The following is a 57,671-nucleotide window of genomic DNA, read 5'->3' as shown; positions in this document are numbered from 1 at the left end:
CACCGGATCTGCGCTGAAAGGGTGAGACCCATCATCGACACCGTGTGTTCACATGATTGCGCTCAGTGTGCGAAGTCGGCGCGCCGTAGTGCCGGGCCGCGTCCGATGCCGTAGACCCGTTGCACAGCTTTACGGCGCCCCGTGCGCCCTGTTCCCCAGGGAAGGTGACCGCGTCCCGATGCCCGGCCGAACCGACAGCTCCGCCGCCACCGACAGCCCCGACGCCGGGCCGCCCGGCAGCGACATCCGGACCGCTCGGCCCGCGCCCCCCGCGGGCACCGCCCCGTCCGCCTCCACCGCCCGGCTGCCGGCCGAACGCGGACGCCGCGGACCGGCCCGGCTGCTGCCCGCCCGCTCCCCGTACCGCAGCCAGCTGCGGCGGATCGGCAGCGGACGGGTCCTGGAGATCGGCTGCGGCACCGGCGACACCCTCGCCGACTGCGCGCCCGGCAGCGTCGGCGTGGACCACGACCCGCGGTCCGTGGCGCGCTGCCGGGAGCGCGGACTGACCGCCTACACGGCCGACACCTTCCTCGCGAGCCCGCACGCCCGCCCCGGCGCGTTCGACGCGCTGCTGACCGCCCACGTCCTGGAGCACCTGGACGACGAACAGGTCGAGGGCCTGCTGCGGGCCTATGTGCCGTACGTACGGCCCGGCGGCGGAGTGCTGCTGATCACCGCGCAGGAGGCCGGACACCGGGCCGGCCCCGCCCCGGTGCGCTTCACCGACTTCCCGCTGCTGCGCGCCTTCGCCGAGTCCGCCGGGCTCACGGTGCGGCGCACGTACTCCCATCCGCTGCCCCGCCCGGCCGGGATGCTGCTGCGCGCCAATGTGTTCGTCCTGCTGGGGCAGGTGCCGCGCTAGGGGCCGGGGCAGGCGCGTGCCCCCGGCCCCGCGCGGCGAGATCAGCGCGTACGGGCCCGCTTGCGGGCGTTCACCAGCGCCCGGGTCAGGACCGGCGGCAGCACGTCCAGGGCGACCCGGCGCAGCATGCGGCGGGCCGGGAACGGCGCGCGCGGGCCCGGACGGGCCGCGGAGACCTCCGGCGCCCGGGCCGCGGCCGGCCGCAGCGGGGCACGGGCACCCGAGGACCGGTGCCGGGACACCGGGTGGGCGGGCTCCTTGGCGCCCTTGGCGCTCAGCCGGACCAGCGGGGCGCCGTTGACGTACTGCACCTCGTGCCAGATGTCGCCGCGGGCCTTGATCCACTCGATCAGCGCCTGCTGGAGCGGCTCGGGATCGCCCCAGGTCCCGTAGAACTTGGTGCCGGTGAGGCAGATCGGGCGCAGCCCCTCGTTCGCCACGGCCTGCCAGGTGGCGGCGGCCACCCCCGGACAGTGCTCGGCACGGTAGTCGTCCATCACCACCACACCACTGCCGGTGAGCAGCTCGCGCACCGCGAGGATGTCGCCGTGCACATGCTCGTACAGATGCGAGGCGTCGATATGGGCGAAGCGCACCGAACCCGCGTCGACATGCTCACTGACCAGCGAGCTGAGGCCCTGGACGATGGTGGGCAACTCCTCATGGAACGCCAGGTAGTTCGCCTCGAAGGCGCGCCGCGTCAAGGTCGCATAGGACTTCTTCATCTCCTGCGAGTTGGAGGCGTCCTCGGCGGGGGAGTCGAAGAGATCGCAGACCGTGAAACGCTCGCCGGCCCGCTGCCGCGCACCCAGGAAGATGGCGCTCTTGCCCATGTACGCCCCCAGTTCCAGCAGATCCCCCGGCTCCGCACGCTCCTTCTGGCGGGTCAGGAACCAGTCGAAAAGCAGCTGGTCCGCGGTGAAGAACCAGCCCTTGACCTCGGACAGCCGGGTGGGGCGCGGGAGTTGTGCGGCACTCTGGTCTGCGATGGGGGCAGTCATGTGCGGTCCGTCTCCAGACGGTCGGGAACGTAGGGCGTAAGACGACACGTGCGTGGGGGAGGTGCGATATGTGCCGGCCTGGCTGCCGTGGATGTACCGGGGAAACGCGGGGAGAGATCTGCGGCCTGCGGTGGTGCGTCTCCGCGGTGGTGCGTCTCTGTAGTTGTGGGCGCACCCGGCGCCGGAGCCGCTGCGCAGGAGCACGGCCCGGCAGGGGCCGGGGCGCCACGCCCCGGAGCACGGGACGTGCGGGCGCGGCTCAGGCAGTCGCCAGGACGGAGCCCGGCCGCACCGTGCGTGGCACGGCAGCGACGACATCGTAGGCGGACGAAAATGAACGGAAGATGGCGTGCGGCCCGGCGGCACCCGGCCCCCGTGCGCAGATCACTTCACCGCACCCGCCATCACACCGGACACGAACTGGCGCTGGAAGGCAAAGAAGACGATCAGCGGCACCACCATCGACAGAAAGGCGCCGGGCGCCAGCACATCGATGTTGTTGCCGAACTGCCGCACCTCCTGCTGAAGGGCCACGGTGACCGGCGGATGCCCGCTGTCCGCGAAGATCAGCGCGATCAGCATGTCGTTCCACACCCACAGGAACTGGAAGATCGCCAGCGACGCGATCGCCGGACCGCCCAGCGGCAGCACGACCCGGGTGAACAGCCGCAGCTCGCCCGCCCCGTCCAGCCGGGCCGCCTCCAGCAGCTCCCGCGGGATCTCCGCGAAGAAATTCCGCAGCAGGAACACCGCGAACGGCAGCCCGAACGCCGTATGGAAAAGGATCACCCCGGCCGTCGTCTCGAAGAGCCCGACCGCACCGAACAGCTTCGCCACCGGGATCAGCGCCACCTGCACGGGCACCACCAGCAGCCCCACCACGGCCAGGAACCAGCCGTCCCGGCCGGGGAAATCCATCCAGGCGAACGCGTAACCGGCCAGCGAGCCGATGACGACGACCAGCACCGTCGCCGGCACCGTGATCGCCGCCGTGGTCAGCAGCGAACCCATCACCTTGTCGTTCGACAGCAGTTGGCTGTAGTTGTCCCAGGTGATCTGGGCCGGCTCACGGAAGACCTGCCACCAGCCGGACTCGGCGATCCGCTGCGGACTGCGCAGCGACGACAACAACAGCCCCACCGACGGCATCAGCCAGAACAGCGCCACCAGGACCAGGAAGACCCGCATCACGCCGCCGCCGGCCCGCGCCACCAGCCGCGCGGCGAGCGGCCGTCGGGCCCGTACGGCACCGGCCCCGGAACGCCCGCTCCGCACGACACCGTCCACGGTCGTCATCGGCGACGCTCCTTCCGCAGGCGCCGGAGATTGACGTACATCACCGGCAGCACCAGCAACAGCAGAAACACGGCGATCGCGCTGCCCAGGCCCTCGTCGACATCCGTGCCGAACGACGACTGGAAGAGCTGGAGCGCCAGCACATTCGCGGAGCGGATGCTGGAGCCCGGCGCGATGATGTAGACCAGATCGAAGATCTTCAGCACGTTGATCATCAGCGTGACCAGCACGACCACCAGCACCGGCGCCAGCAGCGGCACCGTGATCCGGCGGAAGACCTGCCACTCGCCCGCACCGTCCACCCGCGCCGCCTCCAGCAGCTCCCGCGGCACGCCCGCCAGACCCGCCGCGATCAGCACCATCGCGAAACCGGCCCACATCCACACATAGGAGCCGATGATGGCCGGGGTCACCAGCGCCGGACCGAGCCAGTCGACACCGCGATACGCCTCGGCGAAATCAGCCGCGGGCAGCCGCAGCCGGGCACCGTCCGCCCGGCCGGCGGGCAGCGCGAAACTGCCGTCGGCCGCCGTCGTCGCCGAGGCGACCACCCTCCCGCCCCGGACCGCCTCGACCCGCAGACCGGCCAGCGCCTTCTCATTGCCGTCGATCACCTTCGGCCGGCCGCCACCGCCCCGGGTGAAGTCCAGCCACGCGGTACCGGTGACCTTGCCCGGCTGCGGCCGGGCGACGGCCGCCGCCCGCGCCCCGCGCACATCCTCCGGCTGCACGGCGACCAGCGGCAGCAGCACCACAGACCCCGCCCGCACGGCCGACCCGGTGGTGAAGGAGCCGCCCCCCGACGGCTGCAGACCGGCGCGCGGCCGCGGCTTGGCGCCCGGGAACGGCGCCGGATCGGCGAAGGTGTCATGGACACCGACCCACACCGCGTTGGCGACCCCACGCTCCGGCGCCTGGTCGTACACCAGCCGGAAGATGATCCCGGCCGCCAGCATCGAGATCGCCATCGGCATGAACACGACCAGCTTGAAGGCGGTGCCCCAGCGGATCCGCTCGGTCAGCACCGCGAAGACCAGCCCCAGCGCGGTCGACACCGTCGGCGCCACCACCACCCAGACGACGTTGTTCCGCAGCGCCGTGCGGATGCCCTCGTCCGAGAACATCGCACCGTAGTTGTCCAGCCCCACAAAGCCGTCACCGGACGCGTCGAACAGGCTGCGGACGACGGAGAACACGATCGGATAGCCGACCAGCGCACCGAGCAGCACCAGCGCCGGCAGCAGAAACACCGCGGCGAGCCACCGGCGGGTGCCAGGGCGGCGGCGGGCGGCGCGCGCCCGCCCGCGGCCCCCGCTCGCGGCTCTCCTCCGGCGCCGCTCACCGGCCCCGCTGACCTGTACGTCGCTCATCGTGACGGTCCCCCGGTCCCGCTCGACACGGACGGCGGCACATACACAGTGCCCGGACGACTACGCGTACTCAGTACGACTTCGCGTTCTCAGTACGACTTCGCGTTCTCAGCGCCCGAACGACTTCGCGGCGTCCTTCTCCAACCGCGCCTGCGTGCCCGCGATGTCCTTCGGGTCCTTCAGGAAGTCCTGAAGGTCCTTCCACTCGCCCTGGCCCGGCTTGCCGCCGAACGAGGCGGGCGCCTGGTCGGACATGTCGAAGCGGAAGTCATCACCCGCCGCGACCAGCGCCTTGGCGATCTCCCGCAGCACGTCATCGGCGTACGCCGCCTGATCGAGCTCCTTGTTGGGCGAGATGAACCCGCCCGCCTGCGCCCAGATCTTCGCGGCATCCGTCGACGCCAGGAACGTCAGCAGCGCCTGCGACGCCTTGCCGTCCTTGAGCGCCACCGCCACATCCCCGCCGGTCACCACCGGCGACTTGGCGCCCACCGCCGGGAACGGGAAGACCTTGGCGTCCTTGCCGACCTTGGCCCTGGTCTGGGTGATGTTGGCGGCGGCGAAGTCCGCCGAGGAGACCATCGCGGCCTTGGGCGCGTCACCGCCGCTGAAGGTCTGGGTCACCGACGTCGGGAAGTCCGTCTGCAACGCACCGGAGTTGCCGCCCGCCAGCAGATCCTTCCGGCCGAAGAGCTGCCCGAGCGTGGTCAGCGCCTGCTTGACCGACGGATCGGTCCACTTGATCCGGTGCTGCGCCAGCTGGTCGTACTTCCCGGGCCCCGCCTGCGAGAGATAGATGTTCTCGAACCAGTCGGTCAGCGTCCAGCCGTCCGCACCGCCCACCGACACCGGCTCCACGCCCGACTCGCCGATGACCTCCGCCGCCTTGACGAAGTCCGGCCAGGTCTTCGGCTCCTTGGCACCGGCGTTGTCGAACGTCCGGGCGTTGTACCAGACCAGCGACTTGTTGCTGGCCTTGAAGTAGACCCCGTACGGGGTGCCCTTATGGGCGCCGAGATCCTGCCAGCCCTTCGCATAGTTCTTGGCGAGCTGCGCCTTGGCGCCCGCGCCGAGCGGCTTGAGCCACCCCTTCCCGGCGAACTCCTTGAGCACGCCGACCTGTTGGAGCATCGCCACATCCGGCGGCCCACCACCGGCGATCTTGGACCCGATGAAACCGGCCATGTCGTCACCACTGGGCACGAAGTCGACCGTGGCACCGGTGCGCTTCTCGAACTCCTCCAGCACCTTCTGGAAGTTCTCCCGCTCCGGCCCCGTCCACACCGCGGTGACCTGAAGCTTCTCCCCCTTCAACGAAGGAAGCCGCACCGTCGGCGCCGTACTCCCCCCTTTCCCTCCACCACCCCCCTCACCCTCATCCTTCTTCCCCCCGCCGCCACTCCCACATCCGGCCAGCGCCAAGGCGAGTGCCACACTCACCGCCACCCCGGCCACGGCCCGCCCAGCCGCCCGGTCAATACGGTCCAGTCGTCTGCCCATCCCCGTAGCCCCCTGTCCCTGCGCCTGCCGTGCCAACGGAAGAACGCCGCGCCATAACGCGCCACGACGCCTCTGCCTTGCGGGTGGTGCTGTGCGGTGGTGCGGTGCTGTGCGGTGGTGCGGTGCGGTGGTGCAGTGCTGTGCGGGTGGTATCGCCGCGTGGTGCGGTGCGTCGCGCCGTGGGGCGCGTCGTGCGGTGCGGTGTGTTCTGCGGTGCGCTGCGTGGTGCGGTGCGTCCTAACGTGCGCCGCGTGGTGCGTCGTACCAACGTGCGCCGCGTGGTGCGTCGTACCGGTGCGCCGCGGCGTTGCGCTGTGCGACAGTCCTACGCCCTGGCCACGGGGGCCGCAATACCGCCTTCCGCGTCAACCGGCCTTTCGTGACGGGGCTGTTATGGGTGGCGTACGCGTCTCACCACGCGTCCGTTTCTGACCGCACGTCCACGTCTCGCAGCGCGTCCGCTTCTCACCGCACGTCGGCCTCTCGCGGCACGTCCACTTCTCACCGCACGTCCGTGCTTCAGTTTCACAGCACATGCTTCATGGCACGTGCTTCACAGCAGGGGCGGGGAGGTCGCCGCGCCCGAGGACTGTGCGGCCCGCTGTAGTGCGCTGGCGAGCAGGGCCAGGTCCGTCGGGCCGTTGCCCAGCTCGCGCAGCGGGCGCCGGGCCGGTGGGTCGCCCATCCGCTGCCACTCCAGCGGGACGACCGTCGGCCGGAGGGTGGAGGTACGGGGTATCCGGCCCGTGACCCGGCCCGCCTGGAACGGCGTCGAGGAACCGTCCGCCGCGCGGTACAGCCGCCCGCGGCCCGTGGGCACCGGCTCGGACGGATCGGTGGTGGCGCCCAACTGGACGCGCAGATCAGCCCGTTCGCTGGTCGCGGTCTCGGCCGTGCGGTCCGGGTGGCCGGTCGCGGCTATCAGGTGCACCCCGAGCGCCGCTCCGTCCCGGGCCACCGACTCCAGGGCGCGCACCACGGACCCGGCGGCCGGGCGGCCCGTGCTGCCGAGGGCCGGGGCGACCAGGGCGTCGAAGTCGTCGACCAGCACGAAGAGCCGGGGCATCGGTACCGCCGGCTCGGGGGCGGGGTCATTGGCGGGGGCTCCGCTGGGGGCTCCGCTGCGGGGGCGGAGTCGTAGGGTGCCGGTCGTTGACGGGTCCGCCGGGGTGCCGCCTTCTTCCTCGTTGTTACGGCAACGATTACGGAGAGTGATTGATTCCTGCTCTCCGTGACGGCCCTCGGTGGAGCGCCGCGGGGAGACGATTCGCGGTGCCGGCAGATGCTTGCTGCGCCACTCGGTGAACGGGGTGCCGGCGAGTATCTCCGCGCGGCGCTTCAGTTCCGAGGACAGCGCCTGGGCGAACTCCCGCATCCGGACCGGGTCCGAGGCGGCGAGATACGTCGTGACATGCGGCAGGTCCGTGCACACCCGCAGCCCCTCGCCGCGTTCGCTGCCGCCGCCGTCCACCAGCACCATCGACAGCAGATCCGGCCGGTCGGCGGCGGCCAGCGAGGCGGCCAGCGACCGCAGCAGCTCCGTCTTGCCGGTGGCCGCCGCGCCCTCCACGAGGAGGTGCGAGCCGTCGGCGGCGAGATCGGCGCACAGCGGACCGTGTGGACCGGCGCCGAGGACCGCGGTGGCGCCGGGCCGGTCGGTGTCCAGGGCGGCGGCCCAACGGGCCATCAGGGACGCCGGGGTGGCGCGGGCCAGCCCCAACTCGTCCAACAGGCGCGCCGAATCGGGCAGCGGGACGGCCACCCGCACCGCCGCACCGCCCCCGGCCGCCGTGGCCGTCCCATCGGTCTCGCGCAGCGGCGCCAGCGCCCGGGCGAAGCGTTCGGCCCAGGCGCCGGAGACCGCGTCCACCGTCGCGACGGTGCCGTTGGGGCCCGAGCCCGGCTGGACGACGCGCAGCGCCGTGGCGACATCGCCGCTGAGCACCGCGACCGCCCCGCACTCCCCGAAGGCGGGCGACGCCGTGCGGGCCGCTTCGTACGTCGCGGCCAGCGGGAAGGCGGGGGAGGAGGCCGGGGTCTCGGCCAGGCACAGCAGATGGACACCGGCCGCCGCCCCGGCCGCGGCGAGCCGGGCGGTGGTCTCGCGCAGCGCGGAGGTGCCGGGGTCGCCGTCCACGACCACGAGGGTGTACGGGCCCTGGTGGCGGGCCGCGGCGGCGGCGATCTCCGCCCGCTCGGCATCGGCCCAGCCGGGGCCCAGTGGGCTGTCGTCGAGCCGGCGCACCAGCTCGGACGTGCGCGCCAGGGCCTGGTCCGTGTCGTACGCGAGCAGCAGCCGGCAGTCCTGGCCACGCTCCGGCCGGACCTGCGGCAGCCAGCCGAGCCAGGACCAGTCCGCCACCCGCTCCTCGGCGGGGCGCGCCCGGTCCGTGCTGATCAGCACGATGTCGAGGGTGCCGGGGGAGTGCAGGGCGGCGAGCTGGGCGAGGGCGCAGCGGGCCAGTCCGGTCAGCCGCGCCCGCGGCCCGGCGAGGCCGAGGGAGCCCGCCCGGCGCAGCTCGACGGTGACGGGCAGCGCGGTACGGCCGCCGCTGCGGGCCGCCGTCCCCAGCCGGACGGTCAGTGCGTCGGGGTGGTCCGGGCCGCGCTCCCAGAGCCGCGGCCCCGGGCCCAGTGCGGTGAGCAGGATCGCGGCGGCGTCCGGCCAGCGTTCCTCGGCGGCGGGCCCGGCGAGCGCTTCCGGGCCCGGGGCGGCGGCCAGGGCGTCCGCGCCGGCGGCCGTGGGGTCGCCTGCCGGTTCGTACGCCGCCGGGAGGCTCTCGTCCGGCCGCTCCACGGCGGGCCGGCCACCCGCCAGCCGCCGTGCCCAGGCCCCGATACCGCCGCGCCGCCCGCCTTTACGGGGACCTTCGTCGGCCGGTGCCAAAGACTGCTGCCCGCCGTGCGTCCGCTGCCCGCCGGTGGCCGGGAAACCGTCGGCTGGTTCCCGGACGCCGGGCCCCCAGCCGGCTGACGGGCTGCCGCCGTCGGTGGTGCGGTCGTAGACGTGGCCGGTGGAGGTGTCCGGGGACGGGGCGCCGGCCGGGCGCGAGCCGTCGGGGCCGGGGGCCGCTGCGCCGTATGCGGCGGGAGCGCCGTATCCGGCCGGGGTGCCGCGCAGGGGCGTGTCCCGGCGGCCCGGCGCGGCCGGCGGCTGCGGGGCCGCTGCCGCTGCGTGGGGGGATCCGGCCGGTGCCTGCGCCGCTCCGGGTGCCTGCGCGGCTCCCGGTGCGTATACGGCTCCGCCCGGCGCCTGCCCGGCTGGGCCCGATGCACGCCCGGTCCCGGCTGACAGATGCCCGGATCCGCCCGCTGCCTCCCCCGCCGACGAAGCCCCGACCGAAGCAGCCGCCCCACCCGTCACCCGCTCGTACGCCCCGGCCCCGGCGTTCGTCCCGGCTCCGGCATACGCCCCGGCCCCCGTATAGGCCCCACCCACGGCCGCAGTGGCCCCGTGGGGACCACCCGCCCCGTGCTCCTCCGCCCGTCCGCCCGCGACCGTGCCCGCGGCACCCGGGGTGATCCGCAGATGACCCTCCCCGTCCGGTGCGGTCGGCAGGGCGGGGTCCGGTGTGCCGGGGGCGGACTGGAGGCGCAGGGCGGACTCGCCGAGGCGTAGCAGGGCGCCGGGGCGCAGGGGTGCGGGGCGTTCGTCGAGGTCGGTGCCGTCCACGAGGGTGCCGTTGGTGGAGCGGAGGTCGGCGACGGAGACCGAGCCGTCCGGTTCGACGGTGACGGTGCAGTGCAGCCGTGAGACATCGGGGTCGTCGAGGGGGACGTCGGCGTCGGCGGAGCGGCCGATGCGGATCTGGCCGCCGTGCAGCAGATGTACGCCGCCGGCATCGGGTCCGGAGACGACACGCAGCCGCGCGGAGCCGTGCGGCAGGCCGTGTGCGGGAGCGGGGCCCGGGCCCTGGACGGAGAGCACCGCGCCGTCGATCAGCGGGGGCTCGCCGATGGCCGCGCGCTGCGGATCGAGCCGGTCGGACCCGGCGTACAGGACGACGGGGCCGCTGCCGCCGCCCGCGCCGCCGACATCCGCACCCGAGCCCGCCACGGAGGCGGCGAGCGAGCCGGCCACCGCCGCCAGCGCGGTCCCGGCAGGGGCCGTGACCAGCACGTCGCAGGCCCGGGTGGTGTGGCCGCTGCGCGGCCCGAGGACGGTCAGCCGGATCTGCATCGCCGTCAACGGTCCCTTCTGCCGAGGTCCGGCAGGGGGCCCGCTCGCTCCCCCCACCGCACCCGGGCACGTCGGCACGTACAAGTCCCAAGTGCACGTCGCGGCAAGGGCCGCGCGCCCCCGCCGCATCGCGCTGGATGCATCCTCGCACCTGCCACTGACAACGCGCCCGCCGACCGCCGTTCAGTGATCTTGATTGGTCTTCTAAGGGCGAAAAAGTGCCTGCTTGCGCGCCGTGCCCGGCCGGATTTCGACCGCCGTGGTCAGCTCGGAAGGTCTCCGGCCGGACCGCGCGCGGGCACCGTCCGCACCGTCCGGGGGCGGCAGACGGCCCTCCCGGGGGCAGCAGGCAACCATCCGTCCCGAACCCGCGTCTTTCCCACAAGCCCGCACTGGGCCGCCGGACCGAAAAGATTGTGCGACGGCACTACAGTGGGTCGGACGGGCCGCGCGGAGATGATCAGCTGACCCAGCGGGCCGGGCAAGGGATTCACCACGACCAGGGAGCGCATGACGTGCGGCCGGTAGGCAGCAAGTACCTGCTCGAGGAGCCGCTGGGACGCGGCGCCACGGGCACCGTCTGGCGTGCCCGCCAGCGGGAGACGGCGGGCGCCGAGGCCGCCGTGGCCGGGGAGCCCGGTGAGACCGTCGCGATCAAGGTCCTCAAGGAGGAACTGGCGCACGACGCGGACGTGGTGATGCGCTTCCTGCGGGAGCGCTCCGTCCTGCTGCGGCTCACCCACCCGAACATCGTCCGTACCCGCGACCTGGTCGTCGAGGGCGATCTGCTCGCCCTGGTCATGGACCTGGTCGACGGCCCCGACCTGCACCGCTATCTGCGGGACAACGGGCCTTTCAGCCCGGTGGCCGCCGCGCTGCTGACCGCCCAGATCGCCGACGCGCTGGCCGCCAGCCACGCCGACGGTGTGGTGCACCGTGACCTCAAGCCCGCCAACGTCCTGCTGGCCGGTTCGGACGGCAGCAGCGAGATGCACCCGATGCTGACCGACTTCGGCATCGCCCGTCTCGCCGACTCCCCGGGCCTGACCCGCACCCATGAGTTCGTCGGCACGCCCGCCTATGTGGCGCCGGAGTCCGCCGAGGGCCGCCCGCAGACCTCCGCCGTGGACATCTACGGCGCCGGCATCCTGCTGTACGAGCTGGTCACCGGCCGTCCCCCGTTCGCCGGGTCGACCGCCCTGGAGGTGCTGCACCGGCACCTCAGCGAGGAGCCGCAGCGCCCCGGCACCCTGCCCGAGCCGTTGTGGACGGTCATCGAGCGCTGTCTGCGCAAGCGGCCCGAGGAGCGGCCCAGCGCCGAGAACCTCGCCCGGGCGCTGCGCACGGTCGCGGCCGGCATCGGGGTGCACGCCCGGCCGGCCGAGGCCGAGGCCGCGCTCGGCGTGGCCGCGCTGCTCGCCCCCGACCCCGCGCCCGCCACGGTCCCCGGGACGGGCGCCGACGGCCAGGCCGGCGGCGGCGACGCCGACCCCACCCAGGTGCTTCCGTCCGGCGCCGGTTCGTACGACCCGGCCGCGGCGACCAGCGTGCTGCCGTCCACCGGCGGCCCGGGCGGTCCGGGCGGCCCCGGTGCGCAGGGCGATCCGACACGGGCGATGCCGCCGATGCCCATGGGTGCGCCGGCCGGCGGACCGCAGGAGCCGGACGGGCCCCACCCGTGGGAGTCCCAGCTGCGCGCCGCCCGCGACCGCAACGAGCAGACCCAGGTGCAGTACCTGGACCCCAGCGAGGACCCGCTGCGCCGCCGTCCGCAGCGGCAGGCCGCCCCGCAGCAGCCGCCGCAGCGCCCGCAGCAGTACCGGCAGCAGCCCGCTCCGGTGCCGTACGCCCAGCAGCAGCCGCAACGGCAGCAGCAGCCGCAGGCGCCCCAGCGGCGCCAGGAGCCGCCGCCGCAGCGCTATGAGCCGCAGCGGCCGCCCGCGCCGGAGCCCAGGCCCCGGCGCGAGCCGCGTCAGCGCAGCGCCAACCCGATGAAGATCCCGGGCCTGGGCTGTCTGAAGGGCTGTCTGTTCACGCTGATACTCCTGTTCGTGGCGGCCTGGCTCATCTGGGAGCTGACCCCGCTCCAGGAGTGGATCGGCACGACGAGGGGCTTCTTCTCCCAGGTTGGGTACTTCTTCGGCGAAGTGCGGCAGTTCGTCGAGAAAATCGGCCGCTGACCGTCCGCCGCCCGCGCGCTCCCCGGAGCCCGCGGGCGGCGCGCTGTCGTGGGCGGTGCCGGTCCGCGGACGCGCCGTAAGACCCACCCAGTGGATTTGTCGACTTCCGGCGGAGAATTTCGCTCACAGAAGTGAAGGTTGCCACCGTCCGGGGCATTGAACCCCCTGGCACCCGCGTAGCTTTGACGCCAACCTCAGCCCCCGCAGGACGCTCGGGGGCCCGACACGTCGGAGCAGTCTTGGCACGGAAGATCGGCAGCCGGTACACCGCCCACCAGATCCTGGGACGCGGCAGTGCCGGCACGGTATGGCTGGGCGAGGGTCCCGAAGGGGCCGTGGCCATCAAGCTGTTGCGTGAGGAGCTCGCGTCCGACCAGGAGCTCGTCGGCCGCTTCGTACAGGAGCGGGCGGCGCTGCTGGGTCTGGACCACCCCCATGTCGTCGGTGTCCGCGATCTCGTCGTCGACGGCAATGACCTGGCGCTGGTCATGGAGCTCGTACGGGGCACCGATCTGCGGACCCGTCTGGAGCGCGAACGCCGGCTGGCCCCGGAGGCCGCCGTCGCCATCGCCGCCGATGTGGCCGACGGGCTGGCCGCCGCGCACGCGGCCCGGATCGTGCACCGCGACGTCAAGCCCGAGAACGTCCTGCTGAACATGCAGGGCCCGCTCGGCCCCGGTGGCGCGCACCCCGCGCTGCTCACCGACTTCGGTATCGCCCGGCTCGTCGACTCCCCGCGCCGGACCAAAGCGACCAAGGTCATCGGCACCCCCGACTACCTCGCCCCGGAGATCATCGAGGGCCTGCCGCCGCGCGCCTCCGTGGACGTCTACGCGCTGGCGACCGTCCTGTACGAGCTGCTCGCCGGATTCACGCCCTTCGGGGGCGGCCACCCCGGCGCGGTGCTGCGCCGCCATGTGACCGAGAGCGTGGCGCCGCTGCCCGGTATCCCCGACGAGCTGTGGCAGCTGCTGCTCCAGTGCCTGGCCAAGGCGCCGGCTTCCCGGCTGCGCGCCCCGGAGCTCGCCGCCCGGCTGCGTGAGCTGCTGCCCGGCCTGGCGGGCCTGCCGCCGCTGGACATCGACGAGCCGGACGACGACGAGGCGGAGAGCGAGCAGGAGGCCGCCGGCGCCCGCGAGGAGGCGTACTACCCGTCGGCGGCACCGGCCGAGGCCACCCCGCCGCGCGGCGCGGTCCCGTTGGTGCAGGGCGCGGTCCCCGACTCCAACCGGGAGACGCACACCAGCATGCGGGTCCCGGGCCCGGACGAGCTGGCGGGCGGCGCGCACGGCACCGCCCGGGCCCCGCGCGCCGCCGGTGAGCGCCGGGCGGGCTCGGCCCGGCACCGTGCGGCGCCGGAGGCGGTGCGCCGCCGCCGGCTCAGGCTGGCCGCGGCCGCGGCGGCGACGCTGGTGGCGGCCGGTCTGGGCGGCTGGCTGGCCTCGGGCGACGACGAGCCGGACGACGCCACACCGGGCGTCCACCAGTCGGAACCCGACACTCCGTGACGCCCCACGGGCCCGCGGCGGCCGCGCCCGGGCCCGGCGGTGACCGGCGCGGTGACCGGCGTCCGGGCCCTCGCGGGCCCGGTGGCGGCGGCTCCGGGCGGGACCGGCCTGCCGGGGCCGGGTCACGCTGACGGTGGCAGCCGTTAGGCTGGGTGCGTGGCAGTCGTCGATGTATCCGAAGAGCTGAAGTCCCTCTCCTCGACCATGGGGTCGATCGAGGCCGTCCTGGACCTCGACAAGATGAGGGCCGATGTCGCCGTGCTCGAGGAGCAGGCCGCGGCGCCGTCCCTGTGGGACGACCCGGAGAACGCACAGAAGATCACCAGCCGGCTGTCCTACCTCCAGGGCCAGCTGCGCAAGGCCGAGGACCTGCGCGGCCGGGTCGACGACCTCGAGGTGCTCTTCGAGCTCGCCGAGGCCGAGGGCGACGAGGACGCCCGGGCCGAGGCCGAGGACGAGCTGACCGCCGTCCGCAAGGCGGTCGACGAGCTGGAGGTCCGCACCCTCCTGTCCGGCGAGTACGACTCCCGTGAGGCGGTCGTCAACATCCGCGCCGAGGCCGGCGGCGTCGACGCCGCCGACTTCGCCGAGAAGCTCCAGCGGATGTATCTGCGCTGGGCCGAGCGGCACGGCTACAAGACCGAGCTCTACGAGACCTCGTACGCGGAAGAGGCCGGCATCAAGTCGACCACCTTCGCCGTGCAGGTGCCGTACGCCTACGGCACGCTCTCCGTCGAGCAGGGCACGCACCGCCTGGTGCGTATCTCGCCGTTCGACAACCAGGGCCGCCGCCAGACGTCGTTCGCCGGTGTCGAGGTGCTGCCCGTGGTCGAGCAGACCGACCACATCGACATCGACGAGTCCGAGCTGCGGGTGGACGTCTACCGTTCGTCCGGCCCCGGCGGCCAGGGCGTCAACACCACCGACTCCGCGGTCCGGCTGACGCACATCCCCACCGGCATCGTCGTCTCCTGTCAGAACGAGCGCTCGCAGATCCAGAACAAGGCGACCGCGATGAACGTCCTCCAGGCCAAGCTCCTTGAGCGCCGCCGCCAGGAGGAGCAGGCCAAGATGGACGCGCTCAAGGGCGACGGCGGCAATTCCTGGGGCAACCAGATGCGTTCGTACGTCCTGCACCCGTACCAGATGGTCAAGGACCTGCGGACCGAGTTCGAGGTCGGCAACCCGACCGGTGTGCTGGACGGCGACATCGACGGCTTCCTGGAGGCCGGAATCCGCTGGCGCAAGCAGCAGGAGAAGTAGCCGGGACGCCTGCCTGCAGGGCCTTCTGAAGGTGAAACAACTGCCTCCCCCGGGGAGGTAGTTGTTTTTGCTGTGGGGGTTTGGTCACAGTCGTATGTCCAGGTACCGCCCAACACTTGGTAATTCGGACATCCGGCCTTTAATCGACCTTGACGATAGTCAAGGAACTGGGAAGGCTGAGCGCGGCATGCGTATGTCTGGGGCGCGTGCAGTAACGGGGATGGGGGCGGATCGCCCCGCGGCGCGGAGCTGAAACTCGCGTACCCCGGCATCGGCTCGTCGCCCCGTACAGCGGTGCTCCAATGACGAGTTCAGCTACTGGGGGTAGCAGTACATGACGAAGAAGACGCGGCTGCGCGTAGCGCGCATTGCGGCCGGTGCGGTGATCGCGGCCGGTGCGTCGCTCACCGCCGCCGGCGCGGCTTCCGCGGCCAGCCCGGGTGACACCCCGGGCGAGAGCGGCGGCATCATCGGCGGCATCATCGGTGGGGTCATCGGCGGCGGCGACGGCGGTGGCGAGTCCACCGGCAGCACCGACGGTGGCGAGACCACCGGTCAGGTCGGCGGCGACGACAGCACCGGCGGCGAGATCGGCGGTGAGGACACCGGCGGTATCGGCGGTGAGGACACCGGCGGCATCGGTGGCGAGGATGTCGGCGGTAACGAGACCACGGGTGGCAACGAGACCACCGGCGGTAACGAGACCACCGGCGGTAACGAGACCACGGGTGGTAACGAGACCACCGGCGGCAATGAGACCACGGGTGGTAACGAGACCACGGGTGGTAACGAGACCACCGGCGGTAACGAGACCACGGGTGGCAACGAGACCACCGGCGGTAACCAGAACACCGGCGGCACCGGCCACTCCGGCGGTACCAGCGACGGTGGCGCCTCCATCGGTGACACCGACGGCACCGGCCCGGACAACGAGGGTTCCAAGCCGATCGAGCAGCCCGGCCAGGGCAAGGAGCAGATCGCTGACACCCCCGGCCAGGCCAAGCAGCAGGCCAAGGGCGGCGAGCTGGCGGAGACCGGTTCCTCCGGCACCACCGTCCTGCTCATCGGTGCGGCCACGATGATCGCGGGCGGTGTGGGCTTCCGTATGCTGCCCCGCCTGATCAACAAGAACGGCGGCGGCGCCGCGGCGGCCTGATCGCCCGCACGTCACAGCTGGAGGGGGGGGGGGGGGGGGGGGGGGCCCGGGGGGAAGGGGGGGGGGGGGGGGGGGGGGGGGGGGGGGGGGGGGGGGGGGGGGGGGGGGGGGGAGCCCCCCCCCCCCCCCCCCCCCCCCCCCCCCCCCCCCCCCCCCCCCCCCTCCCTCCTCCCCCCCCCCCCCCCCCCCCCCCCCCCCCCCCCTCGGCGTCCGCGCTCCCGCGTCCGCCGAGCAAGCCTGTGACCGGTCTCAGACGGCCTGGTGGAGCAGTAGGCCCACCGCGATGAGCAGGATCATCAGCGCCACCAGCATCGCGGGGCTGAGCTGGGCGAACAGACCGCCCGCTTGCTGCTGAAGCCGTTCCCTGCTGGCCCGGCACACGGGGCAGCGGCCCTCGCTCACAGGGGCCGCGCAATGGGCGCACACCAGTCGGTCGTACGTCATGCGACCTCCTTCTCCACTGCACCAACGCGCCGGAAGGCGCATTGGTTCCCTCCTCCACCATGCCAGCTCGCCGCCGGAACGGCGCGCCCCGCGAAAATGTGCGCCTTTTGTCCCGTAGGTGCCGTGAATAAACGGACCAACCCCCCACGGGACTGCACCGCCCTGCGAGGTTCGCGTATGGTCACGCACACCGACGGGAGCCGCAACTCGGCATCCCGTACCCCTATCCAGGTCGACCGTGGTGCATCAGTGATCCGATTCGACAACGTCTCCAAGACCTACCCGAAGCAGAACCGCCCTGCACTCAGGGACGTCTCGCTCGAGATCGAGCGCGGCGAGTTCGTCTTCCTGGTGGGCTCCTCGGGCTCCGGCAAGTCCACCTTCCTGCGGCTGCTGCTGCGGGAGGAGCGGGCCAGCCATGGCCACGTGCACGTTCTGGGCAAGGACCTCGGCAAGCTCTCCAACTGGAAGGTTCCGCAGATGCGGCGCCAGGTGGGGACGGTCTTCCAGGACTTCCGGCTGCTCCCCAACAAGACCGTGGGGGAGAACGTCGCCTTCGCCCTGGAGGTCATCGGCAAGCCGCGCGGCCAGATCCGCAAGACGGTTCCCGAGGTCCTCGAACTCGTCGGCCTCGGCGGCAAAGAGGACCGTATGCCGGGTGAGCTCTCCGGTGGTGAGCAGCAGCGCGTCGCCATCGCGCGGGCGTTCGTCAACCGCCCGATGCTGCTCATCGCGGACGAGCCCACCGGCAATCTCGACCCGCAGACCTCGGTCGGCATCATGAAGCTGCTGGACCGGATCAACCGGACCGGTACGACGGTGGTCATGGCCACCCACGACCAGCAGATCGTCGACCAGATGCGCAAGCGGGTCATGGAACTCGAGAAGGGCCGGCTCGTACGCGACCAGTCGCGCGGCGTGTACGGCTACCAGCACTGAAAGGACGCCATGCGCGCCCAGTTCGTCCTGTCGGAGATCGGCGTCGGTCTCCGCCGAAACCTCACGATGACGTTCGCCGTCATCGTCTCCGTAGCCCTTTCGCTCGGTCTGTTCGGTGCCTCGCTGCTGATGCGCGACCAGGTCAGCACCATGAAGGGCTACTGGTACGACAAGGTCAACGTCTCGATCTTCTTCTGCAACAAGAACGACGCCGACAGCGGTGCCAACTGCGCCAAGGGTGCGGCCACCCAGCAGCAGAAGAACGACATCAAGGCCGAGCTCGACCGGCTGCCGATCGTGCAGGAAGTGAAGTACGAGTCCAGCGACCAGGCGTACAAGCACTACAAGGAGCAGTTCGGGGACACCCCCGTCGCCGGTCTGGTGACGCCCGACCAGCTTCCGGAGTCCTACCGCGTCAAGCTCAAGGACCCCACGAAGTTCACGGTCATCAAGTCGGCGTTCTCCGAGCGGCCCGGCGTCATGGAGGTGCAGGACCAACGGGACACCGTTGAGCCGCTGTTCAACCTCCTCAACGGCATGAATATCGCCGCGCTGGTCGTGATGGGGCTGATGCTGGTCGTTGCGCTGATGCTGATCGTCAACACCGTGCGGGTGTCGGCGTTCAGCAGGCGGCGGGAGACCGGGATCATGCGGCTGGTGGGAGCGTCCAGCTTCTACATCCAGATGCCGTTCATCCTGGAGGCGGCCATCGCGGGCCTGCTGGGCGCCGCCTTCGCCTGTGTGCTGATCGTGGGCGGCAAGTACATCCTCGTCAACAACTGGCTGGCGAAGAAGATCCAGGTGATCAACTTCATCGGCTGGGACTCGGTGGTGACGGTCCTCCCGCTGGTCCTTCTGATCGGGCTGCTGATGCCTGCGCTCGCCGCGTTCTTCGCGTTGCGCAAGTACCTCAAGGTGTGAGCTTTGCCAAGGGGCGCCGTACGGCAACTTGCCGTACGGCGCCCTTTTGTCCCCTAGACTCACCGGCATGTCGGGCCCGTGTTCGTACGACCGGCCCCGCCGCATTCGCCGCGGGGCGGCCCTGACGTTGTTCCTCGCGAGCGTGCTCGCCGCCGGTGTGGTGACGGGGACGTGGAGCGATGCGGCGGAGGGCGCCGCGGGGCGCACCGCGGACCGGATGCCCTCCCCAGCGCACGCCCGCACGTCCGCCCTCGCGGACCGCGCCGCCGTCGAGCGGGCCGCTTCCGAAGCCGTCGAGGACGGCAAGTCCGGTGCGCAGGCCGCCGCGGACGTCGTCAGCCGCAGCGGCGACCGCTGGTCGACGATCTACACCCCGGGCGAGTACGAGGATTTCCAGGAGCAGTTGGGCGGCGGCTATGTCGGCGTCGGGCTCTGGGTGCGGCCGGCGGACGGCGGCCGGATCGCGGTGTCCCGGGTCCAGCCGGACAGTCCCGCCGCACGGGCCGGTATCGCGGTGGGCGACCGGCTGCGCGCCGTTGACGGCCATCCCACCCGGCATGCCCCGGTCACCGAGGTCGTCGCCCGGCTGCGCGGCGCCGCCGCCGGGGACGCCCGGGGTCCCGCCGTGGCCGGCAGCCCGGTGACCCTGGATCTCCAGCGCGGCGACCACCGCTGGACCGAGACGCTGCACCGCACCCGGCTCAGGACCCGCAATGTCGTCGTCGACCGGCCGGCCGGTGGCCGGGGCCCGACCCGCGTCAAGATCGCCGCGTTCACCAAGGGCACCGGTGCCGCGGTCCGCCGCGCGGTGCGCCAGGCACCCCCGGACGACGGCCTGCTGCTCGACCTGCGGGGCAACACCGGCGGCCTGGTCACCGAGGCCGTCGCCACCGCCTCCGCCTTCCTGGACGGTGGTCTGGTCGCGACCTACGACGTCCGCGGCGATCAGCGTGCCCTGTATGCCAAGCGCGGCGGGAATACGCACCTTCCGCTGGTCGTCCTCGTCGACGGGGGCACGATGAGCGCCGCCGAGCTGCTGGCCGGCGCCCTCCAGGACCGTGGCCGGGCGGTGCTGGTCGGCTCCCCGACCTTCGGCAAGGGCGCGGTGCAGATGCCCAGTGAGCTCCCGGACGGCTCGGTCGCCGAGCTCACCGTCGGCCACTACCGCACCCCGTCCGGCCGGACCGTCGACGACTCCGGCCTCACGCCCGACCTCGTCGTGGGCAGCGGAGCCGAGAAACGGGCCCGCACGGTATTGGGTGGCCTCGGGGGCGGGTCTTAGTGCGAAAATGGCCGCACTATGGCTAAGGACAAAGGCAAGGGCAAGGACAAGGACCCCGGGCGCAAGCTCGTGGCGCAGCACAAGAAGGCGCGGCACGACTACCACATTCTGGACACCTATGAGTGTGGTCTGGTGCTGACCGGCACCGAGGTGAAGTCGCTGCGGCAGGGCCGGGCGTCGCTGGTGGACGGTTTCGTCCAGATCGACAACGATGAGGCCTGGCTGCACAACGTACATATTCCGGAATACGCCCAGGGGACCTGGACGAATCACAGTGCGCGGCGCAAGCGGAAGCTGCTGATGCACCGCGCCGAGATCGACAAGCTGGAGTCCAAGAGCCAGGAGTCGGGCCACACGATCGTGCCGCTCGCCCTCTATTTCAAGGACGGCCGGGCCAAGGTCGAGATCGCGCTGGCCAAGGGCAAGAAGGAGTACGACAAGCGGCAGACGCTCCGCGAGCAGCAGGACCGCCGTGAGACCGACCGGGCGATCTCCGCGGCCCGGCGGCGGCAGCGGGCCTGATCTGCCCCGATGGGGCCCGGTCCGGCCGGGCTCTACGGGAATACGCTGGCAACGGCGGGCGTTGTTCCCGTACGATGGCTCCGCACCCCACGAGGGGCGCAGGCACCACCTTGATAAATCAACATGGGGATGATCGGTTTCGACAGCGGATGTCGAAGCAGGGGAAGCGAGTCGAGGAAGCGGCAATGATCTCGTTAACCATATGTCGCAACCAATAATCGCCAACACCAAGCGCGATTCCTTCGCCCTCGCTGCCTAAGTAGCGACTTGCGAAGTGTCAGCCCGGGGATGTTCCCGACCCGGATCCTGGCATCAGCTAGGGAACTAAACTTCTGGACCCGGTCACGGGGTGCAGAAGGAAATTAAACAGTGACTGGGCCCGTCGGAGACTTGTTCGCGTGATCTCCGGGGCCGAGAAAATCGCAGCGAACTGCACTCGGAGAAGCCCTGATTCCGCACCGTTGGACGCGGGTTCGATTCCCGCCATCTCCACCACACGGAGAGCCGGGGGGTATGCCCCCCCGGACCCCGTCATCCCATGTAGGCCCAGGCCCCGTCTGTCCGTGAGGACAGCGGGGCCTGAGTCGTTTCACGGGCGCTCCGGGCGCCGGCGGGCCGTGAGCAGGGTGACCGTCAGCGCGAGGGCGGCCGCCGCCGCGGGCACCCCGTAGGCCGCGCCCGCACCGGCCAGGTGCTCGACCGCCCAGCCGCCGCCCGCCGAGCCGGCCGCGATACCGCCGAGCAGCGCGGTCACGGCGAGGGTCATGCCCTCGTTCAGCTGCCCCGGTGGCGTCCGCGACTGGACCAGGCCCATACCGGTGACCATGGTCGGCGCGGTGGCCATACCGGCGGCCAGGAGGGCGACGGCCAGTGCTGCCGGGCTCCCCGTGGACGCGGCGAGCAGCGGGAGCAGCATCAGGGCCGCCATCGCGCCGACGCAGAGAAGGAAGCGGCGGCCGGTCCGGGCCGCGGGCGGCAGCAGCCCGTAGAGCAGCCCGGCCGCGCCGGAGCCCGCCGCCTGGAGGGCCAGCAGGGCGCCCCCGGCGGAGCGGATGCCGTGGGCGTCGGCGTAGGCGAGGGTGACCACCTCCAGGGAGCCGAAGATCGCGCCGGTGCAGAGGAAGGTGAGCAGGAGGGGCGGGAGGCCGGGCAGGCGCAGCGGGGAGCGGGCCGGGGCGTCGGTCGCGGCGCGGCCGGCGACCGGGGGTTCGGTGCGGCGCTGGGCCGCGAAGAGCAGCACCCCGGTGAGCAGCAGCGCGGCGCCCACCGCGGTGCCCGCCTCCGGGAACAGGGTGGTGCACAGCAGCGTGGCGAGCACCGGTCCGAGCAGGAAGCACAGCTCGTCCGCGGCCTGTTCGAAGGAGTTGGCGGTGTGCCGGGCGGCCGGGTCGTCGCGGAAGAGGTGTGCCCAGCGGGCGCGGGACATGCCGCCGGTGTTGGGGGTGGTCGCGGTGGCGGCGTACGAGGCGAAGAGGGTCCAGTCGGGCGCGCCGTAGTGGACGCAGAGGAGGAGGGAGAGCGAGCCGAGGGTGGCGAGTGCGGTGGCCGGGACCGCGATACGGGACTGGCCGTAGCGGTCGATCAGCCGCGCCGTCCACGGGCCGGCCAGCGCCGTGGCCGCCAGACCGGTCGCGGTGACCGCCCCGGCCAGCGCATAGGAGCCGCGCGCACCGGCGATCATCAGGACCGCGCTGATGCTGAGCATCCCCATGGGCAGCCGGGCCAGCAGGTTGGCGGCCGTGAAGGCGCGGGTGCCGGGGACGGCGAAGATCCGCCGATAGGGCGCGAACGGGCGGAGCCGGGTGAGCGGACGGAAGCGTGCGCAGCGGCGGCGCGGGGCCGGGCGTACGGGCGAGGTGGGGCGAACGGGAGGGGCGGTCACGGGCCGGGCGGCGAGGAAGAGGATCATGCCGTCTACGGTCGCTGCCGCGGCCCTCGCCCGTCCAACACCTGGTCAGCGCCCATTTACGCGACTGGGTTGTGAATGGGGTGCCGGGGGATGCCGGGCAGTGATCCTGCCAGGATGGCCCGATGCCGTACGACATCGATCCGCGACTGCTGCGCGCGTTCACCGCCGTCGCCGAGGAGCTGCACTTCACCCGGGCCGCCGCCCGGCTGTACGTCGCCCAGCAGGCGCTGAGCCGCGATATCCGGCGCCTGGAGCGGGAGTTGGGCGCCACGCTGTTCGTGCGGAGCACCCGCCGGGTCGCGCTGACGGCGGACGGGGAGCGGCTGCTGCCCTACGCGCGGCGGGTGTTGACCGCGCAGGACGAGCTGGCCGCCGCGTTCCGCTCCGCGCCCGAGCGGCCGCTGCTGGTCGATGTGAGCGTGCCGATCGGTACCGCCCACGCGGTGCTGGAGGCGGCCAGGGGCCGGCTGCCGGACGACTGTGAGCTGGTCGCCCGCTTCCACAGCGGGCTGACGGGGGCGGCGGCCGAGATGGCGGCCGGGCGGCTCGATGTCTCCTTCGGCCGGTACGCTGCGCTGCCCGCCGACATACGCGCCGGACTCGACCACCAGCCGGTCCGGCTGGAGCCGATGGCGGTCCTGCTGCGCGACGACCATCCGCTGGCCGCCCGGCCCGCCGTCCCCCTCGCGGAACTGGCCGGCGAGACGCTCTACGCCGCCGCCGGGAACCCGCGGACCGTGGAGTGGACCGATCTGGCCGAGCGGCTCTTCGCCGGGCGCGGGATCGCGATGGCAGCACCGTTCCCGGAGATCGAGGGCTCGCAGGAGTTCGTCCGGGTGGTGCGCAAGCGGGGGTGGTCGGTGCTGGCGAGTGTGGAGTTCATGGAGGTGCCGGGGATGGTGCTGCGGCCGCTCGTCGACCCCGTACCGCTGTCGCCGGTGTCGATGGTGTGGCGGCGCGGCCTGCGGCATCCGGGGCTGGACGCGCTGCGGACGGCCGTACGGGACCTGGGTGGGCGGCACGCCTGGCTGGTGCCGCCCGCGGCCGCTGCATGGTGGCTCCCGGAGGCGGATGCGCGGGCGATGGGGGTAGACGGGTGACGACCGGCGCTGTGCCACGTACGGCAGAAAGTAGCCACGCACAGGCAACCGTAGGGGCGGGAAAACCTTTCCTTAACGGCAGGGAATCGTCCGTGGAACGAACAGGAGGAGCGGCCGTGCGACGGCGTTCACTTCTCGCGGCGGCCGCGGCCGCGCTGACCTTAACCGTCACGGCGGGCCTGGCCCTGACCGGCTGCGGCTCCCCGCGGATGGCGGCACTGCACGCCAACTGCACGACGAAGGGCCTCGGCTGGAAGGTCACCGTCCTCAAGAAGAAGCCGCACGCCGCGCAGCGCGAGGCCCGGCTGTCCGTCGTCAACAAGGGCACCGACCCGTGTGTGTTCCGCGGCTTCCCGGCCTTCGCGGTCCACCTCGGCAAGGGGCCCCAGTCCGACGCCCGCGGGCACGGCCGGGCCCTGCCGATAGACCTGCGGCGCGGCGCCAAGGTCACGGCCGGGCTGCGCTACCGGGACTGCCCCAAGGGCTCGCTGCTGAACGAGCCCGTGGCCGTCACCAATGACACCGCCGTGGTGTCCGCGCCGTACGACAAGGCGGACGGCCAGGCGGTCGTGGCCCGCGACGAGAAGGGCAAGCGGCTGCGGATGAATATCTGCGCCGACACGATCTGGATGAGCGCGCCGCGGGAGGCGGCCGAGTAGGGCTGTTTACGGGGCCGTTGGGGCGGCGGCGGTGGCGGTGGAGATACGTGCCGCGAACGAGGTGAAGGCGGCCCAGGTACCCGGCGAGACGTTGAGGTGCGGGCCCTCGGGGTCCTTCGAGTCGCGGACGTGGACGGTGGCGGGGTGGGCGGCTACCTCTAGGCAGGCGCCGCCTTCGTCGCCGCTGTGGGTGGACTTGTGCCAGTCGTAGGCCACTTCCAGACAGGCGCCGCCTTCGTCGCTGCTGTAGCTGGACTTGCGCCACTCGTAAGCCACTTCGAGGCAGTTGCCGCCTTGCTCACTGCTGTAGCTGGACTTGAACCACATCAGGTCGGTCATTGCTCTCCTAGTAGCCGGTCCAACAGACCCGTGGTCTCTTCGGCGTTGAGGGCCTGCATTCGCAGCATTCCATATTTCTGAGCGAGGATGCTGACCTCATCCGGGTCCGAAAACAGCAGACTGCTGCGCTGCGCCTCGGTATAGGCCAGGTGCTGATGATCGGGGGTTTCCAGCACCACGAACGGACCGGCTAGACCGGCGTGATGCTCGCGGCTCAGCGGCAGGATCTGCATCGAGACCCCGTCGAGGTCCGCGCAGGTGCGCAGGTGGGAAATCTGGGCCCGCATGACCTCCCGCCCTCCGAGGTTGCTCGCCACGATGGCCTCCGAGAAGACGAAGCTGGTGACGACGGGCTTGGCCTTGTGGAGGATCTGCTGGCGCTCCAGCCGTCCCGCGACCCGGCGTTCCACCGTCTCCTCGTCGAGCAGCGGGATCTTGCTGCGGAAGGTGGCGCGGGCGTACTCCTCGGTTTGAAGCAATCCGGGGAGTACTTGGTTCTCGTACCAACTGAGCGCAACCGCCTGCTTCTCATAAGCAATGAACTCCTCCGCCCAGATCGGGTACTTCTCCTTCGCCGGCAGGTTCTCCACCCCCGTCGCCAACGCCCCTCCCGTCCCCAGGAGTTGATCGAGCTCCCGTGCCAGGTGAGGCATCAGAGCCCGCCTGCCCTGCTCGATGGAGGCGATGGTCTCCTCGGCGACGGAGGTCCGTTCGCCGAGGGCGCGCTGGGTGAGTCCGGCCTTGACGCGGAACATCGCCAGTTGCGCGCCGATGACTTCCATGGCTGCGGAGTGCCGGTTCTTCGGCTTCTTTCGGGTCTGCATGGCCTTCCACTCCCCCTGGTCGGGCTCCGGTGACCGTGTGTGCGCCCGTACTCACCAGGAGTACGGGTCCGCATGGCGCGGCAGCATAGTTACGCAGCGCGACCGCCGCCGGGGAATGCGCAGATCACCCCCGCCCAGGCGGCCGGGCCCGCCTCACCCGCCCCCGCCACACCCCGTGAGCGCAAGGTTTCGTACGTGTCACCGGGCGGCACGGCACGGAAACCCGCCCTCCCTAGCGTCGGTGTGCAGGACCCGACCCCTTGGGAGGCGCGATGACGGCCGCGGCAGCAGAGACCCGTAACGAGAGCCCTGACGGCGGTGGTGGCGCGGTTCGGCAGAGGCGGGGCGGCCGCTGGATCGAGCGCTGGGACCCGGAGGACGAGGGCTTCTGGCGGGAGACGGGGGAGCGGATCGCGCGGCGGAATCTGGTGTTCTCGGTGCTGTCCGAGCACATCGGGTTCTCGATCTGGAGCCTGTGGTCGGTGATGGTGCTGTTCATGGGGCCCGAGTACGGGATCGCGCCGGCCGAGAAGTTCTTCCTGGTGGCGATGCCGACGGTGGTGGGCGGGGTGCTGCGGGTGCCGTACACCTTCGCGGTGGCGCGGTTCGGGGGGCGCAACTGGACGGTGATCAGCGCCGTGCTGCTGCTGGTGCCGACCTCGGCGGCGGCGGTGGTGCTGGAGCCGGGCACCTCGTACACGACGTTCCTGCTGGTCGCGGCGCTGGCGGGGGTCGGCGGCGGGAACTTCGCCTCGTCGATGACCAACATCAACTCCTTCTATCCGCTGCGGAAGAAGGGGTGGGCGCTGGGGATGAACGCCGGGGGCGGGAACATCGGGGTGCCGGTGATCCAGCTGCTGGGGCTGCTGGTGATCGGCACCGCGGGGGCCGCGCATCCGCGGATCGTGCTGGCCGTTTATGTGCCGCTGATCGTGGTCGCGGCAGTGTGCGCGGCGCTGTTCATGGACAACCTCGCGCCGGTCACGAACGACACCGGGGCGGCCCTCGACGCCGCTCGGGAGCCGCACACCTGGGTGATGTCGCTGCTGTACCTCGGCACCTTCGGATCGTTCATCGGCTACAGCTTCGCCTTCGGCCTGGTGCTGCAGAACCAGTTCGCGCGTACGCCCCTCCAGGCGGCGTCGCTGACCTTCATCGGGCCACTGCTGGGGTCGCTGATCCGGCCGGTCGGCGGGCGGCTGGCGGACCGGTTCGGCGGCGCCCGGATCACGCTGGGGAACTTCGCGGCGATGGGCCTGGCCACCGGGGTCGTCATCTACGCGTCGACGGTGCGGTCGCTGGCCGTGTTCCTCGTCGGGTTCATCGCGCTGTTCGTGCTGACCGGGCTCGGCAACGGCTCCACGTACAAGATGATCCCGGGGATCTTCCAGGCCCAGGCGCTGCGGCGCGGGCTGGTGGGGGAGGAGGCCGCGGCGTACGGGCGGCGGCTGTCCGGGGCGGCGATGGGGCTGATCGGGGCGGTGGGCGCGCTCGGCGGGCTGGCCATCAACCTCGCCTTTCGCCAGTCGTTCCTGGTGGCGGGGTCGGGCACCCCGGCCTTCGTGTCGTTCCTCGGCTGCTATGTGGTGTGCGGCGCGGTGACCTGGACCGTATACCTGCGCCCGGCGGCCCGTGCGCGGCGTACCGCGCGGACGGCGGGCGCGGCGGAGGCGGCACCGGCGGACGAGGGGCGGCCCGCGGTGTACGCGGAGGTGTGAGCCGGCGGGGGAGGGGCGGGCGCGGCGGGCTCCGGGGGGCGTCGCGCCCGCCCCGCGCCCGTCCCGTATTCGCCCCCGTATCCGCCCGGTCGTACGGGCCGGGCGTGCGGAGCGTCGTAACCCCGGGGAAATATGGGAGGACCGGGGCTGTCACGTGCTGTTGGCACGCTGGCGTCTTGGCACTCCGTGCCGCCCGAGCCGCGGCGGGACGGGAAGCACGAGGCACCACACCTCTCTGGGCGGAGCGGGACGACCATGTACGAGCAGCAGCAGGAGCACAGCGAGCCGGCGCGGACGGCGCCGGAAACGGGTACCGAACCGGCCGTCCGGCCGCTGGAGGGGTTCACCGTCGGGGTGACCGCGGCCCGGCGGGCGGAGGAGCTGGGCGCGCTGCTGGAACGCCGCGGCGCCCAGGTGCTGCACGCGCCCGCCCTGCGGATCGTCCCGCTGCCCGATGACACCGAGCTGCTGGCGGTGACCCGGGATCTGATCGACCACGCACCGGACATCGTCGTCGCCACTACGGCGATCGGTTTCCGCGGCTGGATCGAGGCCGCGGAGGGCTGGGGCCTGGGCGAGGCGCTGCTGGACCGGCTGGCCGGGGTGGAGCTGCTGGCGCGCGGGCCCAAGGTGCGGGGCGCCATCCGGGCCGCCGGGCTGACCGAGAAGTGGTCACCGGCCTCCGAGTCGATGGCCGAGGTGCTGGACCGGCTGCTGGCGGAGGGCGTCGCCGGGCGCCGGGTGGCCCTCCAGCTGCACGGGGAGCCGCTGCCGGGGTTCGTGGAGGCGCTGCGGGCGGACGGCGCCGAGGTCGTCGGCGTCCCGGTGTACCGCTGGATGCCGCCGGAGGACATCGGGCCGGTCGACCGGCTGCTGGACGCGGTGACCGGGCGCGGGCTGGACGCGGTGACCTTCACCAGCGCGCCGGCCGCCGCGTCGCTGCTGCGCCGGGCCGCGGAGCGGGGAATCCGCGAGGAGGTGCTGGCGGCGCTGCGGCGGGACGTGCTGACGGTGTGCGTGGGGCCGGTGACCGCGCTGCCGCTGGAGGCGGAGGACGTGCCCACCCTCCAGCCGGAGCGCTTCCGGCTGGGGCCGCTGGTGCAGCTGCTGTGCCGGGAACTGCCGGGCCGGGTACGGCCGTTGCCGGTGGCCGGGCGGCGGCTGGAGATCCGGGGGCACGCCGTGGTGCTGGACGGTGTGCTGCGGCCGGTGCCGCCGGCCGGCATGGGGCTGCTGCGTGCGCTGGCCCGCCGTCCCGGCTGGGTGGTCTCCCGTGCCGACCTGCTGCGGGCGTTGCCGGGTGCGGGCCGGGACGAGCATGCGGTGGAGACCGCGATGGCCCGGCTGCGGGTGGCACTGGGTGCCCCCAAGCTGATCCAGACGGTCGTCAAGCGGGGCTACCGGCTGTCGTTGGACCCGCATGCGGACACGGACAAGTACGGCGGGGAGTAGGGCCGGCGGGGCCGGCCCTGAGGCGGGGTCGGCCCGGAGGCGGGGCCGCCCGGCGTAAAGCCCCGCCCTATGCCGGGTTGCTGACGCGGATCTTGGACTGGCCGTGCGGGCGCTTCTCCCAGTCGTCCATGAAGCGCGCCTGAAGGCCGTGCTTGCGGGCCAGCCGCAGCAGGGTCTCGGTCCGGTAGTAGAAGTCCTCGCGCAGCACCTGGTGTTCGGCGCCCTCGGTGCGGTCGAAGGTGAAGTCGAAGAAGCCGCCGGGTGCCAGGATCCGGCCGACATGGGCGAGGCACTCGTCGATGACATCGAGCGGTGAGTGCGAGAAGACGCTGTGCGCGTGGACGACGTCGAAGTGCGCGGACGGCAGGAAGTCCAGCTTCAGGTCCTGCGTGATCGTCAAGTGCGGCAGCTTGTCCTGGAGTTCGTAGGTGGTCAGGGTCTGCTTCGCGGAGATCAGGATGTCCGGCGAGATGTCGATGCCGTAGTAGTTGCCGGTGTCCAGGTAGGCGATGAAGCGCCAGCCGGCGCGCAGATTGCCGCAGCCGATGTCCAGCATCCGGTGGTCGGGCTTCAGACCGTGCTCGGCCAGATAGTCGAACTGCATCTCGCCCAGCGCCAGCCAGCGCTCATGGCTGCGGCTGCCGACCGCGGCCTCCGGGTTGCGGCCGGTGTCGGAGGCCATCACCGCCCGGTAGTACGCCACGTGGTCGGGGTGTTTGAGGCGCAGCCAGGTGTCACGGGCGGTGCGTTTGACGTACGGGGTGATCCGGGCCGGGTGGCGGAGCGCGTAGCCGACCTTGTGGGTGAGGCCGGCGCGGTTCGTGAGCAGGGACTTGCGCGACATGGAGACCTTCGTCCTGGAGGGGCTGAGGTACGGGGGCCGGGCAGGTGGAGCGGGACACGCCCCCAGCATGCGGCGGACCGGTGCCGACGGCCTGCGGAGCGCGTGCCGCGGACTATACATCAAGTGTATACACCCAGAGTCTACTGGCGGTGCCTACGTGGCGCGGGTGCGCGGAGTGGGCGCCTCCGGAGGGTTCCGGCCGGACCGCGGGCCGGGCACTCTGGGAGCACACACGTCCGGTCCCTAAGGAGTGACAGGAACATGGCGGTGCCTTGCGATCTGCGGTTCGACTGCGGGCGGCTCTGCCTGGACCTGGCGGCCACCGCCGACGGCACCGCCGCCGAACGCCTCACCGGCCCGGACCAGTTGCGGGCCTGGCTGACCGGCGCGGGTCTGGTGCCGCACGGCACCCCGCTGGACGGCGTCGACGGCGGCTGGCTCGGCCACTTCCGCGCCCTGCGGGAGCTGCTGGTCCGGGTGGTGCACGACGAGCTGCGGGGCGGGGCGGGCGCGGCCGATCTGGCGCTGCTCAACGCCGTGGCCGCCGCCGGGCAGCCGCCCGCCCCCAGCGCGGTACGCGCCGCCGACGGCACCCTGACCCGCGCCCTCACCGGCCCGCCCGCATGCGCCGGACTGCTGGCCGCGGTGGCCCGGGACGCGATCGGGCTGCTCACCGACGCGGTGGCGCGCGGGCAGCTGCGGCAGTGCGAGGGCGAGAGCTGCACCCTGGTCTACCTGGACACCTCGCGGGGCCGGCGCCGTCGTTGGTGCTCCAGCGAAGTGTGCGGCAACCGGGAGCGGGTGGCGCGGCACCGGCGGCGGACGATGGTGCGCCGGGAGCAGTCCGGGGGCACCGCCACGGGCTCCGTCACGGACCCTGTCACGGACCCCGTCACCGCCGCGGAAAAATTTTCCGCCGGCCGCTGAACACCCCGCCCGTCCCGTCCGTACTCCTCACCGCAAGTCCGATTCATGGCAGGGTCCCCGTCGATCTTGGGCGATCTGGGCTATCGACCCGGGAGTTGGAGTGCGTAAGGATGCCGTCGTGGCAGACAGGACGACACCTGAAGAGGAGCTCATGCGAGCCCTCTATGACGATCACGCGGGCCCGCTTCTCGCCTTCGTCCTGCGGCTGGTGGCGGGCGACCGGCATCGCGCCGAGGACGTGGTGCAGGAGACGCTGGTGCGCGCCTGGCGCAACGCCGACCAGCTCCAGCGGGCGACCGGCTCGATCCGTCCCTGGCTGGTGACCGTCGCACGGCGGATCGTGATCGACGGGCACCGCAGCCGTAAGGCACGGCCCCAAGAGGTCGACGCGACCCCGCTGGAGACCATGCCCGCCGCCGATGTGATCGACCGGGCGCTGCGCCTGATGACGATCTCCGAGGCGCTGAGCGACCTGAGCCAGGCCCACCGAGACGCCCTCGTCGAGACGTACTTCAAGGAACGTACGGTCAATGAGGCAGCGGAGGTGCTGCGCGTGCCGGCCGGAACCGTGCGGTCCCGGGTGTTCTACGCGCTGCGCTCCCTGAAGCTCTCGCTCGAGGAACGAGGAGTGACGGAGTGATCCCGCCCACGCAGCCGGACCGGCACAGCGACGTCGGCGCCTATGTGCTGGGCGTCCTGGACGCCGCCGACGCGGACCGGTTCGAGCGGCATCTCGTCGGCTGTGACCGGTGCGCGGCCGAACTTGAGGAGCTGATGGCCCTGACGCCGGTGCTCGCCGAGTTCAAGCAGTCCGCCCCCACCCCGGAGACGATCACGGCCGTCCCCGGGCGCCGGGTGCTGGACGGGCTGCTCGACGAGGTCGACGCCACCCGCCGCAGCCGTGGCCGGCGCCGGCTGTTCCTGGTCGCCGCGGCCGTCGTGCTGATCGTCGGCGGGCCGCTCGCCGCCGTCTCCCTCACGGGCGGCGGCGACAAGGAGCCGGCACCGCCGCTGGCGAACGCCGTCCGGGCCCAGTACGCCGCGGGCGAGAAGGTCACCTCCGTCGACCCGGAGACCAAGGTCTCGGCGGGCGTCTCCATGGCCGCCCGGCCCTGGGGCACCCAGGTCGTCATGGAACTCGCCAACGTCAAGGGGCCGCAGAGCTGCGACCTGGTCGCCGTCGGCAAGGACGGCAAGCGGCAGACCATCACCACCTGGGCGGTCCCCAAGGGCGGCTACGGCATCCCGGGCGGCGCCGAGAAGTGGAACCGCGAGCCCCTCTACGCGACGGGCGGCGCGGCCCTCAACCGCGGCGACATCGACCACTTCGAGATCAACACACTGGACGGCAAGCGGCTGGCCACGATCAAAGCCTGAGAATCCGGGGTGCCCGGACCGGCGCCCCGGCAGGAGACGGTGCGGGGCGCCGGTCCATGACGGCAGGGCGCCGATCGGCGAAACCCCCGCCCGGGCACACCCGACGTAGCCGTCCGAGTCAACATCCGACCAAACTCGCCCGTTTTTGTCCCTTTCACCAGGTGCGCAGCGTGCCTGCTTCGCGTACGGTTGACGGCTGCCCTACGCACAGCAGAAGGGGGCCTGGGTGGCCGCGCACAACGCCACGCACGCACCGGAGCACGCCCCGGATTCCGTTCGCGACCGCGAGATCGAGGCCGAACAGACGCATCTGGACCGTGTCTACCGGCGCCTTGAGGAGAAGATCCACGAGGCGGAATTCCTGATGGACGACGCCGCCAAGCGCGGCCAGGTCGGCACGCCCGGCGCGCTCGCCGAGCGGGACGCCCAGGTCTTCCAGGCCGGCGTCCATCTCCACCGCCTGAATTCCGAGTACGAGGACTTCCTCTTCGGCCGCATCGACCTGCTCCTCGGCAAGGACGGCAAGAAGGGCCCGGACGGCGCCTTCACCTCCGTCGAACCCGCCGACGGCGCGATCGAGAACAACCGCGCCACCATCGCCGAGACGCTGCACATCGGCCGGCTCGGCGTCCTCGACGCGGACTACTCCCCGCTGGTCATCGACTGGCGGGCGCCGGCCGCCGCCCCCTTCTACCGGGCCACCCCGGTCGCCCCCGGCCGGGTCGTGCGCCGCCGGGTGATCCGCTCCAAGGGCCGTAAGGTCCTCGGCGTCGAGGACGATCTGATGCGCCCGGAGATCACCGCGACGCTGAACGGCGCGGAGCTGCCGGCGATCGGTGACGGTGCGCTGATGGCCGCGCTGGGCCGGGCCCGCAGCCACACCATGCGGGACATCGTCGCCTCCATCCAGGCCGAGCAGGACAAGGTGATCCGGGCGCCCGCCGCCTCCGTCACCGAGGTCGAGGGCGGACCCGGCACGGGCAAGACCGCGGTCGCCCTGCACCGCGCCGCCTACCTCCTCTACCAGGACCGCCGCCGCTACGCGGGCGGCATCCTGATCGTCTCCCCGACGCCGCTGCTGGTCGCCTACACCGAAGGCGTACTTCCGTCGCTGGGCGAGGAGGGCCAGGTCGCCATCCGGGCACTCGGCTCGCTGGTGGAGGGCGCCGAGGCCACCGCGTACGACCCGCCCGCGGTGGCCCGTATCAAGGGCTCCTCGCGGATGCAGAAGCTGCTGCGCAAGGCGGCCCGGGGCGCCCTGGAGCTGACGGCGCCGGGCGCGCGGCCCACCGGCCCGGCAGTCACCACGACGGCGGCGAACGGGAACGGGACCGGTGCCACGGCAGGCGACGGGGCCGGAGACGGGGCCGGGGCCGTGGACGGGGACGCCCAACTGTCCCTTGACGACCTCATCGGGACGGCCGGGAACGGGACGGCCGGGAACGAGACGGACCGGGACGCGGCCGCCAACGGCAGCCGCCGCAGACGCACCCGCGGCCCGCGCCCCGGCCCGGCCGCGCCCGACGCGGGCCCGCCCACCCGCCTCCGCGTCGTCGCGTTCGGCGGCCGGATCGAGCTGGAGGCCGACGAGCTGCGCGCCATCCGGCAGTCCGCGCTCGGCGGCACCGCACCGGTCAACCTGCTGCGCCCGCGGGCCCGCCGGCTGATCCTGGACGCCCTGTGGGCCAAGTCGGGCGCCGCGCGCCGCTACACGGACCCCGAGCTCGCCGCCGAGGCCCGTGAGGGCTTCGACGAGGACATCACCACGGAGCCCGACTTCCAGGAGTTCCTGGACGCCTGGTGGCCCGAGCTGACCCCGCGCGGCGTACTGGCCGCCATGGCCGACGAGCGGCTGCTCGGCCGCTGGGCGCGCCGGCTGCTCAACTCGCGCGAGGTCCGCCAACTGGCCCGTTCCCTCCAGCGGTTGGACCGCGGTGGCCAGGGCCCGCTGTCGGTGCACGATGTCGCCCTGCTGGACGAACTCCAGATGGTCCTCGGCGCCCCGGTGCGCCCGGCCCGGCCACGGGAGGCCGATCCGCTGGACCATCTGACCGGCCTGGAGGAGCTCACGACCTACACCGACCGCAACGGCGGCGGCCGCAGCCGGCGCGAACGGCTGGAGGAGGAGCGCACCGACTACGCCCATGTCATCGTCGACGAGGCACAGGACCTCACGCCGATGCAGTGGCGGATGGTCGGCCGCCGCGGCCGGCACGCGACCTGGACGGTGGTCGGCGACCCCGCGCAGTCCTCCTGGTCCGACCCGGACGAGGCCGCCGTCGCCCGCGACGAGGCGCTCGGCACCCGCCCGCGCCGCCGCTTCACGCTCACCGTGAACTACCGCAACCCCGCGGAGATCGCCGAGCTGGCCGCCCGGGTGCTGGCGCTGGCGATGCCCGGTATGGCGTCCCCGAAGGCGGTTCGCTCCACGGGCCTGGAGCCCCGGTTCGCGCTCACCCCGGACGGGGAGGGCCCGGACCGGTCCGCCGGTGACGCGGCGCTGGCGCAGGCCACGGTGGCCGAGGCCGAGCGGCTGCTGGGCGAGGTGGACGGCACGGTCGGCGTCGTGGTGGCCATGAACCGCCGTGCGCAGGCCCGCCGTTGGCTGGCCCCGCTCGGCGACCGGGTGGTGGCGCTGGGCTCCCTGGAGGCCAAGGGGCTGGAGTACGACGCGACGCTGGTGGTCTCACCGGCCGAGATCGCCGATGAGTCCCCGGCCGGACTGCGGGTCCTGTATGTGGCGCTGACCCGGGCCACCCAGCAGCTGACCGTACTGTCGGCCGAACGGGACGAACCGGACGCGGCCGGAGTGCCCGACCTGCTGCGGGACTGAGCCGGCCGCCCGGCGCCGGGCCGGCACCCGTTCGGCGGCCTGCGCCGGGCGTGCGCGCCGCCGTCCGAGGGGTCTTGAAATCGGCCCCGCGGGACGGGATTCGCTTCCGGGGATGGTTTGTTAGCCTGGGTGACGGCACCGGCTCGATCCAAGCCCCCGGGCCCAACCATCGTCGCTACGAGCGACCACTTGCCGCGAGGCGAGCATGGCGGGTCGGTGCCGTTAACGTTCGAGAGGCCCACGTCACCCCGTGACGTGGGCCTCTTTGCTGTGGTCTTTTACTGCGGACGCAATCTCTCGTATGGTGGAAGTCGTTTTCCGAACTAGCCGCCGTCCGCGAACAAAACGTTCTCAATGCCGGGCGGCTACCGCGTACTCCGCGGTAGGTGCGACGATCGGACGGCAAATCCAGCCACACGGTGAAAGCAGAGGAAGTCGGCCATGGCAACGGCGCCCAGCGTCTCCTACTCGATGACGGTCCGGCTGGAGGTGCCCGCGAGCGGAACCGCGGTCTCCCAGCTCACCACGGCCGTCGAGTCCCACGGAGGCTCGGTGACCGGCCTCGACGTCACGGCATCCGGCCACGAGAAGCTCCGGATCGACGTCACCATCGCGGCGACCTCCACGGCCCACGCCGACGAGATCGTCCAGCAGCTGCGCACCATCGAGGGCGTCTCGCTCGGCAAGGTCTCCGACCGTACGTTCCTGATGCACCTCGGCGGCAAGATCGAGATGTCGTCGAAGCACCCCATCCGTAACCGTGACGACCTCTCGATGATCTACACCCCGGGTGTCGCCCGCGTCTGCCAGGCCATCGCCGACAACCCCGAGGACGCCCGCCGCCTGACCATCAAACGCAACAGCGTCGCGGTGGTCACCGACGGCTCCGCCGTCCTCGGCCTCGGCAACATCGGCCCCAAGGCCGCCCTGCCCGTCATGGAGGGCAAGGCGGCCCTCTTCAAGCGCTTCGCCGGCATCGACGCCTGGCCGCTGTGCCTGGACACCCAGGACACCGACGCCATCGTGGAGATCGTCAAGGCCATCGCCCCCGGCTTCGCGGGCATCAACCTGGAGGACATCTCCGCCCCCCGCTGCTTCGAGATCGAGGCGCGGCTGCGCGAGGCCCTGGACATCCCGGTCTTCCACGACGACCAGCACGGCACCGCCATCGTGGTGCTCGCCGCGCTCACCAACGCGCTGCGCGTCGTCGGCAAGAAGACCGAGGACGTCCGGGTCGTGATGTCCGGCGCCGGCGCGGCCGGTACCGCCATCCTCAAGCTGCTGATCGCGGCCGGTGTCCGGCACGCCGTCGTCGCCGACATCCACGGTGTGGTGCACGCCGGCCGTACGGACCTGGTCGACGCCGACCCGGACTCGCCGCTGCGCTGGATCGCCGACAACACCAACCCCGAGGGCGTCACCGGCACCCTCAAGGAGGCCGTGGTCGGCGCGGACGTCTTCATCGGCGTCTCCGCGCCCAACGTCCTGGGCGGCGAGGATGTCGCGAAGATGGCCGAAGGCGCGATCGTGTTCGCACTCGCCAACCCGGACCCCGAGGTCGACCCCGCCATCGCCCGGCAGACCGCCGCCGTGGTGGCCACCGGCCGCTCCGACTTCCCCAACCAGATCAACAACGTCCTGGTGTTCCCCGGAGTCTTCCGCGGCCTCCTGGACGCCCACTCCCGTACGGTGAACACCGAGATGATGCTGGCCGCGGCCGGAGCCCTCGCGGACGTCGTCCTGGAGGACGAGGTCAACCCGAACTACATCATCCCCAGCGTCTTCAACGAGAAGGTCGCGGGCGCGGTGGCCGGTGCGGTCCGGGAGGCCGCGAAGAGCGGTGACCCGGCTGTGACGGCCACCACGGCGGTCTGAGTACGGCGCGTCGCTGGACACGCCGTCGTTGGGGCCCCCATAGGGTGGCGGGCAGCAAGCGACCGCCGCCCTGTGGGGCCGGCCCGGAGCGGGAATGATACGGAGCGTCACCACTAACGAGGCAGTGGCGCTTTTCGTGTGACCCTCCTGGGTGCCGGATTGGCTTTACCGCCGCAGGTGGGGGCAGGATGCGTAATCGGGCGCGAGGGTCTGGCACCAGACCCGGGTCCGGGGACTGTCCGAGGACCCTGGCAGCATCGGCTTCGATCTCACGCCTCATTGGCAAGAAGAACACGGGAGTACAAACATGAACCGCAGTGAGCTGGTGGCCGCTCTGGCCGATCGCGCCGAGGTGACCCGCAAGGACGCCGACGCCGTTCTGGCCGCCCTCGCCGAGGTGACCGGCGAGGTCGTCGCCAAGGGCGACGAGAAGGTCACCATCCCCGGCTTCCTGACCTTCGAGCGCACCCACCGTGCCGCTCGCACCGCGCGCAACCCGCAGACCGGCGACCCGATCCAGATCCCGGCCGGCTACAGCGTGAAGGTCTCCGCGGGCTCCAAGCTCAAGGAAGCCGCCAAGGGTAAGTAAGACCCTCAGCACGGCATGACAGGGCGGCCATCCCTTTTGGGGTGGCCGCCTTTCGTGTGCCCGGGGCGCCCGCAGGAGCGGTCCGGGGCCGTACGGGCGCGGGCGATGGGCCCGTATGGGGCAGCCGGTGCCCGCGAGGTGGCCTGTGCCCGCCCCGGAGGAGTTGGGTGGGGTGATCGGGAAGCCTCGGGGTGTACGTCCGTCAGGCGGGCTGCCACGGCCGTACGGGGGCGGGTACGCGATGCGGCACGGTCGGGTGCGCGGTCGGGCGGCCGACCTGCCCCCGGGTCGGAGCGCCCAAATGCGCTTGTCGCCCTCGCCGCGCCGCTCTACCTTGCCGAGGTGGATCTCTTCTCACGCTCCTGGACGGCGTTGCGGGCGGCGGTCGCCGCACTCGGGGACGCGGACTTCGCGCGGCCGTCCGGCTGTACCGGCTGGCTCGTGCGGGATCTGGTGTGCCATCTGGTCATCGACGCCCAGGATGTCCTGATCACCCTGGTGACCCCGGCCGAAACGGAACCGACCCGCGACGCGGTGACCTACTGGGATGTCGCCGCCACGCCGCCGACCGGTGACGACCCGCTCGACGCGCTGACCGTCCGGCTGGCCGCCGCGTACCAGGAGCCGTGGCTGCTCAAGTTCCACCTCGACGACCTCGGCTCCGCGGCCGCGCGTGCCGCCGAACTCGCCGACCCGGACCGCCGGATCGGCACCCGTGGCGAGGTCCTCACCACGGGGGACTACCTCTCCGCTTACGTCCTGGAGTGGACGCTGCACCACCTCGACCTGATCGCGCGTCTGCCGGATGCGGCGGAACCGCCCGCGGAGGGGCTGGCCCGGTCCCGCGCGATGCTGGAGAAGCTCGCCGGGGCCGCGTTCCCCGCGTCGTTCTCCGACACGGACGCGCTGCTGGTCGGCACCGGACGGCGTACCCCGACCGAGGCGGAGCGGGCCGAACTGGGCGCGCTGAACGGGAAACTCCCGCTGTACCTCGGGTGCTCGCCCGAGTGAAGGGCACGGTGTCGGAACCTGCCCTACGGGCGGGTGACCGCCGGGCGCAGGGCAACTGCCGGACGGCGCCCGGCCGGGAGCGCCGGGCGCAGCCAGGCAAAGCCAGAGGGCGGCACCCGTCCGGGTACCGCCCTCTCGGCGCGGCTCAGTTGGGCAGCGCGCCGTTCGGCAGCTCTACATCGGCGCCGAGTTCGACGAGCTTCTCCATGAAGTTCTCGTAGCCGCGGTTGATCAGGTCGATGCCGTGCACCCGGGAGGTGCCCTGGGCCGCCAGCGCCGCGATCAGATACGAGAAGCCGCCGCGCAGGTCGGGGATGACCAGGTCGGAGCCCTGAAGCTTGGTGGGCCCGGAGACGACCGCGGAGTGCAGGAAGTTGCGCTGGCCGAAGCGGCAGGCGGAACCGCCTAGGCACTCGCGGTAGAGCTGGATGTGCGCGCCCATCTGGTTGAGCGCGGAGGTGAAGCCGAGCCGGGACTCGTAGACCGTCTCGTGCACGATCGACAGGCCCGACGCCTGGGTCAGCGCGACGACCAGCGGCTGCTGCCAGTCGGTCTGGAAGCCGGGGTGGACGTCGGTCTCCAGGGCGATGGCGTTGAGCAGACCGCCCGGGTGCCAGAAGCGGATGCCCTCGTCCTCGATCTCGAAGGCGCCGCCGACCTTGCGGAAGGTGTTGAGGAAGGTCATCATCGACCGCTGCTGTGCGCCGCGGACATAGATGTTGCCCTCGGTGGCCAGCGCCGCGGACGCCCAGGAGGCCGCCTCCAGGCGGTCCGGGAGGGCGCGGTGGGTGTAGCCGTCGAGTTTGTCGACACCGGTGATCCGGATCGTCCGGTCGGTGTCCATGGAGATGATCGCGCCCATCTTCTGCAAGACGCAGATGAGGTCCTCGATCTCTGGTTCCACGGCGGCGTTCGACAGCTCGGTGACGCCCTCGGCCAGGACGGCGGTCAGCAGCACCTGTTCGGTCGAGCCGACCGACGGGTACGGCAGCCGGATCTTGGTGCCGCGCAGCCGGTGCGGCGCCTCCAGGTACTGGCCGTCGGCGCGCTTCTCGATCGTCGCGCCGAACTGGCGCAGCACGTCGAAGTGGAAGTCCACGGGCCGGCCGCCGATGTCGCAGCCGCCCAGGCCGGGGATGAAGGCGTGGCCGAGGCGGTGCAGCAGCGGGCCGCAGAACAGGATCGGGATCCGGGAGGAGCCCGCATGCGCATCGATGTCCGCGACGTTGGCGCTCTCCACGTGCGACGGGTCGAGGACCAGCTCGCCCGGCTCGTCACCCGGGCGCACCGTCACGCCGTGCAGCTGGAGCAGCCCGCGCACCACGCGTACGTCGCGGATATCGGGCACGTTGCGCAGTCGGCTGGGGCCGCTCCCGAGGAGGGCGGCGACCATGGCCTTGGGCACAAGGTTCTTCGCGCCGCGAACCCGGATCTCGCCCTCGAGCGGGGTGCCGCCGTGGACAAGCAGTACGTCGTCAGTAGAGACGGTCATGGATCTCGCGTTCCTGGAGACGGGCAGGGGCCAAGCTGAAATGGTAAGGGCGCCGGAGGGTGAGTCCGTAGGCCCGTGCACGCTTTGCACATGTAATGGCTTTGTCACAACACGCTCCGCTACGATCAGTCTTTGCTCTGTAATCGCCCTTTGGGGGAATTGCCGGGGAGTGTCCGCAATGAGTGTCCGGCGCGGACGGTGTGCGCCGGTGCTGCCGCCGTACGCCCTGCCCTGCCCTCACGCGGGTCCCGGCGTTGACTCCCCGCTCCGGGCAGAAGTGCGGGATCATGTGGCCATGACCGAGGTGTCCTCGCTCACAGGGCGGCTACTCGTCGCGACGCCCGCGCTCGCCGATCCGAACTTCGACCGCGCGGTGGTGCTGCTCCTCGACCACGACGAGGAGGGCTCCCTCGGCGTGGTCCTGAACCGCCCCACTCCGGTCGGGGTGGCGGACATCCTCGCGCCCTGGGCCGCACTGGCCGGTGAGCCAGGAGTGGTCTTCCAGGGCGGACCGGTGTCGCTGGACTCGGCGCTCGGGGTGGCCGTGGTGCCGGGCGGGCTGTCCGGTGAGGGCGGTATCCCGTCGGTGGACAGTGGCGCCCGCCCCCATGACGACGGCGTGGAGGTCGCCGGTGTACCGGCAGCGGACCGGGCGGGCGTCCAGTCGGGTGACGAGCCGCTGGGCTGGCGCAGGGTGCACGGTGCGATCGGCCTGGTCGATCTGGAGGCCCCTCCGGAACTTCTCGCGGCGGTGCTCGGCAGTCTGCGGATCTTCGCCGGGTACGCGGGCTGGGGGCCGGGCCAGTTGGAGGACGAACTGGTCGAGGGCGCCTGGTACGTGGTCGAGTCCGAGCCCGGTGATGTCTCCTCGCCCGACCCGGAGCAGCTGTGGCGCGCGGTCCTGCGGCGCCAACGCAATGAGCTGGCCATGGTGGCCACCTACCCGGACGATCCGTCGCTGAACTGATCCCTGCCGGGGCGGGGCCGAACCTGCCCGCCCGGGGTGCCGCGCGGCCGGTGCCTCAGGAACCCGATTTTGTTGACGACTTGATTATTGTGACGGCTTCGTCATGGGGAATTGTCAGCGCCCGTCGCTATGGTGCGGGATGACAGGGGACGGTGCGCGGCCGCGTCGGCGGGGCCGCGCTGGACACACGGGGAGAGGCCATGCACAGGCCGAGCGTGCCCGAGGATCTGGACCACCCGGAGCGCCTGTGGGCGCGCGCCGCGACGCTGGCGGTAGTGGCGGCCGCCGTGGACGACGGGGACGAATTCTCCTGGAGCGACCAGGGATTGCAGTGCTGGAACGTCGGCGGAAGCTACTGGTGGCGGCTGAAGATGTTCGAGGGCGGCCGGGCCCTGCTGTGCGGCCAGGACTCCGACGGCAGTCACACGCACAGCGGAGGCCGGCAGATCGACTTTCTGGACGGCGGCCCCGCGTGGCTGCCCTGGGAGGAGCTGCGGGAGGACGCCGACGGCAATCTCTTCGGCTTCGTCTACTGGTGGCAGGACGGCGCCTGGGCCCGCGCGCCGTACCCCGAGAAGCTGCCGGACGACGGCCTGGAGACGGCCATGAGCTGGGTCGCGCCCGGTGACGACGCGGTCCGGGAGATCGCCGAGGACCTCGTGGCCCGTACGGAGACCGAGGTCGACGCGGTGGGAGCGGTGCGCGCCTTCCTCGCCGCCGCCGAGGCCCGCACGGTCCGCGCCCAGGACATCGCCACCCTGCTCGACACGGTCTGCGGTCAGGACACCTGGTACGAGGTCCGGCCGGACGCCGCGCTGGCGTTCGCGACGGAGCTGGGGCTGACGGCGGGGGACCGGGGCGGGATGGCGGTGGCTTTTTAGCCACCCCGGCCCTCCCTCCGGGCAGCGCGGCCGGTGCGGGGCTCGGCGGGACGGTGCTCGGGGCGGGTCCGGCGCTCGGGGCGGGCCGGCGGCGTACGCGCTGCCCGGGGTGGCGGCCGGGGTGGCGGCCGCGGGTCCGGCGCTCCACCTGGCGGTGGGCCGACGCTCCCGGGTTGTCGCGCGCGTGAGTACCCTTGGCTGTTATGAGCACTGTTGAGCCCGAGCGCGGGGCAGGTACGGGGACCCTCGTAGAGCCGACACCGCAGGTGTCGCACGGCGACGGCGACCACGAGCGCTTCGCCCATTACGTCCAGAAAGACAAGATCATGGCGAGCGCGCTCGACGGTACCCCCGTCGTCGCGCTGTGCGGCAAGGTCTGGGTCCCGGGCCGCGACCCGAAGAAGTACCCGGTCTGCCCCATGTGCAAGGAGATCTTCGAGTCCATGGGCGCCGGTGGCGACAAGGACAAGGGCGGCAAGGACGGCGGCAAGAAGTAGCCGCGGCGGACCGTGCCCCCGGGCCGGTCCTGCCCGTCCGTCAGCGCATGAGCACGGCCGCGCGCCCGGCCGCACGCGCTCAGCTCCTGCCGTGGGCACAGCAGAGCCGCAGGACACGGTCCTCGTCCTGCGGTCGTGGCGCCCCGCCTCGGGTACGGGCCCGGTCCCTCACGGACCGGGCCCGCTCGCGTATCCGGCCGCGCTTCCGGGTGAAACGGGGGCACGGGCCGCGGCCGCCTCACGGGTCGGGTGAACGCGCGACGTCCCGGCACCCGGGCGCACAACCGCCCGTGGGCGCGCCGGAATTGCCCGGTCCGCGTTCCTGTTGCCCGTTCCCGGCGCGCTGCTTCCTGCTCCTTGCTGCCTGCTCTTTGCTCTCTGCGTCCGCGGGCAGTCTTCTGCGTACGCGGGCAGTCCTGTGCGTACGCGGGCAGGTCTTCTGCATACGCGTTGCTGGTCTTCTGCGTACTCCTACAGGCCGGAACGCTCCCGGGCCGGCCGGCACGGTGAAGGACGGACGGTATGCCGGATACGTACACCACCCCCACGGCGCCGGGCGGCGGCCTGGTCCCGGCGCCGCTGAGCATCGACGGGCCCGGCCGCGGCACCGTCCGGCTGGGCGCGGACACCGCGTTGGCGGCCGGTCCCGGCACCGAGGGCACCGCGCGCTGGCTGCGTGAGACCCTCGGCGCGGCCTTCGGTCTCCCGCTGCCGCCCGGCTCCGGCCACGCGCCGGACACGCTCGCCCTCGCCGTCGACCCGGCCCTGCCCCCGGAGGGCTACCGGCTGGCGGCCGACGCCCGTTGGGGCGTACGGATCACCGGCGGCGGCCCGGCCGGCGTCTTCTGGGGCGCCCAGACGCTACGGCAGCTCCTCGGGCCGCATGCCTTCCGCCGGGCGCCGCTCGCACCGGGGTGCGCGGCCGTCCTGCCGGAACAGACCATCGAGGACGGTCCCCGCTTCGCCTGGCGCGGCATGCTGCTGGACGTCGCCCGGCACTTCCTGCCCAAGGACGGGGTGCTGCGCGTGCTCGACCTGCTCGCCGCCCACAAGCTCAATGTCCTGCACCTCCACCTCACCGACGACCAGGGCTGGCGGATCGAGATCAGGCGCTACCCGAAGCTGACCGAGGTCGGTGCCTGGCGGGAGCGCACCAAACTCGGGCACCGGGCCTCCCCGTTGTGGGACGAGCGCCCGCACGGCGGCTACTACACCCAGGACGACCTCCGCGAGATCGTCGCCTACGCCGCCCAGCGGCATATCACCGTCGTCCCCGAGATCGACATCCCCGGACACTCACAGGCCGCCATCGCCGCGTACCCCGAACTCGGCAACACCGACGTCATCGACACCACCTCCCTGAAGGTCTGGGACACGTGGGGCGTCAACCCCAACGTACTGGCCCCCACTGACACCACCCTGCGGTTCTACGAGCACGTCCTGGACGAGGTCCTCGGCCTCTTCCCCTCGCCGTTCGTGCACATCGGCGGCGACGAGTGCCCCAAGGACCAGTGGCGGGCGTCCGCCACCGCCCAGGCGCGGATCGCCGCACTGTCACTGGCCGACGAGGACGAACTGCAGAGCTGGTTCATCCGGCACTTCGACCGCTGGCTCACCGACCGCGGCCGGCGGCTGATCGGCTGGGACGAAATCCTGGAGGGCGGACTGGCCCCGGGCGCCGCGGTCTCCTCCTGGCGCGGCTACGCGGGCGGTATCGCAGCCGCGAAATCCGGCCATGACGTCGTCATGTGTCCCGAGCAGCAGGTGTATCTGGATCACCGTCAGCACGCCTCACCGGACGAGCCGGTGCCGATCGGTTTCGTACGGACCCTGGAGGACGTCTACCGCTTCGAGCCGGTACCACCGCAGCTCACGGCCGAGCAGGCCGCGCACATCCTGGGCACCCAGGCCAATGTCTGGACCGAGGCCATGGACAGTCAGCAGCGCCTCGACTACCAGGTCTTTCCCCGGCTGGCCGCCTTCGCCGAGGTCGCCTGGTCCCGGCTGCCCGCCCCGGCCGCGCGCGACTACCAGGACTTCACCCGGCGGATGGCCGCCCACTACACCCGCCTCGACGCCCTCGGCGTCGGCTACCGGCCGCCCGGCGGCCCCCTCCCATGGCAGAAACGCCCCGGCGTGCTCGGACGCCCGATCGACGGGGCGCCCCCAAACGTGTGAGCCCGGAGGCAAGGAAGGCGCTCGTGCGGCCGGACCCTGGGACGGTGGTGCGGTACGGAGGTTCCCCCGCGCCGCCGTACCGCACCACCGCCGCAACGACGGTGTGCGCCCCGCCGGACGCCTCCGCCGACGCACCGCAGCGCAGTTCCGCACCGCCGGCGGCGGACGAAACCGGACCAGCGGCCTGTTCGGGGACGGATCGTCCCTTCGTGGACCCTCGCGCCGGGGGCCCGGGAAGATGTGCCAGAGTTGCCACGTCCGGTCTGTGAGCACGTACCGTACGGCGGAGCGGAACTGCCGGGACACCGGGGAAGGGGCAGCTGGCTTGACCACGCACGCACCGCACGCGTCGCACACGGTGACGTTGCCGGACTCGCTCGACGAGGCGGTGGCGGCGCTCACCGCCATGCCCGCCGCCGTGCCCGTCGCGGGCGGCACCGATCTCATGGCGGCGGTCAACGCCGGACTCCTCAGACCCGCAGCCCTGGTGGGCCTCGGCCGGATCAGCGAGATCCGGGGCTGGCAGTACCTGGACGGCCATGCGCTGCTCGGCGCCGGCCTCACCCTCGCCCGTATGGGACGCCCCGACTTCGCCGCCCTGATCCCCGGACTGGCCGCCGCCGCCCGCGCGGCCGGCCCGCCGCAGGTCCGCAACGCCGGCACCCTCGGCGGCAATATCGTGACCTCCGCCCCCACGGGCGACACCCTTCCGGTGCTCGCCGCCCTGGAAGCCACGGTGATCATCGCCGGCCCCGGGGGCGGCCGCCGCGAGATCCCGGTCAGCCACCTGCTGGCCGGCCGGGAGATGCTGAGCCCCGGCGAACTCGTCGGCTTTGTACGGGTGCCGCTGCTGCACGCCCCGCAGGCCTTCCTCAAGGCGACCGGCCGTACCGGCCCCGGCCGCGCCACCGCCTCGGTGGCGCTCGTCCTGGACCCGGCCCGGCGCGGGGTGCGCTGTGCGGTGGGCGCGGTCGCCGCCATGCCGCTGCGGCCCCTGGAGGCCGAGCAGTGGGTGGCCTCGCTCATCGACTGGGACGGCGAACGCGGCCTGGTGCCCGAGGCGCTGACGGCCTTCGGCGACTATGTCGCCGCCGCCTGCATCCCGGACCCGGCACCACCCGAGGACGGTTCGGAACCGGCCACCCTGCCGCCCGCTGCCCTGCACCTTCGCCGTACGGTGGCAGCCTTGGCCCGCCGCGCACTCGGGAGGGCGCTCTCATGAGCGAGCGCAGTGCGGGGGCCGCCCCGGTCGGAGACCGGTGGATCGTCAGCGAAAGGTGCGCGCCTCGCGAATGCGAGGCCGGGCGAAGTGAGGGCTCGGCATGAGCGACGCAGACAACCGCCATCCGTACCAGCCGCACCCTGACCAGGGCTGGCAGCCGCTGCCCCAGGGCGGCGAGTACGAGTCGGAGGCGACGGCCTTCGTGCAGCTCCCGGAGGGCTTCACCACCGGGGTCTACGGCGGTGGGTCGCCCCGGTACAACACCCCGGGCCCCGAGCCGCTGGCCGCACCCGGCCATGGCTACACCCCGCCGTCCTCCTTCGGCTCGCACCCCGCCACCCCGCCGGTCGAGGACCCGGCCACCGACCCCGCGTCCACCGCCCAGTGGACGATGCCCTTCGCTGACCCCTCGGCCGGTTACGCGGACCCGGCCGCGGGATACCCGGCCCACACGGGGCACGCACCCCATCACGACCCCGCTGCGGGCTATCAGGGCGGCGCGCCCGAGGCGGCCCAGCCGTGGGGCGGCGACGCCGTGGACTGGCCCGTGGCGGGCAGCCCGGAGGCGGGAGCCGGTGGCTCCTGGTCGGTCCCCGCTGCGGCGGACGACGGCCTGGAGGAATCCGGCGAGTACCTGGTCGGTGAGGACGGTCTGACGGGCCATACGGGACTTACCGGCGGTCACCCGGGCCTCCCCGGTCATCCGGGCCATCCAGGGCATCCGGGGCATCCGGGTGTGACGGGGCACGGTGCCGCCGACGGCTACCACGGTGGCGGATACCCGGGCGCCGGTGCGTACGGCGAGGCCGGGCACGCGGCGGACCCCGGCGAGTCCGCACCGACCGGGCACTGGAACTTCACCGCCGGGCTGAGCGCCACGAGCGCGCCGGAGACGCACCCGGGGGAGGCGCAGGACGCCGCGCACGGCGGCGCGGCGCACGACCCCTTCGGCGGCCCCGCGGGCGCCCCGTACGCGCACGAGGGCGGTCTCCCGCACCACGGCGGCGAGCCGGGCGGCGAACTGCCCGGAGACGGCGGCCCGTCGGACGGCGACCCGTATGCCACGGGCGCCGGCGGCCGGAACGCCGCGGCCGGCGACGCGACCGGACACTGGTCGCTGCCCGCCGACGCGCTCGCCCAGTGGCCGCCGCCCGCGGAGCCGGCGCAGCCGTCGCACGACATGGCGCCGCACCCGCAGGAGGCCGCGGACCGTCCCGACGGGGCGGCGGACGCGACCGGCGGAAGCGGCTGGACGATTCCGGTGGCCGAGGGCGAACCGGGGGAGCACTCCGGCGAGTTCACGCGCGCCGACGCGGCCGGGCGGCCCGCCTCGCCCGCCGTCCAGGAGGCCGACGGTCCGGCCAACGCTCCGACGGAGACCGCGGAGCGCGCTGCGCACCCCGAGCCCGGCGAGCCCGCGGACCACACCGGCACCGCCGGCCCGGCGGACGCCACCGGCGAGCATGCGGAGCCCCACGGCACCGCCGCTGACGCCGCCGGTTCCCCCGATGCCGCCGCCGGGCACCATGCCGGCCCGATCCCTTCCGCTACCGAGGAGCCCACAGAGACCGGGGCACCCACGGGGACCGACGCGGGCGGCGAGGACCATGCCGGCCTCGTCGAGGGGCTCGCCGCCGCCGCGCAGACCTCCGACCTCGCGGCCGATCCCGGCTTCGACGACCACGACGAACACCCCGCCTCCTCCTACGTCCTGCGCGTGAACGGCATCGACCGGCCGGTCACGGACGCCTGGATCGGTGAGTCGCTGCTCTACGTGCTGCGCGAGCGGCTCGGCCTGGCCGGCGCCAAGGACGGCTGCTCCCAGGGCGAGTGCGGGGCCTGTTCCGTCCAGGTGGACGGCCGCCTGGTGGCGTCCTGCCTGGTGCCCGCGGCCACCACGGCGGGCAGCGAGGTCCGTACCGTCGAGGGGCTCGCGGAGAACGGTGTGCCCTCCGACGTGCAGCGCGCGCTCGCCGCGTCCGGGGCGGTGCAGTGCGGCTTCTGCGTACCGGGGATGGCGATGACCGTCCACGACCTCCTGGAGGGCAACCACGCCCCCAGCGAGCTGGAGACCCGCAAGGCGCTGTGCGGCAACCTGTGCCGTTGCTCCGGCTACCGGGGTGTGCTGGACGCCGTCGGCGAGGTCGTCAAGGCCCGTGCGGAGGCCGCCGAGGCCGGCTACCCGCCCGCGGACGAACCGGACGGGGCGGCGCCCGCGGACACCGCCCGTATTCCCCACCAGGCGGGCCCCGCCGACGAAACGGGCCACGCCCCGCACGACCAGGATCGGCACACGGGAGGCTCCGCATGAGCGAGCGCAGCACGGGGATCCCCCCGGCCGGAGGCTGGGGGAGCACCGGGGAGCGGCGCGCTGCGTGCGGGGCCGTGCGAAGCGAGGTTTCGGCATGAGTGGCACGTCCGACGGCGCGGGCGCCGTCACCGCGACCCCCGCGGCGGGTGTTCCGGTCCCCGTCGAGCCGCCGCCGCACGGCCTGGGCGTCTCGCTGCCGCCCGCCGACGCGCCGGCGAAGACGGAGGGCACCTTCCCGTACGCCGCCGACCTGTGGGCCGAAGGGCTGTTGTGGGCCGCGGTGCTGCGCTCGCCGCACCCGCGCGCGCGGATCCTGTCCATCGACACCAAGCACGCGGTGGAGATGCCGGGCGTCCGCGTCGTCGTCACCCACGAGGACGTCCCCGGTGACGCGGGGCACGGGCGGGGCACCGCCGACCGCCCGGTGTTCGCCAAGGACGAGGTCCGCCACCACGGTGAGCCGATCGCCGCGGTGGCCGCCGAGCACCCCGACACGGCACGGCTGGCCGCCGCCGCCATCGCCGTCGAATACGAGGTCCTGGACGCGGTCACCGACCCCCAACTGGCCTTCGAGGCCGAGCCGCTGCACCCGGACGGCAACCTCATCCGGCACATCCCGCTCCGCTTCGGCGACGCCGAGGCGGTCGGCGAGGTGATGGTCGAGGGGCTCTACCGGATCGGCCGGCAGGACCCGGCGCCCATCGGGGCCGAGGCCGGGCTCGCGGTGCCGCGCCCCGATGGCGGCGTGGAGATCTACACCGCCTCCACGGACCCGCACACCGACCGCGATCTGGCCGCCGCCTCCTTCGGCCTCGAACCGGAGCAGGTCAAGGTCGTGGTGACCGGCGTCCCCGGCGCCACCGCCGACCGCGAGGACCCCGGCATCCAGCTCTCGCTCGGCCTGCTGGCGCTGCGTACGGGCTGCCCCGTCAAGCTCGCCGCGACCCGCGAGGAGTCCTTCCTCTCGCACGCCCACCGCCACCCCACGCTGCTGCGCTACCGCCACCACGCGGACGCCGACGGCAAGCTGGTCAAGGTGGAGGCGCAGATCCTCATGGACGCCGGCGCCTATGCCGACACCTCCGCCGACGCACTCGCCGCCGCGGTGTCCTTCTCCTGCGGCCCGTACGTCGTCCCGCACGCCGTCGTCGACGGCTGGGCGGTACGCACCAACAACCCGCCCTCCGGCCATGTGCGCGGCGAGGGCGCGATGCAGGTCTGCGCCGCCTACGAGGGCCAGATGGACAAGCTGGCCGCCCGACTGGGCCTGGAGCCCGACGAGATCCGGCTGCGCAACGTCATGGCCACCGGCGATCTGCTCCCCACGGGACAGACCGTGACCTGCCCCGCCCCGGTCGCCGAACTCCTGCACGCCGTCAAGGAAGCGCCGCTCCCCGAGCTGCCCAAGGACGCGCCCGAAGCGGAATGGCTGCTGCCGGGCGGGCCCGAAGGGGCCGGTGAACCGGGCGCGGTACGCCGTGGCGTCGGCTACGGGCTGGGCATGGTGCACATGCTCGGCGCGGAGGGCACCGACGAGGTCTCCACCGCGACCGTCAAGGTCAGCGGCTCGGCCGCCACCGTCATCTGCGCCGCCGTCGAGACCGGCTCCGGATTCTCCACGCTGGCCCGGCAGATCGTGCAGGAGACGCTCGGCATCGAGGACGTGCAGGTCGCGGGCGTCGACACCGACCAGCCGCCGGCCGGACCGGCCTGCCACGGGCGGCACACCTGGGTCTCCGGTGGCGCCGTCGAGCGCGCCGCCAAGATGGTGCGCACCCAGCTGCTCCAGCCGCTGGCCCACAAGTTCGGGATGTCCACCGAGCTGCTGCAGATCAACGACGGCAAGATCACCTCGTACGACGGGGTGCTCAGCACCACCGTCGCCGAGGCCCTGGACGGCAAGGAACTGTGGGCCACCGCCCAGTGCCGGCCGCATCCGACCGAGCCGCTGGACGAGAGCGGCCAGGGCGATGCGTTCGTCGGTCTCGCGTTCTGCGCGATCCGCTGCGTCGCCGATGTCGACATCGAGCTCGGCACCATCCGGGTCGTGGAGATGACCGTCGCCCAGGATGTGGGCCGGGTGCTCAACCCCCGCCAGCTGCGGGCCCGTATCGAGGCCGGGGTCACCCAGGGCATGGGCGCCGCCCTGATGGAGAACCTGCGCACCACCCGCGGTCAGGTCCGCCACCCCGACCTGACCGGCTACGCGCTGCCGACCGCCCTGGACGCCCCCGAGATCCGCATCGTCAAACTGGTCGAGGAGCGCGATGTGATCGCCCCCTTCGGCGCCAAGCCCGCCAGCGCGGTCCCGGTCGTCACCGCACCCGCCGCCGTGGCCTCCGCGGTCCGCGCCGCCACCGGCCGCCCCATCGGCCGCCTCCCGATCCGCCCTCAGGCGGCGGTGGCGCAGGTGGCGCAGGTGGCGCAGCAGTAGGAGCGGGACGGGGAGGGGCGGGGGGCTGTTGGGGCCGCGCCCCTTCGGGGGGTGCGGCTGCCGGGTGGGCGTTGGTGGGCTGCTTGTTCGCTTGGTGGGTGGGCGGGTGGCTTCGGGGGTGGGGTGGCTTGGGCTTTCGGTGCTCGCCCCTTGGGTTTTTCCCCGCCGCCCACCCGCTGGTTTGGTTTTTCCCCCCCGCCCACCCCCCTTCGGGGGGTGGGCGGGTGTATGTGGGTCGGTTTCAGGTGGCGTGCGCGTGGGTGGGGGCTGGGGGCGTGCGTGAGGGCGTGGCCCGGGCGGGGCGTGGGGGGGCGCGTGCGGGTGGCGGGCGCCTGAGTGCGGGTGCTGCGAGGGCGTTCTGCGTACGGCCGCGCCGTCTGAGGCGGGGGCCGATGGCCATGCACCGGTGCGGCTACGCGCGGTGTCCGTGCGCCGACGTGCCTGTGGCCCGCGGGTCGTGGCGCGGATCGGCGTGGGTGAGCGGCTGCGTATCCGTTCAGGGGCTCGGCGGATGCCTCGTGTGTGCTTTCCCTGCGATTGAGCGATGACCTGGGGTTTCACGCTCCGTCACGGGGGTTGTCAGTGGTGTCACTTAGAGTGATTTCCGGTGGGCGGGATGGCGACGCGCGAGGGGAAGGAACTGGCTTTGTGGGGGCAAAGTGCTTGCGGGGAGCGGGAATTGGAGGATGCTGGGGCGGCCGGAGTGGGCGCCGGGCTGTTGTGGGGATCGCGGGGATCGCAGGGGTTCGCGAGGCCGAGGGGGAGCGGGATGCCGCAGGAATGGGCGGGGGAGTCCGGGCGGGACCGGGCGGTGGAGCAGTACGTCCAGGAGTTATTGGTGCGACGGCCGGGCGGCCGGCCCGAGTTGCCCGCCACGTTGCTGCTGGGGCCGCGTGGCAGCGGTAAGACCACGGTGCTGCGCCACCTGGCGGACTGGGCCCGGCGGGCACCGGTGGCCCGGCTCGATCTGGCGGCGCTGGGCCAGGAGGGCCGTAAACCGATCGATGTGCTGGCCGCGTTGGTCTTCCAGCTCAACGAGAAGAAGCGGGACTTTGCCCGGCTGCGCTTCCCGGCGTTCGGGCTGCTGACGATCGCGGTCGCGGCGCGGATGGACGCGGCCGACCGGGACGCCGCCGTACGGCAGATGGAAGAGGCGCTGGTCGGACCGCCGGGCAACCGTTCGGAGGTGATCAACCAGCTCGCCACGTACGCCGCGACGGTCCTGGGTGCCCCGACCGCGATCACCGCCGCGCTGCCGCTGCTGCCGGAGTGGCGGCGCCACTGGGTGCGGCTGCGGGTGCGCTGGCAGCTGGCGCGTATCCGGCGCCGCAGCCGTGGCGGCGGTTCCGTCGACGGCTTTCTGGTCGACCTCAACCAGCGCTACGGCGACCGCGAGGCGGCCGAGCGGCAGCGGGCCGAGGCGGTGCTCTTCGACGCCTTCCTGGACGATCTGCGGCGGGCGTACGGCTCACGTGGCGGCGACAAGCGGCGTACGACGCAGTGTCTGGTGCTGCTGGACAACGTCGACAGTCCGCTGGGCAACGACTTCCTCAAGGCGCTGCTGGACGCCCGGCGGAAGGCCGGGGCGGCCGATCCGCTGCTGGTGCTCGCCACCGCGGGGAGCTATCCGGCGGCGCTGGAGGGCTTTGCGTTCGGCGGGCCGCGGCGGCCCGGTGCGCTGCCCGGCCGGTGGCCCGCGCAGGAGGAGAGGTTCGTTCCGGAGCAGGTCGTGAAGGGGCTGGTGGTGGGCCGGTTGCGCGATCTGGCCCGGCACGAGGTCGAGCAGCAGGCCAAGGAGGCGCTGCGGTCGGCCGGCCGCCGGGTGCCGGCGCCGGCCGCCGACAACGGTGTGCAGTGGCTGGGCTGGGCGGTGCATGAGATCACCCGTGGCCATCCGGCGGGCACCGCACAGCTGCTGGCGGCCCTGCTGGAGTGCCCGGCGGACGCCGGCTGGGAGGCGCGGCTGCGGCAGGTCCTGCAGCCCTTCTCGGAGCTGGTCGATGCCCTGCTGGAGCGGCTGTTGCCGATCGATGCCAGTGGCGAGCTGAGGCAGGCGCTGGCCCGGGGCGCGGCCGCCGTCGACCTGGCCCAGGCGCGGGCGGGCCGGGTGCTGTGGGACGAGTCGAGCGCCCGCGTCCAGGAGGAGTTCAACGACTTCTGTACGGACGTGCTGCGCACCATGCATCTCGACAGCGGTGACGAGGAGTCCGACGGCCGGACGGAAACCCCCCACCCGCTGCTGCGCCTGCTGTTGTTGCGACGGCTTGCCGCGGTCCCCGAGCCCGATGTCACGGCAGGTGGAATGGCCGGGGGCGGTGACGGGGCGGCCGGTGCCCGGGGGCGGCGGGCGGTGCATGCCGCGCTGCGGCACCGGGCGGCCGCCGCGGGGGAGGAGGCCACCGCCGCCTATCACGCGCTGGCGGGCGGCGATCTCGCCGCGGCCGCCGCCTATCTGGACGACGCGTTCGACCGGGTCGAGCCGGAGGAGTGGTGCGCCGAACTGTGCCGGCTGCGGCGCGCCCCGCTCGCCGACACCGGCCCGGCCCTCGACCAGCCGTTGTGGGAGCGCTACGAGCGGCTGGTGCAACACCTCGGCGAGGGCGCCGTCGAGCAGCGGCTGCGGACCATCACCCGGCTGCTCGCGGCGGTCTGGATCGGCCCCGAGCCGCCGGACGATCCCCGTACGGACCGGGTCGGTGATCCGTATCGCGATCCGCTCGGCGACCCCGGGGCCGAGCTGTACGGCGAGATCCAGGCCCGCTTCCACACCCTCGCGGTGCATGCCGACAGCGTGCCGTGGACCTCGGCACTGCTGCGGAAGGCGAAGCAGTACGGAAAGGAGCCGTGGCTGTGAGCACCCGTGTCTTCGAACCGCCCCGGCCGCCGCGGCGCTGGGGGTTGTGGATCATCTCGGTGCTGGTGGCGGCGGCGGTCGTGGTCGCCGGCGTGGTGCAGATCGCCGAGACGAACGGACGGTGCGGGGAGGGCGTCCGCGAGATGGCCGACGGCGAGTGTGTGGGCGTCACGGACGGTGCGTACGCCTTCGGGAACATGAAGGCGCTGAGCGACAGGATCCGCGCCGAGAACGCCAAAGTCGCCAAGTCCGGGGAACGATCGGTCACCATCGCCTATCTGGAGGCCATGGCGGGCGGTTCCGCGGACCGCGGGCCGGAGGCCACCCGGCAGGCCGTCAGCGGCGCCTACCTCGCCCAGCGCACCCTGAACGCCGAGCGCGCGACCCTCCCCAAGATACGGCTGCTGCTCGCCAACACCGGCCGCGGCGACCGCCATTGGCGCCCGGTCGTCGATCAGCTCATCGCCATGAAGGACAAGGAACATCTGGTCGCGGTGGCGGGCTTCGGGCAGAGCAACGACCGGACGATGAGCGCCGTGAAGCAGCTGCGGGCCGCCGGGCTGCCGATGGTCGGGGCGACCGTCGCGGCGGACGGGCTGAGTTCCCGTACGGCCGGGTTCTACCGGGTCTCCTTCCCCAACCGCGACCAGACCGCGGCCGCCGCCGGCTACCTCAAGGAGCAGCAGCGCAAGCACCCCGGCTACCGCGTCCAGGTGATCCGGGACGGCAACGAGAAGGACGACTACAACACCTCGCTCTACGAGGACTTCTCGGCGGCGGCGCGGCGCGCGGGCCTCGACGTGGACGACGAGGTCATACCGTTCCGCTCCGGGGAGGCCGAGGAGGCGACGGCGGGCAATGCGCTGTCCCTGGTCGCCGACAAGGTCTGCGGCGACCCGAAGCCGCCGGACGTGGTGTATTTCGCCGGCCGGGGGCGGGAACTGCGCCGGTTCATCGAGGCAGCCGGCGAGGGCGGCCGGCACTGCCGTACGACGGTGCTCTCCGGCTCCAGTGCGCTGGGCGTCTACTTCGACACCGGGGGCGACCGGCACCGCGCCGAGCTCGCCACCCTCGCCGCACGCTGGAAGGCCAGCCAACTGACCGTCTACTACACCGCCTTCACCCACCCCGCGATATCCAAGGAGGTCTACGGCGGCGCCGGGCACGGCCCGTTCGGCGCCTTCGAACGGGCCTATCGCGAAGAGGTCGGCGGCCCCACCACCGACCTCGCCAGCGGTCAGGCGATGCTCGGCCATGACGCCACGTACACCATCGGCAAGGCGGCCCGGAACGCCGTCGGCGTCTACGGCACCCGCCAGGTCACCGCCCGTATGGTCCTGGCCCTGCTGGAGCAGACCAACGGCAGATCCAGGGTCCGTGGCATCAGCGGCTACATAGCCTTCGACCCGGACACCGGCGAGCCGGTGGAGCGCCCACTGGCGCTGGTGGAACTGCGCCGCCCGACGGACTCCGGCGAGGCCGGCGACATCTACCGCTTCGTGGACGGGCTGTCCGTCGGCCGGTAGGGGCGAGGCACAGGGAGCGGTGCCGCGGGCCCCTGGCGCCGAGCGCGTCCGGAGGCGGTCCCCACGGGGGTTGGGGCCGCCCCCGGACGTCGCACGGGGGCCTCGCACGGGGTCCTCGCACGGGCACGGGGCCCTCCGGTGCGTGGAGGCCGTGGCGGGATTCGAACCCGCGTCACTCGCTTTGCAGGCGAGCCCCTGAACCACTCGGGCACACGGCCGGGGTGCGGTGCTGTCCTGACTGTAGGCCGCGGGGCGGGGGGACCGGCAAGGGTGTGGGGCCACCTGCCATGAGGCTGCAATGTGGGGAAACGGGGCGCAACACGCGGCAATGTGTGGTCACACGCGCGGCAGCGCGGGCCGACGTGGGACAGCGCGGGCCGGCATGGGACGGCGTGGGCGGCATGGGCCGCCATGGGAGGGCAGGGGGCGACAGGGGACAGCGTGGGGCGAAGTGGGGTTTCTGAAGGTGCTGGGAGGCGGGGGCTTGGTGGGGCGGGCGGGCCCTACGTCGCGTGCAGGAAGTTCTCCACCAGCGGTCCGAACACTGCCGGTTCGTCCACCCAGGGGTAGTGGCCCACGCCGTGCAGGGGGTGTACCTGCGCGTCGGGGAATGAGGCGGCCACCAGTTCGCCCGCTTGCATGCCGGTCACGCCGTCCCGGTCGCCGGTCACCACCAGCACCGGGCAGGTCACCTCTTGCAGCCCGGTCAGCAGGGTCAGTCGCAGCTGCTCGTCCACGCCCTGCCAGAAGCCGGCCCGCGGCACCGGTCCCAACTGTTCGCCCTCCGTGGCGGCATGAGCCTGCTGCGGTTCGTCCCACCGGCCGTAGGCGAGTGGTGCCGCGGCGAACAGCAGCTCCCGTACCTCGCTCAGATCGGTCGCCTCGGCCAGCTGCTCCAGTGCCGCCGAGGCCTCCGGCCACCACTCCTCGTGACGGCGGGCCTCGAAGATCTCCCGTGCGTCGTCGGGGAGTTCGCCCTGCAACCGGGAGCCGGGGCAGACCAGCACCAGGCGGGTCAGCCGCTGCGGATACCCCGCCGCGTACGCCTGCGCGACCGCGGCCCCCGCGTCGTGCGCGAGCAGCGCGAACCGTTCCAGGCCCAGATGCGCCCGGAGCGCCTCCAGGTCCTCGGCGAGCTGCGGGAAGGCGTAGCGGGCCGGGTCGGCGGCGGCCGGGGAGGCGCCGGTGCCGCGGCCGTCGGGCAGGATCAGCTGCCGGTGTGCGGCCAGGCCGCCGAGGTCGCCCAGATACGCGGCGTCCCGCCCGGGTCCGCCGGCCAGGCACACCAGGGGCGGCAGCGGGGAGTGGGCCGGGCCGAGCACGCGGTAGTGGAGCTCGGCATCGTCGTACGTACGGAAGTGCGGCATACGGAGAGCCTGCCCGACGTGTGGCGATACAGGCGGGGCGGAGGCGGTCCGGCGGGCCTGCGGCGTAGGACCGACGACCGACCCGATCCCCGTCCTCCGCCAGGGGCACAACCGTGGTACGGCCCTTACGCTGGCCCGATGACCGCTGACCGCCCGCACGACTTCGGCACCGGTGCCGGCACGGGGACCGGCGCCGGCCCCCACCTCGGCACCGACGAAGACACCGGCCTCGGAATCGGCACGGCCGGGGGCACCGACGCCGCCCCCGGGGCGCTGACCCCCACCGCACCCGGCGCGGAGCGCATCGCTCCCCCCGGCGCGGACCGCATCGCTCCCCCCGGCGCGGACATCACCGCCACCCCTGGCGCGGAGATCACCGCCACCCCCGGCCACGGCGTCCGGGCCGCCGACGACGGCGCCGATGGCGGGCCGCACGGCGGCATCCTCGGCCGGGCCCATCGTGCGCTCACCCTCGGCATCATCTCCGTCGTCTCGCTCGTCGCCTTCGAGGCCAGCGCCGTGAACACCGCGATGCCGGTCGCCGCCCGCGCCCTGGACGGCATCGGGCTGTACGCCTTCGGCTTCTCCGCGTTCTTCACGGCGAGTCTGTTCGCGATGGCGCTCGCGGGGGAGTGGAGCGACCGGCGCGGGCCGCTCGGGCCGCTGTTCGGCGGGATCGCCGCGTTCGGCACGGGGCTGCTCATCGCGGGCGCCGCCCGGAGCATGGGGATGTTCATCGTGGGCCGCGGGGTCCAGGGCATCGGCGGTGGGCTGGTGGTGGTCTCGCTCTACGTGGTCGTCGGGCGCGCCTATCCCGAGCGGCTGCGGCCGTCGATCATGGCGTCGTTCTCGGCGGCCTGGGTGGTGCCGGTGATCGTCGGCCCGCTGGTCGCCGGGACCGTCACCGAACACCTCGGCTGGCGCTGGGTCTTCCTCGCCATCCCCGCCCTGATACTGCTGCCGCTCGTGGTGATGCTGCCCGCGCTGCGCACCCTGCCGCGCACCGGGCCGGCCCCGGCGGGCGGCGTACGGCAGGTGCTGGGCAGCCGGCGCTGTCTGCTCGCGCTGGCCGTCGCGGTGGGCGCCTGCCTGCTGCAATACGCGGGCCAGCACCCGGCCTGGCCCGCCCTGTTGCCCGCGGCCGCCGGGCTGGCGCTGCTGGCGCCCGGCATCGTACGGCTGCTGCCCCGCGGTACGTTCCGGGCGGCGCGCGGCCTGCCGAGCGTGGTGCTGCTGCGCGGGCTGGCCGCCGGGGCGTTGGTCGCCGCCGAGAGCTTCATCCCGCTGATGCTGGTCACCCAGCGGGGACTGTCCGCCACCGTCGCCGGGCTCTCGCTCACCGGCGGCGGGCTGACCTGGGCCCTCGGCTCGTACGTGCAGAGCCGACCGCGTCTGGAACCGCACCGGGAACGGCTGATGGTCCTCGGCATGGTGCTCCTGGCGCTGGCCATCGCGCTGGTGCCACTGGCGTTGCTCGACGGCGTGCCGGTCGGGATCGTCGCGGCGGCCTGGACGCTCGGCGGCTTCGGCATGGGCCTGAACATCTCCAGCGCCGGCGTCCTGCTCCTGAAACTGTCCCGCCCCGAGGAGGCCGGCAGTAACTCCGCGTCCCTGCAGATGTCGGACGCGCTGGGCAATGTGACGTTCGTCGGCCTCGGCGGTGTGTTGTTCGTCGCGTTCGGCGGCGGCGAGATCGGCTTCGCCACTCCTGCCGCCATGAGCCACCCCTCGGCGTTCGTGGCCGTGTTCGCGATGATGGCGGCGGTCGCGCTCGCGGGTTCGGTTGTGGCTTGCCGTCTTGAGTAGCCCCACGTTTTCGGCTTTCCCGCCGTGGTTGTTGCTCGCCGTTTGTTGCCCGCTACGCGGTGCCCCCGCCGTGCGCTGCGCTTTGCCTTCGGCCCGCGTTTTCGGCTGTCCCGCCGTTGCTCCCCCACTGCCTGAAGGGCGTGGGAGGTACCCCCACGCGGCGGGCGGGTCCGCTGCGCGGGGCTGTCGGGGTGCGGTGACGGGCCTGCGCGGGTGGGGTGTGCCGGACTGCTTCGCTTTACGTCCGGCACA

42 protein-coding genes, 1 tRNA gene and 1 other RNA gene are annotated in these 57,671 nt (G+C 72.8%); 31 read left to right on the top strand and 13 right to left on the bottom strand.

Annotated features, from left to right (window positions below):
- The first annotated feature begins 178 nt into the window (after positions 1–178).
- Positions 179–865, top strand: a complete 687-nt coding sequence (locus ACZ4XD_RS22805; protein ID WP_468044762.1) for a class I SAM-dependent methyltransferase — start codon at positions 179–181, stop codon at positions 863–865.
- Between the two features lie 41 nt (positions 866–906).
- Here ACZ4XD_RS22805 and ACZ4XD_RS22800 read toward each other — a convergent pair whose 3' ends face one another.
- From ACZ4XD_RS22800 to ACZ4XD_RS22780, 5 genes are all read right to left on the bottom strand, one after another.
- On the bottom strand, positions 907–1,866 hold the full coding sequence (locus ACZ4XD_RS22800) for a class I SAM-dependent methyltransferase (protein ID WP_468044760.1): 960 nt from the start codon (positions 1,864–1,866) through the stop codon (positions 907–909).
- A 384-nt stretch (positions 1,867–2,250) separates the two neighbouring features.
- Positions 2,251–3,162: a carbohydrate ABC transporter permease gene (locus ACZ4XD_RS22795; RefSeq protein WP_468044758.1), complete on the bottom strand. Its 912-nt coding sequence runs from the start codon at positions 3,160–3,162 to the stop codon at positions 2,251–2,253.
- On the bottom strand, positions 3,159–4,532 hold the full coding sequence (locus ACZ4XD_RS22790; protein WP_468044756.1) for a carbohydrate ABC transporter permease: 1,374 nt from the start codon (positions 4,530–4,532) through the stop codon (positions 3,159–3,161). The genes ACZ4XD_RS22795 and ACZ4XD_RS22790 overlap by 4 nt, the downstream gene beginning before the upstream one ends.
- Positions 4,533–4,640: 108 nt before the next feature.
- Complete coding sequence (locus ACZ4XD_RS22785; RefSeq protein WP_468044754.1) at positions 4,641–6,032, bottom strand: ABC transporter substrate-binding protein; 1,392 nt, start codon at positions 6,030–6,032, stop codon at positions 4,641–4,643.
- Positions 6,033–6,585: 553 nt separating this feature from the next.
- The gene (locus ACZ4XD_RS22780) at positions 6,586–10,212 is read right to left on the bottom strand and encodes an FtsK/SpoIIIE domain-containing protein (protein WP_468044788.1); all 3,627 of its coding nucleotides are present in this window, start codon (positions 10,210–10,212) and stop codon (positions 6,586–6,588) included.
- Between the two features lie 515 nt (positions 10,213–10,727).
- Between ACZ4XD_RS22780 and ACZ4XD_RS22775 the strand changes: the two genes are divergently transcribed.
- From ACZ4XD_RS22775 to ACZ4XD_RS22760, 4 genes are all read left to right on the top strand, one after another.
- The gene (locus ACZ4XD_RS22775) at positions 10,728–12,392 is read left to right on the top strand and encodes a serine/threonine-protein kinase (RefSeq protein ID WP_468044752.1); all 1,665 of its coding nucleotides are present in this window, start codon (positions 10,728–10,730) and stop codon (positions 12,390–12,392) included.
- A 239-nt stretch (positions 12,393–12,631) separates the two neighbouring features.
- Positions 12,632–13,900: a serine/threonine-protein kinase gene (locus tag ACZ4XD_RS22770; protein WP_468044750.1), complete on the top strand. Its 1,269-nt coding sequence runs from the start codon at positions 12,632–12,634 to the stop codon at positions 13,898–13,900.
- Positions 13,901–14,056: 156 nt separating this feature from the next.
- Positions 14,057–15,163: a peptide chain release factor 2 gene (gene prfB / locus ACZ4XD_RS22765; RefSeq protein WP_042155285.1), complete on the top strand. Its 1,107-nt coding sequence runs from the start codon at positions 14,057–14,059 to the stop codon at positions 15,161–15,163.
- A gap of 334 nt (positions 15,164–15,497) precedes the next feature.
- Positions 15,498–16,319, top strand: coding sequence for a hypothetical protein (locus tag ACZ4XD_RS22760; protein ID WP_468044748.1), 822 nt, complete (start codon positions 15,498–15,500; stop codon positions 16,317–16,319).
- Between the two features lie 249 nt (positions 16,320–16,568).
- Here the strand turns inward: ACZ4XD_RS22760 and ACZ4XD_RS22755 are convergent, their stop codons facing one another.
- Positions 16,569–16,763 carry a hypothetical protein gene (locus tag ACZ4XD_RS22755; RefSeq protein ID WP_467114952.1) on the bottom strand — a complete coding sequence of 65 codons (195 nt, stop codon included), beginning with the start codon at positions 16,761–16,763 and terminating at the stop codon, positions 16,569–16,571.
- 249 nt (positions 16,764–17,012) lie between these two features.
- On the opposite strand from ACZ4XD_RS22755, the gene ftsE reads away from it, so the two are divergent.
- The 5 genes from ftsE (at position 17,013) to ssrA (ending at position 20,922) form a co-directional block, all read left to right on the top strand.
- On the top strand, positions 17,013–17,702 hold the full coding sequence (gene ftsE, locus ACZ4XD_RS22750) for a cell division ATP-binding protein FtsE (RefSeq protein ID WP_018091242.1): 690 nt from the start codon (positions 17,013–17,015) through the stop codon (positions 17,700–17,702).
- Positions 17,703–17,711: 9 nt separating this feature from the next.
- Positions 17,712–18,623: a permease-like cell division protein FtsX gene (gene ftsX, locus ACZ4XD_RS22745; RefSeq protein ID WP_042155279.1), complete on the top strand. Its 912-nt coding sequence runs from the start codon at positions 17,712–17,714 to the stop codon at positions 18,621–18,623.
- 67 nt (positions 18,624–18,690) lie between these two features.
- The gene (locus ACZ4XD_RS22740; protein WP_468044745.1) at positions 18,691–19,905 is read left to right on the top strand and encodes a S41 family peptidase; all 1,215 of its coding nucleotides are present in this window, start codon (positions 18,691–18,693) and stop codon (positions 19,903–19,905) included.
- A gap of 18 nt (positions 19,906–19,923) precedes the next feature.
- The gene (gene smpB / locus ACZ4XD_RS22735; RefSeq protein ID WP_468044743.1) at positions 19,924–20,427 is read left to right on the top strand and encodes an SsrA-binding protein SmpB; all 504 of its coding nucleotides are present in this window, start codon (positions 19,924–19,926) and stop codon (positions 20,425–20,427) included.
- Positions 20,428–20,552: 125 nt separating this feature from the next.
- Positions 20,553–20,922, top strand: a transfer-messenger RNA (tmRNA) gene (gene ssrA / locus ACZ4XD_RS22730).
- 94 nt (positions 20,923–21,016) lie between these two features.
- On the opposite strand, the gene ACZ4XD_RS22725 is transcribed toward ssrA, so the two are convergent.
- Positions 21,017–22,336 (bottom strand): MFS transporter, encoded by a 1,320-nt coding sequence (locus tag ACZ4XD_RS22725; RefSeq protein WP_468044741.1) that lies wholly within the window; start codon positions 22,334–22,336, stop codon positions 21,017–21,019.
- Between the two features lie 122 nt (positions 22,337–22,458).
- On the opposite strand from ACZ4XD_RS22725, the gene ACZ4XD_RS22720 reads away from it, so the two are divergent.
- Complete coding sequence (locus ACZ4XD_RS22720; protein WP_468044739.1) at positions 22,459–23,436, top strand: LysR family transcriptional regulator; 978 nt, start codon at positions 22,459–22,461, stop codon at positions 23,434–23,436.
- Between the two features lie 116 nt (positions 23,437–23,552).
- On the top strand, positions 23,553–24,095 hold the full coding sequence (locus ACZ4XD_RS22715) for a DUF4232 domain-containing protein (RefSeq protein ID WP_468044737.1): 543 nt from the start codon (positions 23,553–23,555) through the stop codon (positions 24,093–24,095).
- Between the two features lie 6 nt (positions 24,096–24,101).
- Here the strand turns inward: ACZ4XD_RS22715 and ACZ4XD_RS22710 are convergent, their stop codons facing one another.
- Both ACZ4XD_RS22710 and ACZ4XD_RS22705 read right to left on the bottom strand, forming a co-directional pair.
- Positions 24,102–24,434 (bottom strand): DUF397 domain-containing protein, encoded by a 333-nt coding sequence (locus ACZ4XD_RS22710; RefSeq protein ID WP_468044735.1) that lies wholly within the window; start codon positions 24,432–24,434, stop codon positions 24,102–24,104.
- Positions 24,431–25,258 (bottom strand): helix-turn-helix domain-containing protein, encoded by an 828-nt coding sequence (locus tag ACZ4XD_RS22705; RefSeq protein WP_468044733.1) that lies wholly within the window; start codon positions 25,256–25,258, stop codon positions 24,431–24,433. Before ACZ4XD_RS22705 ends, ACZ4XD_RS22710 begins: the two co-directional genes overlap by 4 nt.
- A gap of 272 nt (positions 25,259–25,530) precedes the next feature.
- On the opposite strand from ACZ4XD_RS22705, the gene ACZ4XD_RS22700 reads away from it, so the two are divergent.
- The gene (locus ACZ4XD_RS22700) at positions 25,531–26,976 is read left to right on the top strand and encodes a nitrate/nitrite transporter (protein WP_468044731.1); all 1,446 of its coding nucleotides are present in this window, start codon (positions 25,531–25,533) and stop codon (positions 26,974–26,976) included.
- A 255-nt stretch (positions 26,977–27,231) separates the two neighbouring features.
- On the top strand, positions 27,232–28,428 hold the full coding sequence (locus tag ACZ4XD_RS22695) for a uroporphyrinogen-III synthase (protein WP_468044729.1): 1,197 nt from the start codon (positions 27,232–27,234) through the stop codon (positions 28,426–28,428).
- A 67-nt stretch (positions 28,429–28,495) separates the two neighbouring features.
- On the opposite strand, the gene ACZ4XD_RS22690 is transcribed toward ACZ4XD_RS22695, so the two are convergent.
- Positions 28,496–29,272, bottom strand: a complete 777-nt coding sequence (locus ACZ4XD_RS22690) for a class I SAM-dependent methyltransferase (protein WP_468044727.1) — start codon at positions 29,270–29,272, stop codon at positions 28,496–28,498.
- Positions 29,273–29,533: 261 nt separating this feature from the next.
- Here ACZ4XD_RS22690 and ACZ4XD_RS22685 point away from each other — a divergent pair, with 261 nt between their 5' ends.
- From ACZ4XD_RS22685 to ACZ4XD_RS22655, 7 genes are all read left to right on the top strand, one after another.
- Positions 29,534–30,199, top strand: a complete 666-nt coding sequence (locus tag ACZ4XD_RS22685; protein ID WP_468044725.1) for a CGNR zinc finger domain-containing protein — start codon at positions 29,534–29,536, stop codon at positions 30,197–30,199.
- A gap of 100 nt (positions 30,200–30,299) precedes the next feature.
- Positions 30,300–30,839 carry a sigma-70 family RNA polymerase sigma factor gene (locus ACZ4XD_RS22680; protein ID WP_468044723.1) on the top strand — a complete coding sequence of 180 codons (540 nt, stop codon included), beginning with the start codon at positions 30,300–30,302 and terminating at the stop codon, positions 30,837–30,839.
- Positions 30,836–31,576: an anti-sigma factor family protein gene (locus ACZ4XD_RS22675; RefSeq protein ID WP_468044721.1), complete on the top strand. Its 741-nt coding sequence runs from the start codon at positions 30,836–30,838 to the stop codon at positions 31,574–31,576. The genes ACZ4XD_RS22680 and ACZ4XD_RS22675 overlap by 4 nt, the downstream gene beginning before the upstream one ends.
- 226 nt (positions 31,577–31,802) lie before the next feature.
- Positions 31,803–34,409: a HelD family protein gene (locus tag ACZ4XD_RS22670; RefSeq protein ID WP_468044719.1), complete on the top strand. Its 2,607-nt coding sequence runs from the start codon at positions 31,803–31,805 to the stop codon at positions 34,407–34,409.
- Positions 34,410–34,850: 441 nt separating this feature from the next.
- Positions 34,851–36,284 (top strand): NAD-dependent malic enzyme, encoded by a 1,434-nt coding sequence (locus ACZ4XD_RS22665; protein WP_468044717.1) that lies wholly within the window; start codon positions 34,851–34,853, stop codon positions 36,282–36,284.
- A 307-nt stretch (positions 36,285–36,591) separates the two neighbouring features.
- Entirely contained in the window at positions 36,592–36,873 is a 282-nt protein-coding gene (locus tag ACZ4XD_RS22660) for an HU family DNA-binding protein (RefSeq protein ID WP_006605312.1), read from the top strand.
- A gap of 342 nt (positions 36,874–37,215) precedes the next feature.
- On the top strand, positions 37,216–37,884 hold the full coding sequence (locus tag ACZ4XD_RS22655; protein WP_468044714.1) for a maleylpyruvate isomerase N-terminal domain-containing protein: 669 nt from the start codon (positions 37,216–37,218) through the stop codon (positions 37,882–37,884).
- A gap of 145 nt (positions 37,885–38,029) precedes the next feature.
- Here the strand turns inward: ACZ4XD_RS22655 and murA are convergent, their stop codons facing one another.
- Complete coding sequence (gene murA / locus ACZ4XD_RS22650; protein WP_468044712.1) at positions 38,030–39,376, bottom strand: UDP-N-acetylglucosamine 1-carboxyvinyltransferase; 1,347 nt, start codon at positions 39,374–39,376, stop codon at positions 38,030–38,032.
- Between the two features lie 295 nt (positions 39,377–39,671).
- Here murA and ACZ4XD_RS22645 point away from each other — a divergent pair, with 295 nt between their 5' ends.
- The 9 genes from ACZ4XD_RS22645 to ACZ4XD_RS22605 all read left to right on the top strand — a co-directional run bounded on the left by ACZ4XD_RS22645 (position 39,672) and on the right by ACZ4XD_RS22605 (position 54,246).
- Positions 39,672–40,343 carry a YqgE/AlgH family protein gene (locus tag ACZ4XD_RS22645; protein ID WP_042155249.1) on the top strand — a complete coding sequence of 224 codons (672 nt, stop codon included), beginning with the start codon at positions 39,672–39,674 and terminating at the stop codon, positions 40,341–40,343.
- Between the two features lie 200 nt (positions 40,344–40,543).
- Positions 40,544–41,224 (top strand): hypothetical protein, encoded by a 681-nt coding sequence (locus tag ACZ4XD_RS22640; protein WP_468044710.1) that lies wholly within the window; start codon positions 40,544–40,546, stop codon positions 41,222–41,224.
- Between the two features lie 203 nt (positions 41,225–41,427).
- Entirely contained in the window at positions 41,428–41,721 is a 294-nt protein-coding gene (locus ACZ4XD_RS22635) for a DUF3039 domain-containing protein (protein WP_078568732.1), read from the top strand.
- Positions 41,722–42,243: 522 nt separating this feature from the next.
- Complete coding sequence (locus ACZ4XD_RS22630; RefSeq protein WP_468044708.1) at positions 42,244–43,899, top strand: beta-N-acetylhexosaminidase; 1,656 nt, start codon at positions 42,244–42,246, stop codon at positions 43,897–43,899.
- A 325-nt stretch (positions 43,900–44,224) separates the two neighbouring features.
- Positions 44,225–45,121, top strand: a complete 897-nt coding sequence (locus ACZ4XD_RS22625) for an FAD binding domain-containing protein (protein WP_085928300.1) — start codon at positions 44,225–44,227, stop codon at positions 45,119–45,121.
- A 100-nt stretch (positions 45,122–45,221) separates the two neighbouring features.
- Entirely contained in the window at positions 45,222–47,432 is a 2,211-nt protein-coding gene (locus ACZ4XD_RS22620) for a (2Fe-2S)-binding protein (RefSeq protein WP_468044705.1), read from the top strand.
- Between the two features lie 94 nt (positions 47,433–47,526).
- The gene (locus ACZ4XD_RS22615) at positions 47,527–49,866 is read left to right on the top strand and encodes a xanthine dehydrogenase family protein molybdopterin-binding subunit (protein WP_468044703.1); all 2,340 of its coding nucleotides are present in this window, start codon (positions 47,527–47,529) and stop codon (positions 49,864–49,866) included.
- A 769-nt stretch (positions 49,867–50,635) separates the two neighbouring features.
- The gene (locus tag ACZ4XD_RS22610; protein ID WP_468044701.1) at positions 50,636–52,720 is read left to right on the top strand and encodes an ATP-binding protein; all 2,085 of its coding nucleotides are present in this window, start codon (positions 50,636–50,638) and stop codon (positions 52,718–52,720) included.
- On the top strand, positions 52,717–54,246 hold the full coding sequence (locus tag ACZ4XD_RS22605) for an ABC transporter substrate-binding protein (RefSeq protein ID WP_468044699.1): 1,530 nt from the start codon (positions 52,717–52,719) through the stop codon (positions 54,244–54,246). The genes ACZ4XD_RS22610 and ACZ4XD_RS22605 overlap by 4 nt, the downstream gene beginning before the upstream one ends.
- Before the next feature lie 143 nt (positions 54,247–54,389).
- On the opposite strand, the gene ACZ4XD_RS22600 is transcribed toward ACZ4XD_RS22605, so the two are convergent.
- A tRNA-Cys gene (locus tag ACZ4XD_RS22600) sits at positions 54,390–54,464 on the bottom strand.
- 285 nt (positions 54,465–54,749) lie between these two features.
- On the bottom strand, positions 54,750–55,613 hold the full coding sequence (locus ACZ4XD_RS22595) for an alpha/beta fold hydrolase (RefSeq protein ID WP_468044697.1): 864 nt from the start codon (positions 55,611–55,613) through the stop codon (positions 54,750–54,752).
- Between the two features lie 138 nt (positions 55,614–55,751).
- Here ACZ4XD_RS22595 and ACZ4XD_RS22590 point away from each other — a divergent pair, with 138 nt between their 5' ends.
- Entirely contained in the window at positions 55,752–57,419 is a 1,668-nt protein-coding gene (locus tag ACZ4XD_RS22590) for an MFS transporter (protein ID WP_468044695.1), read from the top strand.
- The last annotated feature ends 252 nt before the right edge of the window (positions 57,420–57,671 follow it).

The organism is Streptomyces sp. NPDC029466, assembly GCF_055574515.1.
This window is presented reverse-complemented; position numbering and strand designations above follow the sequence as displayed.

What these genes read in the sequence shown, in the direction of transcription:
- ACZ4XD_RS22725 (WP_468044741.1), bottom strand. Translation starts at nt 22,336, where the DNA reads ATGATCCTCTTCCTCGCCGCCCGGCCCGTGACCGCCCCTCCCGTTCGC.
- ACZ4XD_RS22760 (WP_468044748.1), top strand. Translation starts at nt 15,498, where the DNA reads ATGACGAAGAAGACGCGGCTGCGCGTAGCGCGCATTGCGGCCGGTGCG.
- ACZ4XD_RS22610 (WP_468044701.1), top strand. Translation starts at nt 50,636, where the DNA reads ATGCCGCAGGAATGGGCGGGGGAGTCCGGGCGGGACCGGGCGGTGGAG.
- ACZ4XD_RS22665 (WP_468044717.1), top strand. Translation starts at nt 34,851, where the DNA reads ATGGCAACGGCGCCCAGCGTCTCCTACTCGATGACGGTCCGGCTGGAG.
- ACZ4XD_RS22595 (WP_468044697.1), bottom strand. Translation starts at nt 55,613, where the DNA reads ATGCCGCACTTCCGTACGTACGACGATGCCGAGCTCCACTACCGCGTG.
- ACZ4XD_RS22790 (WP_468044756.1), bottom strand. Translation starts at nt 4,532, where the DNA reads ATGAGCGACGTACAGGTCAGCGGGGCCGGTGAGCGGCGCCGGAGGAGA.
- ACZ4XD_RS22780 (WP_468044788.1), bottom strand. Translation starts at nt 10,212, where the DNA reads ATGCAGATCCGGCTGACCGTCCTCGGGCCGCGCAGCGGCCACACCACC.
- ACZ4XD_RS22705 (WP_468044733.1), bottom strand. Translation starts at nt 25,258, where the DNA reads ATGCAGACCCGAAAGAAGCCGAAGAACCGGCACTCCGCAGCCATGGAA.
- ftsX (WP_042155279.1), top strand. Translation starts at nt 17,712, where the DNA reads ATGCGCGCCCAGTTCGTCCTGTCGGAGATCGGCGTCGGTCTCCGCCGA.
- ACZ4XD_RS22640 (WP_468044710.1), top strand. Translation starts at nt 40,544, where the DNA reads ATGCACAGGCCGAGCGTGCCCGAGGATCTGGACCACCCGGAGCGCCTG.
- ACZ4XD_RS22805 (WP_468044762.1), top strand. Translation starts at nt 179, where the DNA reads ATGCCCGGCCGAACCGACAGCTCCGCCGCCACCGACAGCCCCGACGCC.
- ACZ4XD_RS22720 (WP_468044739.1), top strand. Translation starts at nt 22,459, where the DNA reads ATGCCGTACGACATCGATCCGCGACTGCTGCGCGCGTTCACCGCCGTC.
- ACZ4XD_RS22785 (WP_468044754.1), bottom strand. Translation starts at nt 6,032, where the DNA reads ATGGGCAGACGACTGGACCGTATTGACCGGGCGGCTGGGCGGGCCGTG.
- ACZ4XD_RS22740 (WP_468044745.1), top strand. Translation starts at nt 18,691, where the DNA reads ATGTCGGGCCCGTGTTCGTACGACCGGCCCCGCCGCATTCGCCGCGGG.
- ACZ4XD_RS22635 (WP_078568732.1), top strand. Translation starts at nt 41,428, where the DNA reads ATGAGCACTGTTGAGCCCGAGCGCGGGGCAGGTACGGGGACCCTCGTA.
- ACZ4XD_RS22660 (WP_006605312.1), top strand. Translation starts at nt 36,592, where the DNA reads ATGAACCGCAGTGAGCTGGTGGCCGCTCTGGCCGATCGCGCCGAGGTG.
- ACZ4XD_RS22685 (WP_468044725.1), top strand. Translation starts at nt 29,534, where the DNA reads ATGGCGGTGCCTTGCGATCTGCGGTTCGACTGCGGGCGGCTCTGCCTG.
- ACZ4XD_RS22615 (WP_468044703.1), top strand. Translation starts at nt 47,527, where the DNA reads ATGAGTGGCACGTCCGACGGCGCGGGCGCCGTCACCGCGACCCCCGCG.
- ACZ4XD_RS22630 (WP_468044708.1), top strand. Translation starts at nt 42,244, where the DNA reads ATGCCGGATACGTACACCACCCCCACGGCGCCGGGCGGCGGCCTGGTC.
- ACZ4XD_RS22695 (WP_468044729.1), top strand. Translation starts at nt 27,232, where the DNA reads ATGTACGAGCAGCAGCAGGAGCACAGCGAGCCGGCGCGGACGGCGCCG.
- ACZ4XD_RS22690 (WP_468044727.1), bottom strand. Translation starts at nt 29,272, where the DNA reads ATGTCGCGCAAGTCCCTGCTCACGAACCGCGCCGGCCTCACCCACAAG.
- ACZ4XD_RS22590 (WP_468044695.1), top strand. Translation starts at nt 55,752, where the DNA reads ATGACCGCTGACCGCCCGCACGACTTCGGCACCGGTGCCGGCACGGGG.
- smpB (WP_468044743.1), top strand. Translation starts at nt 19,924, where the DNA reads ATGGCTAAGGACAAAGGCAAGGGCAAGGACAAGGACCCCGGGCGCAAG.
- ACZ4XD_RS22645 (WP_042155249.1), top strand. Translation starts at nt 39,672, where the DNA reads ATGACCGAGGTGTCCTCGCTCACAGGGCGGCTACTCGTCGCGACGCCC.
- ACZ4XD_RS22755 (WP_467114952.1), bottom strand. Translation starts at nt 16,763, where the DNA reads ATGACGTACGACCGACTGGTGTGCGCCCATTGCGCGGCCCCTGTGAGC.
- ACZ4XD_RS22620 (WP_468044705.1), top strand. Translation starts at nt 45,222, where the DNA reads ATGAGCGACGCAGACAACCGCCATCCGTACCAGCCGCACCCTGACCAG.
- ACZ4XD_RS22710 (WP_468044735.1), bottom strand. Translation starts at nt 24,434, where the DNA reads ATGACCGACCTGATGTGGTTCAAGTCCAGCTACAGCAGTGAGCAAGGC.
- ACZ4XD_RS22700 (WP_468044731.1), top strand. Translation starts at nt 25,531, where the DNA reads ATGACGGCCGCGGCAGCAGAGACCCGTAACGAGAGCCCTGACGGCGGT.
- ACZ4XD_RS22800 (WP_468044760.1), bottom strand. Translation starts at nt 1,866, where the DNA reads ATGACTGCCCCCATCGCAGACCAGAGTGCCGCACAACTCCCGCGCCCC.
- ACZ4XD_RS22795 (WP_468044758.1), bottom strand. Translation starts at nt 3,162, where the DNA reads ATGACGACCGTGGACGGTGTCGTGCGGAGCGGGCGTTCCGGGGCCGGT.
- murA (WP_468044712.1), bottom strand. Translation starts at nt 39,376, where the DNA reads ATGACCGTCTCTACTGACGACGTACTGCTTGTCCACGGCGGCACCCCG.